This is a genomic window from Dyella sp. LX-66, assembly GCF_018599165.1.
Taxonomy (GTDB): Bacteria; Pseudomonadota; Gammaproteobacteria; order Xanthomonadales; family Rhodanobacteraceae; genus Dyella_D; species Dyella_D marensis.
Genome location: NZ_JAHFVJ010000009.1, coordinates 1 through 57,671 on the forward strand (window position 1 = coordinate 1; position 57,671 = coordinate 57,671).

General features: G+C 67.0%; 37 protein-coding genes and 1 riboswitch (1 of these 38 running past the window's edge). Of the genes, 12 read left to right on the forward strand and 25 right to left on the reverse strand.

Translation table 11 applies throughout. From position 1 onward, the window contains the following. Positions 1-530: 530 nt before the first annotated feature. A complete protein-coding gene (locus tag KK141_RS16665; RefSeq protein ID WP_214571114.1) occupies positions 531-2,774 on the reverse strand; it encodes a TonB-dependent receptor in 2,244 nt (747 codons plus the stop codon). 187 nt (positions 2,775-2,961) lie between these two features. Here KK141_RS16665 and KK141_RS16670 point away from each other — a divergent pair, with 187 nt between their 5' ends. After that, positions 2,962-7,353, forward strand: coding sequence for a DEAD/DEAH box helicase (locus KK141_RS16670; RefSeq protein WP_214571115.1), 4,392 nt, complete (start codon positions 2,962-2,964; stop codon positions 7,351-7,353). An 868-nt stretch (positions 7,354-8,221) separates the two neighbouring features. Here the strand turns inward: KK141_RS16670 and KK141_RS16675 are convergent. The 4 genes from KK141_RS16675 to ftrA all read right to left on the reverse strand — a co-directional run bounded on the left by KK141_RS16675 (position 8,222) and on the right by ftrA (position 12,257). Continuing rightward, positions 8,222-8,596 carry a nuclear transport factor 2 family protein gene (locus tag KK141_RS16675; RefSeq protein WP_168648768.1) on the reverse strand — a complete coding sequence of 125 codons (375 nt, stop codon included), beginning with the start codon at positions 8,594-8,596 and terminating at the stop codon, positions 8,222-8,224. An 81-nt stretch (positions 8,597-8,677) separates the two neighbouring features. Next, positions 8,678-10,264 carry a peptidase S10 gene (locus KK141_RS16680; protein WP_214571116.1) on the reverse strand — a complete coding sequence of 529 codons (1,587 nt, stop codon included), beginning with the start codon at positions 10,262-10,264 and terminating at the stop codon, positions 8,678-8,680. Positions 10,265-10,349: 85 nt separating this feature from the next. Then, positions 10,350-11,204, reverse strand: a complete 855-nt coding sequence (locus tag KK141_RS16685; protein WP_214571117.1) for an EamA/RhaT family transporter — start codon at positions 11,202-11,204, stop codon at positions 10,350-10,352. A gap of 54 nt (positions 11,205-11,258) precedes the next feature. Beyond that, positions 11,259-12,257: a transcriptional regulator FtrA gene (gene ftrA / locus KK141_RS16690; protein WP_214571118.1), complete on the reverse strand. Its 999-nt coding sequence runs from the start codon at positions 12,255-12,257 to the stop codon at positions 11,259-11,261. 80 nt (positions 12,258-12,337) lie between these two features. Between ftrA and KK141_RS16695 the strand changes: the two genes are divergently transcribed. Then, positions 12,338-12,736: a rhodanese-like domain-containing protein gene (locus KK141_RS16695; RefSeq protein WP_214571119.1), complete on the forward strand. Its 399-nt coding sequence runs from the start codon at positions 12,338-12,340 to the stop codon at positions 12,734-12,736. Positions 12,737-13,148: 412 nt separating this feature from the next. Further along, on the forward strand, positions 13,149-14,753 hold the full coding sequence (locus KK141_RS16700; RefSeq protein ID WP_214571257.1) for a M4 family metallopeptidase: 1,605 nt from the start codon (positions 13,149-13,151) through the stop codon (positions 14,751-14,753). Between the two features lie 542 nt (positions 14,754-15,295). On the opposite strand, the gene eda is transcribed toward KK141_RS16700, so the two are convergent. From eda to zwf, 4 genes are all read right to left on the reverse strand, one after another. Continuing rightward, entirely contained in the window at positions 15,296-15,949 is a 654-nt protein-coding gene (eda, locus tag KK141_RS16705) for a bifunctional 4-hydroxy-2-oxoglutarate aldolase/2-dehydro-3-deoxy-phosphogluconate aldolase (RefSeq protein ID WP_214571120.1), read from the reverse strand. 21 nt (positions 15,950-15,970) lie between these two features. Further along, complete coding sequence (gene edd, locus KK141_RS16710; RefSeq protein ID WP_214571121.1) at positions 15,971-17,791, reverse strand: phosphogluconate dehydratase; 1,821 nt, start codon at positions 17,789-17,791, stop codon at positions 15,971-15,973. A gap of 85 nt (positions 17,792-17,876) precedes the next feature. Next, a complete protein-coding gene (gene pgl / locus KK141_RS16715; RefSeq protein WP_214571122.1) occupies positions 17,877-18,590 on the reverse strand; it encodes a 6-phosphogluconolactonase in 714 nt (237 codons plus the stop codon). Positions 18,591-18,702: 112 nt separating this feature from the next. Then, positions 18,703-20,172, reverse strand: coding sequence for a glucose-6-phosphate dehydrogenase (gene zwf, locus KK141_RS16720; RefSeq protein ID WP_214571123.1), 1,470 nt, complete (start codon positions 20,170-20,172; stop codon positions 18,703-18,705). Positions 20,173-20,393: 221 nt separating this feature from the next. On the opposite strand from zwf, the gene KK141_RS16725 reads away from it, so the two are divergent. After that, positions 20,394-21,146, forward strand: a complete 753-nt coding sequence (locus KK141_RS16725; RefSeq protein WP_167253761.1) for a GntR family transcriptional regulator — start codon at positions 20,394-20,396, stop codon at positions 21,144-21,146. Positions 21,147-21,209: 63 nt separating this feature from the next. Here the strand turns inward: KK141_RS16725 and KK141_RS16730 are convergent, their stop codons facing one another. Next, entirely contained in the window at positions 21,210-21,614 is a 405-nt protein-coding gene (locus tag KK141_RS16730) for a DUF6289 family protein (protein ID WP_214571124.1), read from the reverse strand. A gap of 43 nt (positions 21,615-21,657) precedes the next feature. Continuing rightward, complete coding sequence (locus KK141_RS16735) at positions 21,658-24,687, reverse strand: TonB-dependent receptor (RefSeq protein WP_214571125.1); 3,030 nt, start codon at positions 24,685-24,687, stop codon at positions 21,658-21,660. Here KK141_RS16735 and KK141_RS16740 point away from each other — a divergent pair. Beyond that, positions 24,687-25,037 carry a hypothetical protein gene (locus KK141_RS16740; RefSeq protein ID WP_214571126.1) on the forward strand — a complete coding sequence of 117 codons (351 nt, stop codon included), beginning with the start codon at positions 24,687-24,689 and terminating at the stop codon, positions 25,035-25,037. The two genes, KK141_RS16735 and KK141_RS16740, sit on opposite strands and share 1 nt — an antisense overlap. 57 nt (positions 25,038-25,094) lie before the next feature. Here KK141_RS16740 and KK141_RS16745 read toward each other — a convergent pair whose 3' ends face one another. Beyond that, entirely contained in the window at positions 25,095-28,127 is a 3,033-nt protein-coding gene (locus KK141_RS16745; RefSeq protein WP_214571127.1) for a TonB-dependent receptor, read from the reverse strand. A gap of 442 nt (positions 28,128-28,569) precedes the next feature. Further along, a riboswitch (cobalamin riboswitch) is annotated at positions 28,570-28,796 on the forward strand. 131 nt (positions 28,797-28,927) lie between these two features. Between KK141_RS16745 and KK141_RS16750 the strand changes: the two genes are divergently transcribed. The 3 genes from KK141_RS16750 (at position 28,928) to KK141_RS16760 (ending at position 37,961) form a co-directional block, all read left to right on the forward strand. Further along, entirely contained in the window at positions 28,928-30,811 is a 1,884-nt protein-coding gene (locus tag KK141_RS16750) for a TonB-dependent receptor (RefSeq protein WP_214571128.1), read from the forward strand. A 142-nt stretch (positions 30,812-30,953) separates the two neighbouring features. Next, positions 30,954-34,109 carry an efflux RND transporter permease subunit gene (locus KK141_RS16755; protein WP_214571129.1) on the forward strand — a complete coding sequence of 1,052 codons (3,156 nt, stop codon included), beginning with the start codon at positions 30,954-30,956 and terminating at the stop codon, positions 34,107-34,109. 693 nt (positions 34,110-34,802) lie between these two features. Further along, positions 34,803-37,961, forward strand: a complete 3,159-nt coding sequence (locus KK141_RS16760) for an efflux RND transporter permease subunit (RefSeq protein ID WP_214571130.1) — start codon at positions 34,803-34,805, stop codon at positions 37,959-37,961. Between the two features lie 55 nt (positions 37,962-38,016). On the opposite strand, the gene KK141_RS16765 is transcribed toward KK141_RS16760, so the two are convergent. From KK141_RS16765 to KK141_RS16785, 5 genes are all read right to left on the reverse strand, one after another. Continuing rightward, complete coding sequence (locus tag KK141_RS16765) at positions 38,017-38,451, reverse strand: DUF3617 family protein (protein WP_214571131.1); 435 nt, start codon at positions 38,449-38,451, stop codon at positions 38,017-38,019. Positions 38,452-38,556: 105 nt separating this feature from the next. Beyond that, complete coding sequence (locus KK141_RS16770; RefSeq protein WP_214571132.1) at positions 38,557-40,605, reverse strand: alkaline phosphatase family protein; 2,049 nt, start codon at positions 40,603-40,605, stop codon at positions 38,557-38,559. A 199-nt stretch (positions 40,606-40,804) separates the two neighbouring features. Next, positions 40,805-42,445, reverse strand: coding sequence for a multicopper oxidase domain-containing protein (locus KK141_RS16775; protein WP_214571133.1), 1,641 nt, complete (start codon positions 42,443-42,445; stop codon positions 40,805-40,807). Between the two features lie 95 nt (positions 42,446-42,540). Beyond that, entirely contained in the window at positions 42,541-43,977 is a 1,437-nt protein-coding gene (locus KK141_RS16780; RefSeq protein WP_214571134.1) for an MATE family efflux transporter, read from the reverse strand. A 49-nt stretch (positions 43,978-44,026) separates the two neighbouring features. Beyond that, entirely contained in the window at positions 44,027-44,617 is a 591-nt protein-coding gene (locus tag KK141_RS16785) for a DUF2239 family protein (RefSeq protein WP_214571135.1), read from the reverse strand. A 203-nt stretch (positions 44,618-44,820) separates the two neighbouring features. On the opposite strand from KK141_RS16785, the gene KK141_RS16790 reads away from it, so the two are divergent. Next, a complete protein-coding gene (locus KK141_RS16790; protein WP_214571136.1) occupies positions 44,821-45,348 on the forward strand; it encodes a lipid A 3-O-deacylase in 528 nt (175 codons plus the stop codon). A gap of 65 nt (positions 45,349-45,413) precedes the next feature. On the opposite strand, the gene KK141_RS16795 is transcribed toward KK141_RS16790, so the two are convergent. The 5 genes from KK141_RS16795 to KK141_RS16815 form a co-directional block, all read right to left on the reverse strand. After that, on the reverse strand, positions 45,414-46,943 hold the full coding sequence (locus tag KK141_RS16795; protein ID WP_214571137.1) for a DHA2 family efflux MFS transporter permease subunit: 1,530 nt from the start codon (positions 46,941-46,943) through the stop codon (positions 45,414-45,416). 79 nt (positions 46,944-47,022) lie between these two features. Beyond that, positions 47,023-48,210 (reverse strand): HlyD family efflux transporter periplasmic adaptor subunit, encoded by a 1,188-nt coding sequence (locus KK141_RS16800; RefSeq protein ID WP_214571138.1) that lies wholly within the window; start codon positions 48,208-48,210, stop codon positions 47,023-47,025. Between the two features lie 12 nt (positions 48,211-48,222). Beyond that, complete coding sequence (locus tag KK141_RS16805) at positions 48,223-49,707, reverse strand: efflux transporter outer membrane subunit (protein WP_214571139.1); 1,485 nt, start codon at positions 49,705-49,707, stop codon at positions 48,223-48,225. A 29-nt stretch (positions 49,708-49,736) separates the two neighbouring features. Beyond that, entirely contained in the window at positions 49,737-50,165 is a 429-nt protein-coding gene (locus tag KK141_RS16810) for a MarR family transcriptional regulator (protein WP_250901828.1), read from the reverse strand. 96 nt (positions 50,166-50,261) lie between these two features. Beyond that, on the reverse strand, positions 50,262-50,540 hold the full coding sequence (locus KK141_RS16815) for a hypothetical protein (RefSeq protein WP_214571140.1): 279 nt from the start codon (positions 50,538-50,540) through the stop codon (positions 50,262-50,264). A gap of 180 nt (positions 50,541-50,720) precedes the next feature. Between KK141_RS16815 and KK141_RS16820 the strand changes: the two genes are divergently transcribed. Next, complete coding sequence (locus tag KK141_RS16820; RefSeq protein WP_214571141.1) at positions 50,721-51,542, forward strand: helix-turn-helix transcriptional regulator; 822 nt, start codon at positions 50,721-50,723, stop codon at positions 51,540-51,542. 7 nt (positions 51,543-51,549) lie between these two features. On the opposite strand, the gene KK141_RS16825 is transcribed toward KK141_RS16820, so the two are convergent. Beyond that, positions 51,550-51,822 carry a 2-hydroxyacyl-CoA dehydratase gene (locus KK141_RS16825; RefSeq protein ID WP_214571142.1) on the reverse strand — a complete coding sequence of 91 codons (273 nt, stop codon included), beginning with the start codon at positions 51,820-51,822 and terminating at the stop codon, positions 51,550-51,552. Between the two features lie 397 nt (positions 51,823-52,219). Between KK141_RS16825 and KK141_RS16830 the strand changes: the two genes are divergently transcribed. Beyond that, positions 52,220-53,806 carry an MASE1 domain-containing protein gene (locus KK141_RS16830; RefSeq protein WP_214571143.1) on the forward strand — a complete coding sequence of 529 codons (1,587 nt, stop codon included), beginning with the start codon at positions 52,220-52,222 and terminating at the stop codon, positions 53,804-53,806. 87 nt (positions 53,807-53,893) lie between these two features. On the opposite strand, the gene KK141_RS16835 is transcribed toward KK141_RS16830, so the two are convergent. Both KK141_RS16835 and KK141_RS16840 read right to left on the reverse strand, forming a co-directional pair. Beyond that, a complete protein-coding gene (locus tag KK141_RS16835) occupies positions 53,894-54,352 on the reverse strand; it encodes a hypothetical protein (RefSeq protein ID WP_168648786.1) in 459 nt (152 codons plus the stop codon). A gap of 122 nt (positions 54,353-54,474) precedes the next feature. Continuing rightward, positions 54,475-56,934, reverse strand: a complete 2,460-nt coding sequence (locus KK141_RS16840) for a prolyl oligopeptidase family serine peptidase (protein ID WP_214571144.1) — start codon at positions 56,932-56,934, stop codon at positions 54,475-54,477. A gap of 298 nt (positions 56,935-57,232) precedes the next feature. Between KK141_RS16840 and KK141_RS16845 the strand changes: the two genes are divergently transcribed. After that, positions 57,233-57,671, forward strand: the 5' portion of a protein-coding gene (locus tag KK141_RS16845) for an alpha/beta fold hydrolase (RefSeq protein WP_214571145.1). 227 nt of this gene lie beyond the right edge of the window; the window shows 439 of its 666 coding nt (coding positions 1-439); it begins with the start codon at positions 57,233-57,235; its stop codon lies beyond the right edge, outside the window.

A 57,671-nucleotide genomic window follows, 5' to 3' on the forward strand; every position in this document is an offset into this window, starting at 1 on the left:
CCGGGCGGAGCGCGCCGCCGGGGTTCACCTCAACCTAATCTGCAAGGCTTCGCCGATCTTTAGGCCTTTGCGTGTGAGGCACGGCGGACGTTTCGCTCCGCCCGCCCCCTCACCCTGCCCTCTCCCCGGAGGGGAGAGGGGTGAAGTCGTGAGGTAGGCAGGAGCTAAGAGCGAAAGCTGGCCTCGGTCCTTGAACATCCTCTTCGCCACGGCACGTTGAAGCACCCGCTACGTAAACGCACCGTCGTTTCGTGTAGACCCAGGTTAATCAGGCTACCGCAGCCGCCCACTGCTCCTTCTAGTCGCGTCGCGAGCCTTTGCTCTAAGGCTATTTCTCTTTGGTTACTTTCTCTTTGAGCCAGCAAAGAGAAAGTGACCCGGGCGCCGGCAGGCGTCCGGAATGCCCGCTGCATAAGCGGCCAAATCGCGGCACCGCGAAAACCAGGCGATACCGCAAAAGGATCCCGGCCCACGCCGGGATGACGAGCAAAGGGGCGCCGCCACCAAAGGCCGCGGCGCCCAGCCGCCAATTACAGTTCGGCGCGGAACTCGACGCCGACCACACGAGGATCGTTCACGAACGCCGTGCGGTTGTTGAAATCGATCGCGCCAGTGATGACCTTCTTGTTCGTCACATTGCGCGCATACAGCGCCACCTCGCGCTTACCGAAATCCCAGTTATAGCCAGCGCGCAAACCGCCCTCCAGGAACGGCTTGCTCTGGAACTCCTTCGACTCGTAGAGGAAGAAATTCACGTCGCTGCGGTAATTCCAGTCGGTGTAGACGAAGAACTCGCCGCTGTCGCCGTAGGGGATGCCGTAGCGCGCGGTCAGCGTGCCGATCCAGCGCGGCGCGTTCGGCAGGTCGTTGCCGTTGACCAGCGCGTTGCCGGAGGCATTGAGCGGATCGAGCACCGTGCAGCCGGAGCCGCAAGGCGCGACCGCCAGCGTCGGATCCTTCAGCTCCGTGTGGTTGTAGCTGCCGCCGGCGGTGACGATGAAGTTCGGCGTGAGGTAGGCCTCCAGGTCGAACTCGGCGCCATAGCCCTGCGTCTTCTTCGCGTTCAACAGGCGCGTGACATTGATGTCGCCGCCCACCGCGGTGAGCTGCTGGTTGTGCATGTTGTAGGTGTACACGTCCGCGTTGAAGCGCACACGGTTGTCCATGCCCGTGCTCTTCAGGCCCAGTTCGTAGGAGGTGATGGTCTCCGGCTTCGCCTGCGAGATGAAGTCGGCGAACAGCACGCGGCCCTGCACGCTCGGCGCGCGGAAGCCGTTGGCCACGCGGGCGTACACGTTGAGGTTGGGGTTGAGCGTCCAGGTGGCGGTGACGTCGCCGCTCCAACGCGAATCGTGCGGCTCGGCGCCCAGGGTCAGCGGGCCGCCGCCGATCGGCGAGAGCAGGCGGTCGACGCGGAAGGTGCGCGAGTCGTGCGAATAGCGCGCGCCGGCGCGCACGTCGACGTCGTCGGTGATGTGGTAGTCGGCCGAGCCGAACACCGCCCACGCATTGGTGCGCTGCTGCTGCTTGGCGTAGCCGTCCAGCGCGTGGTTGTTGAGCGTCGCGTAGTCGTAGTTGTTGATCGCGATGTCTTCGTGGAAGTAGTACGTGCCGACCTGCCAGTTCAGGCGGTCCTGCGGATTGCTGGCCAGGCGGAATTCCTGGGTGAGCTGGCGGTCGTGCGGCAGCGCGTCGGCGGTCTCGGACGGGAACGGCGTCACCGCCTTCTGCTGGCTCGGGTCGTGCGGGATGGCGATGCCGCCGTCCACGTCGCCCAGGCTGTAGGTGGTGGCCTTCTCGAAGCCGGTGATCGAGGTGAAGGTGTAGTCGCCGAGCTTCCAGTTCAGGTGCAGGTTGCTGCCCCAGCTGAACAGGTGCTGCTTGTTGCGGCCGTCCTGGTACACCGTGTCGCGGCTGAAGCCCGGGGCGAAGCTGTTCTCGCCCATCGGGATGGCGTTGGCGCGGTTGACCATGGCGCTGCCGTCGAGCCAGCGCGCGTGGGTGTTGATCAGCGCGCTGAAGTCGCCGTTCTCGTACAGCGCCTGCAGGCGCACGGCGCGGTCGTTGTAGCCGCCGAGCGCGTCCTTCTTGCCGGTGTAGTCGTTGTCGATCCAGCCGTCGCGGTGCTGCGCCAGCGCCGACACGCGGCCGGACCAGTGCGAGCTCAGCGCGCCGCCCAGCGCCGCTTCGGCGTTGGCGGTACCCAAGGTGCCGTAGGAGACGCGGGCGTAGCCGGTGGTTTCCTGGCTGGGCTTGCGCGATTCGAACTTGATCACGCCAGCCGGCGAGTTGCGGCCGAACAGCGTGCCCTGCGGGCCGCGCAGCACTTCCACCTGCTCCAGGTCGAACAGCGGGAAACCCTTGAGGATCGGGTTCTCCTGCACGATGTCGTCGTACACCATCGACACCGGCTGCGAAGCGTTGAGGTCGAAGTCGCTGTTGCCCAGGCCGCGGATGTAGAAGCGCGGGAATTCGCGGCCGTACGAGGTTTCGGCGTACACGCTCGGCGCACGCGAGGCCAGCTGCAGCACGCCGTCGCCGGCCTGGCCGAAGGCTTCGAGCTTCTCGGAGGTGAGCACGGTCATGGAGATCGGCACCTTCTGCAGGTTCTCCACGCGCTTTTCGGCGGTCACGGTCACCGCCTGCAGCTCGACCGGCTTCTTCTTGCCGGCAGGCTGGTTGTCGGCGTCCTGCGCCTGGGCGGCGGCGGCCGACAGGGCGAGGGCAATGGATACGGCAAGCACGGCGAACCGCGACGGGTGGGCGACGGACATTGGTTTTCCCCGGGATGGATAAGCAACCGTAGGCAGTGCGCGCAGTGCGCGGGCGCATTGCTGTGACGCAATATTGTCATTCATGCGTGCTAACGGCGGAAGTGACCCGGCCCGCGCCTTGCCGGCGCTCTGACGCGCCCCCATCTAGAATGTTCTCTCCGCCCCGGCTCGAGGCGAGCCTAAGCCCATGTCCCTGCAAGATTTTCATCCCGCGGTCCGGCAGTGGTTCGAGCGCACGTTCCCGGCGCCCACCGCGGCGCAGCTGGCCGCCTGGCCTTCCATTCGCGATGGCCGTCACACCCTGGTGGCCGCCCCGACCGGCTCCGGCAAGACCCTGACCGCGTTCCTGGCCGCCATCGACGGCCTGGTGCGCGAAGGCCTGGCGCACGGCGGTGCGCTGCCGGATGCGACCACGGTGGTGTACGTGTCGCCGCTGAAGGCGCTGTCCAACGACATCCACATCAACCTGGAAGCGCCGCTGGAAGGCATCCGCGCGGAGCTTGCGGCGCTGGGCCTGCCGGATGTCGCCATCCGCACCGCCGTGCGCACCGGCGATACGCCGCAGGCCGAGCGCAACCTGATGCGCCGGCAGCCGCCGCACATCCTGGTGACCACGCCGGAATCGCTGTACATCCTGCTGGGCTCGGCCTCCGGGCGCGAGATGCTGGGCGGTACGCGCACGGTGATCGTGGATGAAATCCACGCGATGGCCTCGACCAAGCGCGGCTCGCACCTGGCCTTGTCGCTGGAGCGGCTGGAAGCGCTATGCCAGCGGCCGTTGCTGCGCATTGGCCTGTCGGCCACGCAGAAACCGATCGAGGACGTGGCGAAGTTCCTGGTCGGCGAAGGCAACGACGCCACGCTCGCCGCCACGCTCGCCGCCACGTTCGACTCCGCCGCCGCTACCGAACAGCCCTGCCATATCGTCGACGTTGGGCACACCCGCAAGCGCGACCTCGCCATCGAAGTCACGCCCGTGCCACTCGAAGCGGTGATGTCGAACGACGCCTGGGAGCTGGTCTACAACCGCCTCGCGGAACTGGCGCAGGCGCATCGCACCACGCTGACCTTCGTCAATACGCGCCGCATGGCCGAACGCGTCGCGCGCCATCTGTCCGAGCGCATGGGCAAGGAAGCCGTGGCCGCGCACCACGGCAGCCTGGCGCGCGAGCAGCGCCTGGATGCCGAACAGCGCCTCAAGCGCGGCGAACTGAAAGTGCTGGTGGCCACCGCCTCGCTGGAGCTGGGCATCGATATCGGCGACGTCGACCTGGTCTGCCAGCTCAGCTCGCCGCGCTCCATCGCCGCCTTCCTGCAGCGCGCAGGACGTTCCGGCCACGCGGTGAACGGCACGCCGAAGGCGCGCCTGTTTCCCACCTCGCGCGACGACCTGGCCGAATGCGCCGCCCTGCTCGACTGCGTGCGCCGCGGCGAACTGGACACGCTGGCGATCCCGCCGCGCCCGCTCGACGTGCTGGCTCAGCAGATCGTGGCCGAAGTGGCCTGCCAGGAATGGGACGAGGACGCGCTGTTCGCCCTGGTGCGCCGCGCGTATCCGTATCGCGACGTGCCGCGCGAGCAGTTCGACGCCATCGTGCGCATGCTGGCCGACGGCTTCACCACGCGCCGCGGTGCGCGTGCCGCTTACATCCATCGCGATGCCGTGCACAAGCAGCTGCGTGCACGGCGCGGGGCGCGGCTCACGGCGGTCACTTCCGGCGGGGCGATTCCCGATACTGCCGACTATCTCGTGGTGCTCGAACCGCAGGCCACGGTGATCGGCAGCGTGCACGAGGACTTCGCGGTGGAAAGCCTCGCCGGCGATATCTTCCAGCTTGGCAATACCAGCTACCGCATCCTGCGCGTGGAGCGCGACCGCCTGCGCGTGGAAGATGCGCACGGCGTGCCGCCGAGCATTCCGTTCTGGCTGGGCGAAGCGCCGGGGCGCAGCAACGAGCTGTCGCATGGCGTGTCGCGCTTGCGCGAAGCCGTCTCCGCGCAGCTCGACGAAGGCGGCGTACCCGAGGTGCTGGCTTGGCTGAAGGACACGCTGGGCCTGAGCGATGCCGCCGCGCAGCAGCTGGCCGATTACCTGGCGAAGGCCAAGGCCGCGCTGGGCGCGCTGCCCACCCAGCACCAGTTGGTGTTCGAGCGCTTCTTCGACGAATCCGGCGGCACCCAGCTGGTGATCCATACGCCCTGGGGCAGCCGCATCAATCGCGCCTGGGGCCTGGCGCTGCGCAAGCGCTTCTGCCGCCAGTTCAATTTCGAGCTGCAGGCGGCGGCGACCGAGGACGCCATCGTGCTGTCGCTGTCGACCAGCCACAGCTTCCCGCTGATCGAAGTGGCGCGCTATCTGCACTCCAACACGGCCGAGCACGTGCTGGTGCAGGCACTGCTGGATGCGCCGCTGTTCCCCGTGCGCTGGCGCTGGAATGCCACCACCTCGCTGGCCCTGCCGCGCTTCCAGGGCGGGCGCAAAGTGGCGCCGCAGATCCAGCGCATGCGCAGCGAAGACCTGCTCGCCACCGTGTTCCCCGACCAGGTGGCCTGCCTGGAGAACATCGTCGGCGAACGGCAGATTCCCGATCACCCGCTGGTCGAGCAGACGCTGTACGACTGCCTGCGCGACGCCATGGACGTGGACGGCCTGCTGCACATACTGCGCGGGCTGGAGAGCGGCGAGATCAACGTGATCGCGCGCGACCTCACCACGGCCAGCCCGCTGGCGGCCGAAGTGCTTACCGCCGCGCCGTATGCCTACCTCGACGACGCGCCGCTGGAAGAACGCCGCACACAAGCGGTGCAGACGCGCCGCTGGAACGACGGCGACAGCGCGGAAGACCTGGGCAAGCTCGATCCGGAGGCGATCGAAGCGGTACGCGGCGAAGCCTGGCCGCAGGTGCGCGGCACCGACGAGATGCATGAAGCCTTGAGCGTGCTCGGCTTCGTCACCGCGGAGGAAGCGGCGCGTAACGGTTGGGAACACTTGCTGCAGGCCTTGGCGAACGCCCGCCGCGCCACTCTGCTGAGTTCACCGACCCACGCCGGCTGGCAGGTGTGGGTGGCGGCGGAGAAGCTGCCGCTGTGGACGGCCATTCATGCCGATATCGCCATGCAGCCGGCGATCGAAGCGCCGGCCGAATTCCTCGCGCAAGCGTGGACGCGCGAAGACGCGCTGCTGGAAATGGTGCGTGGACGCCTGGTCGGCCTTGGTCCGGTGACGGTTGCGACGCTCGCCGCCTCGCTCGCTGCCGATCACAGCGACGTCGAAACGGCCCTGCTGCGCCTGCAATCCGAAGGCTACGTGATGCAGGGCCAGTTCACGCCCGCGGCCACCGACACCGAATGGTGCGAACGCCACCTGCTGGCGCGCATTCACCGCTACACCATCGGCCGCCTGCGCCGCGAGATCGAGCCGGTCAGCCGGCGCGACTTCATGCGCTTCCAGTTCGACTGGCAGCACGTCGCACCCGGCGCGCGGTTGAGCGGACCGGAGGCGCTGCCCGCCGCCATCGCCCAGCTCGAAGGCTACGAAGCCGCGGCCGGCGCCTGGGAAGCCGAGCTGCTGCCGGCGCGCATCGACGACTACTCGATCACCTGGCTGGACGACCTGTGCCGCGCCGGCCGCGTCGGCTGGAACCGCCTGCGCGGCGCCACCGGCGGCAGCAGCCCCGTGCGCGCCACGCCGATCGTGCTGCTGCCGCGCAAGGAGATGGCGCTGTGGAGCGGCATCGCCGGCGCGGCCCAGCCGCAGGAGCTGCAGCTTTCCTCGCGCGCCCAGGCCGTGGCCGAGGTGCTGCGCGAGCATGGCGCGCTGTTCTTCGACGAACTGATGAGCGCCGCGCATCTGCTGCGCACCGAACTGGAAGACGCGCTGGGCGAACTGGTCGCCGCCGGCCGCGTCACCGCCGACAGCTTCGCCGGCCTGCGCGCGTTGCTGCTGCCCGCCGCCAAGCGCGATGCACACCGCCACCGCCGCGTGCGCCGCCATATGCTGAGCGGCATCGAAGACGCCGGACGCTGGTCGCTGGTGCGTGCGCCGCTGGTGCCGGAGGGCAAGGACGGCAAGCGTGCCGAATACGTCGAGCACGTCGCGCGCACTCTGCTGCGCCGCTATGGCGTGGTGTTCTGGAAGCTGCTGGAACGCGAGGCTTCGTGGCTGCCGACCTGGCGCGAGTTGCTGCGCGTGTATCACCGGCTGGAGGCACGCGGCGAGATCCGCGGCGGGCGCTTCGTCGAGGGCCTGGTCGGCGAGCAGTTCGCGCTGCCGGAGGCGATCGGTAAGCTGCGAACTATCCGGCAGCTGCCGAACGACGGCCAGTACGTTTGCCTGAGCGGTTGCGATCCGCTCAATTTGGTCGGCACGGTGCTGAGTGGTAATCGCCTGCCGGCGGTGGTTGGCACTCGCGTGCTGTATGAGGATGGTGTGGCGGTGGCGGCGCTGGTGGCGGGCAAGCCGCAGTGGCTGGTGGATGCCGATTCCGCGCGGCAGCAGCGCTGGAAGAATGCGCTGTTGCGTCGCGCTGAACAGGGGGCCGCTTTGCTCGTCATTCCGGCGCAGGCCGGAATCCAGTAGCGGTATCGTTCGATTTTCGCCTGGCCGCGATTGGGCCGCTTATGCAGCGGGCATTCCTGGCGCCTCCGCTTTGCTCGTCATCCCAGCGAAGGCTGGGATCCAGTGACTGTGTCGCCTGGTTTTCGCGATATCGCGAATGGGCCGCTTATGCAGCGGGCATTCCGGACGCCTGCCGGCGCCCGGGTCACTTTCTCTTTGCTGGCTCAAAGAGAAAGTAACCAAAGAGAAATAGCCTCAGAGCAAAGGCTCGCGACGCGACTAGAAGGAGCAGTTACGGCTGCGGTAGCCTGATTAACCTGGGTCTACCCGAAGCGGGAGTGCGGTTGCGTAGCGCGTACTTCAACGTGCCGTCACCGAGAGGACGTTCAGCGACTGAGGTGGCTTTTGCGGTTTGCTCCTGTATGAAGCGCCACATCACTTCTCCCTCTCCCCACTGTTACGCTCCGCCCGACCCCTCACCCTGCCCTCTCCCCGGAGGGGAGAGGGGTGAAGGAGTGGGGCATGCAGGAACGAAGAGCAAAAGCCGGCGCCAGTCATTGAACATCCTCTTCGCCACGGCACGTTGAAGCACCCGCTACGTAAACGCACCGTCGTTTCGTATAGACCCAGGTCAATCAAGTTACCGCAGCCGCCCACCGCTCCTTCTAGTCGCGTCGCGAGCCTTTGCTCTAAGGCCATTTCTTTTGGGTTACTTTTTCTTTGGGCCAGCAAAGAAAAAGTGACTCGGGCGCCGGCAGGCGTCCGAAATGCCCGCTGCATAAGCGGCCCAATCGCGGCTACGCGAAAACCAGGCGATATCGCAAAAGAATCCCGGCCTACGCCGGGATGACGAGCAAGAGCGGCCTACGCCGCGCCGACAAGCAAAGCGTCACTCGCTGAAATCAGCGATATAAACCAGCTTCCCCTCGCTGACGCGATACTCACTGCGCCCAGTGAGCGCAATAGTCTGCCCCGCGCGCACCCCATTCGGCAGATCGATGGCAAAAGTGCCATCGAACAAAATGTCCGCCGTAGCAGCATCGCCACCATGCTCACGGAACGCCGTGATGATCTGGCGCCGCGCAGAGAACAAATGCAGCGAACTCTCCGCCAGATGGCGTAACTCAGCCACCCCCTGAGTGCGCACACTCAGCACACCCTTGGTGTAATTCTCGAACACGACGCCCGCATGCATCGTATCGAGCATGGCGGGCACGTCCATACGGTTATAGGCGGCGAGGTAGCGATCGATCAGGTCGCGCATAGGGGAATCCGGAGTCGGTATGGAAAGGGCGGGCGCGGAGCCCGCCAAGCATAGCAACTCGCGGACGCCTGCCGGCGGGGCTTACTTGACGTTGTCGGTCTCGCCGATAAATCGCGCCACGTTGTCGTGCAGCTTCTTCAGCGAGTCCTCGTGCGCGTAGACCATATGGCCCGACGGATACCATTCGTAGGAGATGTTCTTCTGCAGCGAGGCGGGAATCGGCAGGTGGCGCATCTCGTAGTCGGCCGCGAAGTACGGCGTGGCCAGGTCGTAATAGCCGCCATGCAGGGACACGCGCAGGTTGGGGTTGGTCTTCATCGCCTTGGCGAGATCCGGCATCACGTTGATCGGGCGCTCGCCGTCGCCGCCGGGGCGGCGGAAGTCCCAGTTGTCGATCGAGGCGAACAGCCGGTACTGCTGGCCGTCGCCGTACTTCAGCTGCTTGCGCACGTAGTCGTTGAACGCGGCGACGTAGGCGGCGCTGATCGCCGAGGACTGCGGGTCGTACTCGGAGTCCTTGCTCAGCGGATCGAGCGACGGGCCGGAGAAGCGGCCGTCCAGGCGGCCGGTGGTGACGCCGCCGTCGGACTGCAGCTGCTGCTCGAACATGCCGCCGGTGACGCGCAGGTCGGCCTTCAGCAGATAGGCCACCGATAGGCCGGTGTACTGGTGCAGCTTCTCCGCCACGGCCTGCTTGCGCGCGTCGTCGAGGCGGCTGCCGGCCATCAGCGCCTGGGCATAGTCGTTCAGCGCGAACTGTTCCACTTCGTGCAGGAACGGCTCCAGCGCGGCCGGCTGCTGCGGCAGGCGGTGGTGGTAGAACGCCGTCGCGGCGAAGGTGGGCAAGGCCACGACATAGGGCACGTCGATGCCCGGGTTGGTCTCCGGACCGTCAATGCTGGTATCGAAGTTGAGGATCTGCGAGAGCAGGATCACGCCGTTGAGATCGACGCTGGACTGGTTCTCCAGGATATTGGCCAGCACCGCCGAGCGCGTGGTGCCGTAGCTTTCGCCGAACAGGTACTTGGGCGAATTCCAGCGGCCGTAGGTGGACAGGAACTGCGTGATGAACTGCGCGAAGGCATGGCCGTCGCCGTCCACGCCGTAGACTTCCTTGCGGCGCTCCTTCATCTGCTCGTCGCGCTTGCTCTTGTCCTCGTCCGCGGCGATCAGGCGGCTGAAACCCGCACCGGGCGCGTCAATGAAGACCAGGTCCGACGCATCGAGCAGGCTGTAGTCGTTGTTGACCAGGCCATAGGGCGCGGCCGGCGTGTGGCTGTCGTCGGAGGTGACCACGCGCTTGGGCCCGAACGCGCCCATGTGCAGCCACACCGTGGCCGAGCCCGGGCCGCCGTTGTAGATGAAGGTGACCGGCCGCTTGCCGGCGTCGGCGCCTTTCTTGAAGTACGCCGTGTAGAACATGCTGATCTGCGGCTCGTGCTCCTTGTCGCCCTTGCCGTGGATGATCAGGGTGCCGGCCACCGCCTTGTAGTCGATGCTCTTGCCTTCCACGCGCACGGAGCCGGTGCTCTCCGACGACTGCGGCTGCAGCAGCGCGGCGTCGGGTTTGCTGTCCTGGGGCTTGTCCTTGTCCTGCTTGTCGGCGGCCAGCGCCGAACCGGCGAGCAGCAGGGAGGCCAGGGCGGCGGCCAGGGGGAGCGTGCGCATCGGGATTCCTTCGGGGAGGGCTTGAAGTCCCCGAGCTTAGGCGCTGCAAGTGCCGGCTTTCACACGCCAGAAGTCATGCCTGCGCTCAGCCGCGCGTGGCAAGCACGATCGCCACGGCGGCCAGCGCCACGCCGGCCAGATTGAGCCGGCTGAGCTTTTCGCGGAAGGCGAGCGTGCCGACCAGGGCGCCCAGCGCCACCACGCCGAGGTTCATCGCCGCAAAAACCAGCGACGGACGGTCGGCCAGGGCCTGGTGGGCGCGCACGTAGAACACGATGTTGCCGAAGTTGGCCAGGCCCAGCAGCAGGCCGGCCAGCGCGTCGCGCACGGTGAAGCGCATGCGTCCCGTCACGCGGCGGCCGAGCTGGATCGCGAACGCCACCACCAGGGCCAGCGCGAACATCGCCTGCAGCGAGGCGGCGAACGGCGTGCCGGCCTGGGCCACGTGCTTGAACAGGATGTCGATCGCGGCGAAGCCCACGAACACGATCAGGGGCCACCACCATGCGGCACCGGTTTCGCCCGGCGCCGCGCCGCCGCGCCACACCATGCAGGCCATGGCCACCAGGCCAAGGCCGATACCCGCCAGCTTGAAGGCGCTGGTGGCTTCGCCGAACAGCAGGAAGGCCGCCAGCAGCGACACGATCAGCGACAGCCGCTGCGCCGCATCGCTGCGCACGATGCCCGCATGGCGCACCGAAGCGGCCAGCGCCAGGAAAATCACCGGCAGCAGCAGGCCCAGGCCCACGAAGCCGATCCACGGCGCATCCGGGCGCGCCAGCGCATCGAGCGAGGGATGGAACACCCAGGCGGTGAGCGCGCTGGTGGCCACGTAGTTCCAGGCGACCGCCTGCCCCACGTCGATGCCGTGGCGCCGCGCCAGTTTCAGCAGGACGGACACCAGCACGCTGCAGCAGATGGCGAGGAGGATGTAGAGCATGGATCGGCGCCGGTAGGGAACGGGCCGCAGCTTAGCGGCGGCGGCGCCGCTTCTCTATGCCCGCTGCCCCGCCAGCGCGAATCGCTCGCGATACCGCGCCGGGCTGAGCTTGATCGCGCGGCGGAAATGATGCCGCAGCGTATCGGCGCTGCCGAAGCCGCAGCGGTCGGCGATCTGCTCTACCGCCAGGTCGCTGCCTTCCAGCAGCTCGCGCGCCCGCGCCAGGCGTTCGTGCACCAGCCATTGCTTGGGCGAATGCCCGGTGGCTTCCTCGAAGCGGCGCAGCAAGGTGCGTTCGCTCATGCGCGCCCGTTCGGCCAGCACGCTGATCGGCAGCGGCTGGTCGAGGCGGCGGCGCATCCATTCCAGCAGCGTGCCGAGTGCAGCGCCTTGTTCCGGCAGCGGCGCGGGGATGAACTGCGCCTGCCCGCCGTCGCGATGGGTCGGCACCACCGCGCGGCGCGCCACCTGGTTGGCGATGCGCGGGCCGTAGTCGCGGCGGATCAGATGCAGCGACAGGTCGATCGCCGCGGCGCTGCCGGCGGAGGTCATCACCTTGCCTTCGTCGACATAGAGCACGTCGGGCGTGAGCCGGATGCGCGGATAGCGCGCTGCGAGCGTTTCCGCGTAGCGCCAATGCGTGGTCGCCGCGCGGTCGTCGAGCAAGCCAGCAGCGGCGAGCACGAACACGCCGGAGCAGAACGACAGCAGGCGCGCGCCGCGCTTGTGCGCCGCGCGCAGGGCATCGAGCAAGGCGGGCGGCGGTGCGGCATCGGCGCCGCGCCAGCCGGGGACGATGATGGTGCCGGCGCGGGACAAGCCTTCGAGCCCGGCATCCGCGCGCACGCTGAGGCCGCCGGCTGCGCGCATCGCGCCGCGATCCACGGCGCAGGAGGTGAAGCGGTACCAGGTCTCCAGTTCCGGCCTGGCGATGCCGAACATCTCTACCGCAATGCCGTACTCGAAGGTGCACAGGCCGTCGTAGACCAGCACCGCCACATGGCGGTTGGCGGGGCCACCCAGGGTGTTCGCGCGCTTTGGCGGTTTCTTCATGATGCCTGGCATTCTTGCCAATGTCGGCGGCGGCCGCCAGTGCCCACACTGGCACCGTCCTCAGCACGGAGTACCGCCCCATGAGCAGCGTCGTCCACCGCGTTCCCGCCGCCGCCAGCCCGCAGGCCCTGGCCCATTTCCAGGCGCGCCTGGGTTTCGAAACCGACTGCGCGGACGTGCACTACGCCACGCAGCACGAGGACAAGGATTTCGTCCTGCTCGACGTGCGCACGCCAACGATGTATGCCGCCGGCCACGTGCCCGGCGCGTTGAACCTGCCGACGCGCACCATCAGCGAGCAGCGCTTGGGCGAGTTTCCGGCCGACACCTTGTTCGTGGTGTATTGCGCCGGCCCGCATTGCAACGGCGCCAATAAGGCGGCGGTGAAGCTGGCGCAGCTGGGCAGGCCGGTGAAGGAAATGAACGGCGGGCTGACCGGATGGATCGACGAAGGCTTCGGTCTCGAACGCGGCGCGTGAAGGAAAAAGCTTTCACGGTTGCATCAGTCTTCATGCGTGAATCCTTCTCCCTCCGGGAGAAGGTGCCGGCAGGCGGATGAGGGTTCGGCCGAAGCGGTGCACATCACCTTTGCGCTCCGCCCGTACCCTCACCCCAACCCCTCTCCCGGTGGGAGAGGGGCTTTTCGTTGCGTCACCTCATCGCCATTCCACGCGCAGCACATTCGCAACTTGCGCGAGCCTTGCGTGATTGACCCGTGAAGAACTTACGAAACATTCCTATGTTCTTGCGATGGATGCACCCGGAGGATAGCCGCGCTCAGGGGAGGGATCTCTAGGGAGCTTTCTTATCGGTGCCTGTTCGGCGGCATGCGCAACGCATGCGGCCGCGCTGCCCTCTTGCCCACTTTTATCCAGGAGTGTCGTGATGTCTTTGAAGCCTTACGTCCTGAGCCTCTCCATCGCCGCCGCGCTGACCGTCGCCGGCGGTGCGCAGGCCGCGCGTTTCGACCAGCTGGCCATCGCCGGCGCCGCCAAGGGCCTGGCCAAGCAGCAGTCCGCAGCGCTGCAGGCCGACGCCGACGATGCATTCGAAGCGACCGACGTGATCGTCGATCCCGATGGCACGGAGCACGTGCGCATGCAGCGCAGCTACCGCGGCCTGCCGGTGATCGGCGGCGACGTGGTCGTGCACAGCAACAACGGCCGCTTCCGCGAAGCCAGCCTCACCCTGCGCGGCCGCGGCCGCCCCAGCCTGTCGCCGCGCACCACGGCCGACGAGGCGCAGCTCGCCGCCGGCAAGGATTTCAACGGCGAGATCGAGAGCATCGAGAGCCGCGGCCTGGTGATCTATGCACGCGGCGCCAAGCCGGTGCTGGCCTATGAGGTGAACGTGCAGGGCGCGTCCGACACCTTCGGCACCGCCAACATGCGTTACTTCGTCGATGCTTCCAACGGCAAGGTGCTGGACCGCTGGAACCTGTTCCAGACCATCGCCGCCAACGGCACCGGCAAGTCGCTGCTGGTGGGCAATGTCGGCATCGTCACCAACTCGGTGAGCGGCGGCTACCAGCTGATCGATCCCTCGCGCGGCAATGGCTCGGTCTACGACGCGCAGGGCAAGAACGACACCTCGGCCAACCTGCGCAATGCCACGCTGTTCACCGACACCGACAACACCTGGGGCAACAACGCCGAGAGCGACCGCGCCACCGTGGCCGGCGACATCGCCTACGGCGTGTCCAAGACCTGGGACTATTACAAGAACGTGCACGGCCGCAACGGCATCTTCAACGACGGCAAGGGCGTGAAGAGCTATGCCCACGTGAAGATCAATGTCGGCGGCGGCACCTACACCTCCAACAACGCCGCCTGGAACGGCAGCGCGATGGAATACGGCGACGGCGGCACCACCTGGTTCCCGCTTGTTGCGGTGGACGTGGCCGGCCACGAGATGAGCCACGGCGTGACGCAAGCCACCGCCGGCCTGGCCTATTCCGGCGAGTCCGGCGGCTTGAACGAAGCCAACTCCGACATCTTCGGCACCATGGTCGAGTACTACGCCAACAACAGCACCGACGTACCGGACTACCTGATCGGCGAGAAGATCTACCGCAGCAACCCCAACGGCACCACCGCGCTGCGCTACATGTTCAAGCCCAGCCTGGACGGCGCCTCGGCCGATTGCTGGAGCAGCTCGGTGGGTTCGCTCAACGTGCATTACAGCTCAGGTGTAGGCAACCACTTCTTCTATCTGCTGGCCGAAGGCGCGGTGGTACCGGCTGGCTTTGGCGCGGGCAGCTCGGCCAACCTGACGGCCGCGAAGCTGGTGTGCAATGGCAATACGGCGGCCGGTGGCATCGGGCGCGATGCGGCGCAGAAGATCTGGTATCGGGCGTTGACGGTGTATATGACGTCCAACACGAACTACGCGGCGGCGCGTACGGCGACGTTGAAGGCTGCAGCCGATCTCTACGGCACGACGTCGACGCAGTACGCGGGTGTGGCTTCGGCTTGGAGTGCGGTCAGCGTCAACTGAGGTTAGCGAGTGATGGAGTGATATGGCCGGCCTGGGTAACTGGGCCGGCTTTTTTCTGTCGCTCGATTCGAGGTTATGGCTAGCACCGGCCCCTCACCCCAACCCTCTCCCCGGAGGGGAGAGGGGGATGCGGGGCGGGGCGAAAATCGAGCGAAGAGCTCGCGGCTCAGCCGCGGCGTTCCGCTTGCGCGCTTTTGCCTTTGCTCTTGATCTACCGGGTCCCCTTGGCGCCGGCGGTGAGGGCTGGACGAAAAGGCCCCCGCAGGGGGGCGGGGACACGATGTCCCCGCCTTTTTGATCAGGGCATGGATGCCCTGTCAAAAAGCCCGGCCAGCCCTCACGGACCCTCAGCAGCTCCGCTGCTGAGGGCGCCAAGCAGGGTGCCCTCTCTTTTTGGTTACTTTTTCTCTGGGCACGCAGAGAAAAAGTAACTCGGGCCGCGGCAGCGGCACGAAACACTCGCCGACAGGCGAGACAACCTAGCATCAGCGCAACAACCGAGCGATACCGTTACTGGATCCCGGCCTACGCCGGGATGACGATCAAGAGCGCGCTTTGAGTGCGGCGGCCTCGCGCGCCAGCGCCTCGATCCCCACCCAGTCGCCAGACTTCAACTTATCCACCGGCGTAAGCCAAGACCCCCCCACGCAAACCACATTCGGCAACGCCAAAAACTCCGGCGCACTCGCCAAACTGATCCCACCCGTAGGGCAAAAACGAATCTGCGGCAGCGGACTAGCCCACGCCCCCAGCAGCTTGTGACCACCCGCCGGCACCGCGGGAAAAAACTTCAGATGGCGATAGCCGCGCTCGAGCAGGCTCATCGCCTCAGACGCAGTCGCCACACCCGGCAGCAAAGGCAGGTCGCTGTCGTCCGCCGCCGCCAGCAACTTCGGCGACACGCCAGGCGACACTGCGAACTTCGCGCCAGCCTGCCGCGCATTCTCCAGATCCTGCGGGGTCAGCACCGTCCCCACGCCGACCACGGCACCCTCCACCTCGGCAGCGATCGCACGAATCGCCTCCAACGCCGCCGGCGTACGCAACGTCACCTCGATCGCCGGAATACCGCCGGCCACCAGCGCACGCGCCATCGGCACGGCCGCCTTGGCATCGTCGATGATCACCACCGGCACCACCGGCGCGAGGCGCAGGGTGGCTTCGACTTGCTGCTGCTTGGTTTCGATGAGGCTCATGGAGAATCCTGGGAAGAAAGGTCAGAGCACGCCGGCGCCGAGATCGGCCTCGGCCGCGGCCTGGCGGAACAGGCCGAACAGTTCGCGGCCCATGCCGCTATGGTGCGGCGAGAGATCCGCGGTAGCCGGCGCGCGGCTGGCAAATTCAGACGCATCCACCAGCACGTCGAGCGTGCCGCGGGTGGCGTCGAGGCGGATCAGGTCGCCGTCGCGGATCTTCGCGATCGGCCCCTGCGCCTGCGCTTCCGGCGTGACGTGGATGGCCGCCGGCACGCGGCCGGAAGCACCCGACATGCGGCCGTCGGTAAGCAGGGCGATGCGGTAGCCGCGGTCCTGCAGCACGGCCAGCGTGGGAGTGAGCTTGTGCAGCTCGGGCATGCCGATCGCACGCGGGCCCTGGAAGCGCACCACCGCGATGAAGTCGCGATTGAGTTCGCCACGCTCGAAAGCCTTGCGCACGTCGTCCTGGTCGTGGAACACGATGGCCGGCGCCTCGATCACCTGGCGGTCGTCCGGCACCGACGACACCTTGATCACCGCGCGGCCGAGATTGCCGGCGAGCATGCGCAGGCCGCCGTCGGCGCGGAACGGCTCGGCGATGCCGCGCAGCACGCCGCGGTTGCCGCTTTCCTTCGCCACCGGAGTCCACTGCACGGCACCGGCGCCATCGAGCGACGGCACCTGCGTATAACCGTCCAGGCCGGTGCCGAACACCGTGCGCACATCCGCATGCAGCAGGCCCGCGCTCAGCAGCTGGTCGATCAGGAAGCCCATGCCGCCGGCTTCGTGGAACTGGTTCACGTCGGCATAGCCGTTCGGATACACGCGCGCCAGCAGCGGCACTACCGAGGACAGCGCGTCGAAATCGTCCCAGCGCAGTTGGATGCCCGCCGCGCGCGCCATCGCCACCAGGTGCAGCAGATGGTTGGTGGAACCGCCGGTCGCATGCAGGCCGACCACGCCGTTGATGATGGCGCGCTCGTCCACGACATGGCCGATCGGCAGGTGCTGCTCGCCCTTCGCGCTCAGCGCGGCGACGCGGCGCACCGCTTCGGCGGTGAGCGCGTCGCGCAGCGGCGTGTCCGGCGCGACGAAGCTGGAGCCCGGCAGGTGCAGGCCCATGATCTCCATCAGCATCTGGTTGGAGTTGGCGGTGCCGTAGAAGGTGCAGGTGCCCGGCGCGTGGTATGCGGCGGCTTCCGCTTCCAGCAGCTCGGCGCGGTTGGCCTTGCCCTCGGCATAGGCCTGGCGCACCTTGGATTTCTGCTCGTTAGTGATGCCGCTGGGCATCGGGCCGCCTGGCACGAAGATGCCGGGCAGGTGGCCGAAGCTCAGCGCGCCGATCAGCAGGCCGGGCACGATCTTGTCGCAGATCCCCAGGTACAGCGTGCCGTCGAACATGTCGTGCGACAGCGACACCGCCGTGGCCATCGCGATCAGGTCACGCGAGAACAGCGACAGCTCCATGCCGGCGCGGCCTTGCGTGACGCCGTCGCACATCGCCGGCACGCCGCCGGCCACCTGCGCGGTGATGCCGGCTTCGCGCGCCACCTGACGGATGAATTCCGGGTAGCGCTCGTACGGCTGATGCGCCGACAGCATGTCGTTGTACGAAGTGACGATGCCGAGGTTCGGCGCATGGCCTTCGCGCAGCGCGGCCTTGTCGTCCGTACCGCAGGCGGCGAAGCCGTGCGCGAGGTTGCCGCACGAGAGCCGCTCGCGGTGCGTGCCGCCGGTGCCGGCCGCGTCGATGCGCGCGAGGTAGGCGGCGCGCGTGTCGCGGCTGCGTTCGCGCAGGCGTTCGGTGACTTCGGCAAGGACGGGATGCAGTGGCGTGCTCATGCGATGGCTTTCGATCGGAGAAGAGGGGGAGAAGCGGGAAACGGGCGTTGAGGGTCGCCCGTTTCCCACTCCTGGCGTCCGGTGCTCAAGGGCACCAGTACACGGCAACCGGCACGCGCGTCTGGGTCAGCACGCTGCGTACCGGGTAATCCTTGCCGGCGCCCAGGCCGAGGCGGGCATCGGCGAGCAGCTGGCGCTTGGTGTCGCCTTCGATGTGCAGATACAGCGCCTGCGTGTCGAGCAGCGCGGGCAAGGTGAAGGTGATGCGCGGCTCGCCGGCGCCGCTGGCGCGCATCGGCAGCACCTGCGCGGTGCCGGCCAGATCCAGCGCTTCGGCAAGGCGGTCGCCGCCGGGGAAGAACGAAGCGGTATGGCCGTCCGTGCCCATGCCGAGGATCACCGCGTCGAACGGAAACGGCAGCGCGGCGATGCGCGCGCGCACCGCGGCGACGCCGGCTTCGGGCGTGGGCATGTCGGTATACAGCGGCACGAAGTGCGCGGCCGAGGCGGCGTGCTGCAGCAGGTCGGCCTTCACCATGCGCGCGTTGGAGCGCTCGTGGCTTTCCGGCACCCAGCGTTCGTCGACCAGGGTGACCTGTACTTTCGACCAGTCCAGTTCCGCGCGTGCCAGCTGGCGGAAGAAGTGCACCGGCGTGCTGCCGCCGGACACCGCGAGCAGCGCCTGGCCGCGCGCGGCGATGCCGGCGCGCAGGCGTTCGGCGATGCGTTCGGCCAGCGCGCGGGCCAGCGCGTGGCAGTCGGTGAAGCTGTGCGTGGTGACGTCGGTGTGCTCGGGCATGGCGGCGGGAGGAAGCGGTGGGCGCGCGGGCGCCGGCGGGGGTTATCGAGTGTAGGTGGGGGCGTGCAACGCGACGGTGAAGCCAGGCCGCACCGTCGCGCGTGGTGCTGCCTTACTCGCTGTCTTCGTTCCAGGTGCGGCCGTCGCGCTCGATCAGCGCCACCGCCGCGCTCGGACCCCAGGTGCCGGCGGTGTACGGACGCGGCGACTCGCCGCTCGCACCCCAGGCATCCAGGATGGGGCCGGCCCAGTGCCATGCGGCCTCGACCTCGTCGCGGCGCATGAACAAGGTGGGGTTGCCGCGCACCACGTCCAGCAGCAGCCGTTCGTAAGCATCCGGCTGCGATACGCCGAAGGCTTCGGCGAAGCTCATGTCCAGCGGCACGTGGCGCAGGCGCAGGCCGCCGGGGCCGGGGTGCTTGATGGTGAGCCACAGCTTCACGCCTTCGTCCGGCTGCAGGCGCAGCACCAGGCGGTTCTGCGTGAGCGGGCCGGCCGAGGCGTCGAAGATCGAATGCGGCACCGACTTGAACACCACCACGATCTCGGACACGCGCTCCGGCAGGCGCTTGCCCGTGCGCAGGTAGAACGGCACGCCGGCCCAGCGCCAGTTTTCGATCTCGGTCTTCAAGGCCACGAAGGTTTCGGTATGCGACTTCGACCCGGCGCCGAGTTCTTCCAGATAGCCCGGCACGCTCTGCCCTTCGGCGGCGCCGGCGCGGTACTGGCCGCGCACGGTGTACTGGGCGGCGTTGGATTCGTCGATGGGCCGGAGCGAGCGCAGCACCTTGAGCTTCTCGTCGCGCACGGCGTCGGGCGACAGCGAGGACGGCGGCTCCATCGCCACCATGCACAGCAGCTGCAGGATGTGGTTCTGCACCATGTCGCGCAGCGCGCCGGCGCGGTCGTAGTACGCGCCGCGGGTGCCGACGCCGAGCGTTTCGGCCACGGTGATCTGCACGTGGTCGATATGGCCGGCATTCCACAGCGGCTCGAACAGGGCGTTGCCGAAGCGCAGCGCCAGCAGGTTCTGCACCGTTTCCTTGCCGAGGTAATGGTCGATGCGGTAGGTCTGCGACTCGTCGAAGATGCGGCCGACCGCGTCGTTGATCTGGTTGGCGCTGGCCAGATCGCGGCCGATCGGCTTCTCCAGCACCACGCGCGACTTGCCGCGGTTGAGGCCGTATTCGCCCAGGCGGTTGCAGATGTCGACGAAAAGCTCGGGCGAGGTCGAGAGATAGAACACCCGCACGTGCTCGGGCTGTTCGCCGATCAGGGCGGCGAACGCGTCCCAGCCTTCGTCCTTGCGCGCGTCGAGCGAGCGGTAGGCGACCTGCTTGAGGAAGGCGTCGACCTGGTCCTTGGCACCGCCGGCTTCGAGCAGCACCTTGCGCAGGTTGGCGCGGTAGCCGTCGTCGTCAAGCCCTTCGCGGGCGATGCCGATCACGCGGCTGCCGGCGGGGATCTGGCCGTCGAGGAAGCGATGGAACAGGGCGGGCAGCAGCTTGCGCAAGGCAAGGTCGCCGGTGCCGCCGAAGATCACCAGGTCGAAAGCGTCGACCAGGGGGGGAGAAGCCGTCACTGCAGTCACCTCAGGGATAGGGCGTGGACGGAGGCCGGCGTTTTCATCCGGCCCGTTCGGTGCATCCTAACGTACCAGTCAAATACCAGACAACACCACTTCGTGCGGACCGCTAGGCAGCGGCCTTCCGGACCTGGCTGGAGGCCAAGTGGTAACCCCTGCAAGGCCCGGTTTCAAGGCGCGCTTGTGGAATTGGTATGGTCATTGGTATGTTGGCCGCCATGGAAACCGCCCTGGTCAACGAATACTTCCGCCTGAGCCGCGACGCGGCCACCCACCAGCCACTGGCTTATCTGCGGCTGCGCCGGGCCATTCGCAATGTGGTGGAGCACCGCGACATCGAGCCCGGGCAGGCCCTGCCCAGCGAGCGCGATCTGTCGCGTGCGCTCAGCCTGTCGCGCGTGACCGTGCGCAAGGCCATCGCCGGCCTGGTCGAGGAAGGCATTCTTACCCAGCGCCATGGCGCGGGCACCTTCGTGGCCGAGCGCATCATCAAGCCGATGTCGCGCCTGACCAGCTTTACCGAAGACCTGCGCGCACGCGGCCTGAATCCGCGTTCGGAGTTCTTCGAGCGCGGCATCGGCGAAGTGACGCCCGAGGAATCGATGGCGATGAACCTCTCGCCCGGCGTGCAGGTCGCCCGCCTGCACCGCGTGCGCTATGCGCGCGAGGAGCCGCTGGCGATCGAGCGCACCGTAGTGCCGGCCAGCGTGCTGCCGGATCCGCTGATCGTGCACGACTCCTTATACGAAGTGCTGGAAAGCCTGGGCTGCCGCCCGCGCCGCGCCCTGCAGCGCCTGCGCGCGGTATCGCTGGGTGCGCAGCAGGCACGCCTGCTGCACGTGCCGACCGGCAGCGCGGGACTGAATATCGAGCGGCGCAGCTTTCTCGACGACGGGCGCGTGGTGGAGTTCACCGTGTCCTGGTACCGCGGCGACATCTACGATTTCGTCGCCGAGTTGCATACGGACTGACCGGCGAAAAAAATGGCGCCAGGATCCTGGCGCCACGGAAAGGTCAATCATGGACAAGTTGGATTACGGATACGGAATGCCGTAATCCCATCCGATCCAGCGCGTAGCCTCGATGCTCGGACAGTCCGCCTGCCAATACTTCAGACAGGCCTCGGAGATCGTCATATTGGTTGCCGCCGAGGTTGTTACAGTAATCGACGTATCGCCAGGGAGAACCTGGCATCCGTTTGCGTCGCAGTAGTAGATCGGTGTACCGCAACCCTCGTAAGCCGTCACCGTATATGCCGAACTTTGAACTCCGGCCTTGGCACGGGTGTTGTCGCAATTGAGGATGCTCTCTCCAATCACTTTTCCTTGCGCGTCGAGGTAAAGCACGTTGCTGGCCTTGGTTGTCGCAGCCTCGATCGAGGCTGCGTAGGAAAAACCAACCAGAACTGCCATCAGAACTGCGACTTTGCGCTTGACCATAACCAATCTTCTCCTTGAGGTTGGGCCTGCTTTCTTCGCTTGCTTACAGCGAGAAGTCGTAGCGCACGCCGAACTGGAAGTAGCGCGGCTGCTGGAACGCCACCGGACGCAGATAGTCGATGCTGCGCACCGGCTTGCCGGTGGTGCTGCTGATCGAGCTCTCGCCCACTTCGATCACCGCCAGCTCTTCGTTCTTCGAGAACACGTTGAACACGTTGGCGGTGAAGGCCAGTGGCTGGTTCTCGCCCGCCCAGGTCGGACGGTACTCGGCGTTGAGGTCCAGCGACCACGTCCACGGCAGGCGGCCCTTCGAACCGCGCGCGCTGGGTTCGAAATTGCACTCGAAGTACGAGGCGCCGTAGTGGATCGCGTCGACCGGGTCGAAGCCGATGCAGTTCTTCGGACGGCCCGAGGCCACCGCGAGGTTGGCGCCGAACAGCCATTCCTTGGTGGCCTGGAAATAGCCGTACGCCTTCAGCTGGTGCTTGCGGTCGTTCGGCAGCGGGCCATTGGTGAACTGCATGATTTCCGGCGCGTCCCAGTCCTGCGTCACCGACGGGTCGAGCTGGCCGATGTCGGACTTGAGCTGGCCTTCCGAATTGCCGTAGCTGCGCGAGAAGGTGTAGTCGACGCGGCCATACCACTGGTCGCTGAACTGGTGTTCCAGGTACAGGTCCAGCGAGTAGTACTTGCGCTTCAGGTCCGGGAACGACACGCCGGCCGGCGTGGTGAAGTCTTCCTTGGTCAGCTTGAACGGCACGAAGTTGCCCTGGCCGGTGGTGTCCACCAGGAAGGTGTTGGACTCGCCCGGGTTGAACAGGTAGCAGCCGGCGATGCGCGCGTTGCTGATGTCGATGTTGTTGCGCGCGGCGTACTTCTCGAACGGACGCGAATCGCAGAAGTCGTCGATCGAGCTCTTCAGCTTGCGCAGGGTGGCCTTGGCGCCGAAGGTCCAGTTCGCGCCGAGCGTCTTGTCGAAGCCCAGGATGTACTCGTCCTGGTAGTAGGCCTTGAGCTTCTGCGCGGCGACGCTGCGGGTGTCGGGCGTGGTGCCGTCCTCGCCGTTCAAGTAGCTGCGCGAGCCGAGCTGGGTCAGGCCGGTGGGTTCGCCGTTCGGGCCGACCCCGCTGTAGGTGTAGTACTCGCTGTAGTAGTTGGACGCCGAGGCGCCGCGGATGGCCACGTTCGACGGGATCGCCAGGTGGTAGCGGCCCGCGTTGGCGTACACCTTGAAGCTGGAGTCGCCGAACACGTCCCAGGTCAGGCCCAGGCGCGGCGCCAGCTGGTGGCGCTGCTTGACGTAGACCTGGCCGGAGCCGTTGAGGTTCTTGAACTGCTCGTTGCGCAGGCCGACATAGGCCAGCCAGCGGTCGTTGACCTGCCAGCGGTCTTCGATGAACTGCGCTTCCTGCTCCACCTTCACGCTGGCGCCGGTCTGGAACAGGCGCTTCTCGGCCACATACTGGGTGCCGGGCGGCGGCACGATGTCGGGACGGCCGGTGACCGGGCCGGCATTGCGGTAGACCCAGCGGTAGCCGCCTTCATAGACGTTGCCGGCGGTGGATTCGAGCGTCTGGTTGTCCACGCCCGCGCGCAGGTCGTGGTCGCCCAGGCGGTATTCCACGTCCAGGCGCCAGCCGTGCGTCTTGTCCTGCGCGCCCTTGCCCAGCACGGTGCCGTTGACCAGGCCGCAGCCGGTGATCGGCGCGCCGACGCCGGAGCCCTGGCGCGAATCGAGGATCCACGGGCAGTTCGGGTTGGAGGCATAGCCGAGGTCGCGCACGTGCTCGGTCTTGCTGCGGCCGTACAGCGCGTTCACCGTCAGGCTGTCGGTGATGTAGCCGGTGTACTTGCCGATGTAGACGTCGCCGCCCGGCTGCGAGCCCGGGCCGGAATCGAAGTTCTTGGTCTTGTCCGAACCCAGATAGTCGGTGGCGCGGAAGGTCTTGTAGTCGTAGCGGTAGACCTGGCGATCGATATTGGTCTTGTCCGACAGGCCGGTCAGTTCGAGCAGGTGGTTGTCGGTGATGTTCCAGTCGACCTTGGCCAGCCACTTGGTGGCCTTGCTGACGTCGTTGGTCTGCTGCGGCGTGGTGATCGGCAGCACGGTGCGGCCGGTGGTACGGGTGAAGTCGCCGGCGGCGTACAGGAACAGCTTGTCCTTGATCAGCGGACCGCTGATGTAGCCGGTGTACTGCTCGGACGAAGTCTTGTTGTCGGCGCGGTACTGGTACAGCTGGCCGTTCTCGCGATAGATGCTGCGCGGCGAATCGCGGAAGTACTGCGGGATGACATACATGCCGACGCCACCCTTCCAGGTGTTGCCGCCGCGCTTGGTCACCACGTTGATCACGCCGCCGGTGGAGCGGCCGTACTCGGCGCCGTAGCCGCCGGTGTAGATCTGCTGCTGGTCGATCGCGTCGTACGGCAGGCTGGTGAAGCCCAGGCCGGTCAGCGCGTTGGTCACGGCGTAGCCGTTGATGTAGTACTGGTTCTCCGACGCGGACGAACCGCCGAACGAAGCCACGTTGCCGTAGCGCGAGTCGCCCGACACCACGCCCGGCGCCAGCAGCGCGGCCGCGGTGACGTTGCGCGCCAGCGGCAGCTTCTGCAGCTGCTCGGAGGTAAGCACGGTGCGCGAGTCCACCGCCGATACGTCGATCGCCGGCAGCGCATTGCCGATCACCTGGATGCCTTCCAGCGTCTGCGCATTGCCGGACGCGGCGGTGGCGGCGCCGGTGAACGAGACGTCCACGCCGCCGCCGAGCGCGACCTGCACGTTGTCGCGGCTCTCCAGCGTCTTGCCGTCCTTCTGCACGCTGACCTTGTAGCGGCCGACCGGCAGCGAGGCGGCGCGGTAGCGGCCGTCGGCGTCCACCCCGATGTCGCGGGCGAAGCCGGTGTCCAGGTTTTCGATATGGATGGTGCTGCCGGCTTCGGCCGAGCGGCCGAAGATGACGCCGGAGGCGTTGGACTGGGCCATCGCCGTGCCGGCGAGGCTCATGCCCAGCGCGAGGGCGAGGGCGGTACGGCGGCACACCGCCGCGTAACGCGGTTGGCGGAACGTCTGCATTGGTTGATCTCCCCGAGAAATCCAGTAAGGACGGGCGAAAAGTTCGCCCCAAAGCGTCGCGGGAAATCGCGGCAGGTCCCTTCGAAAGCGGATCGGCGGAAAGCGGCAGGCGACCCCTCGCCTGGCGCGCTTCGCAACTTCTCGCGGGTCGCTCGCCGACCTTAGAGGGGGGTCGGAAAGGGAGTCAACAAAAAACTAAGGTTTTTTCCTACGCCCGCCGGGGGGTTCACCGAATTTTCAACTTATTGAATGCGTTGAAGTTCGAAAAATCGCCCGGCAAGAAAAAACGTGAACATCTGCTTAACGTCCAGGTCTTTGCTGCATCGCATAAAAAAATGCCGCCGGGTTAAATCCGGCGGCAACAAGGGGAGATCGCGCCGGGGTCGTCCCCGGCGCTCGTTGCTTGTTTACAGCGAGAAGTCGTAGCGAGCGCCGAAGCGGACCGTGCGCGGCGCGGTGTAGCTCAGGATGCGCCCGTAGGTGCCGCTGCGCGCACCGCTGCCCAGCTGGTAGGTCTCGATCCGGTTCTGCGCCTTCTGCTGGTTGAAGACGTTGAAGACGTCCATCGAGAAGGCCAGCTTGTGGTCGGCCCAGGCCGGACGCCATTCGCCGCTGAGGTTCAGCGTGTACGTCCACGGCATGTTGCCCTGGCTGCCGCGCGGCGCGACGTGACCATTGCAATAAAAGTACGACGAGCCGTACTGGTAGGGATCGGTCGGCGGGATGCCCTGGCAGTTCTTCGGGCGGCCCGAGGCGATCAGCAGGGTGCTGCCGATCAGCCACTCCGGCGTCATCTGGTAGAAGCCGTAGGCCTTCACCTGGTGGCGGCGATCGTTCGGCAGGTTGCCGCTGGAGCCGATCATCAGTTCGGGGAAATCCCACGCCTGGGTCACCGACGGATCCTGCTGGCCGATGTCCGAGAGCAGCAGGCCTTCGGAATTGCCGAAGTTGTGCGACCACACGTACTCGATCTTGCCGTACCACTTCTGGTCGAACTGATGCTCCAGGTAGAGGTTCAGCGCGAGGTACTTGCGCTTCAGGTCCGGATAGCCGAGTTCTTCCTTCGACAGCGTGATGTTCTTGAGCGTGCCGGCGCCATCGTGGTCGATGGTGAAGGTGGCGCCGCGGCCGGGATTGAACAGCAGGCAGGGCGCGCCGTTGGTTTCCCACCCGGTGAAGGCCGGATTGGTGATCGGCGTGCCGGCGGCGGCTTCGTGCGCGAGGAACGGACGGGCATCGCAGAAGTCGTCGATGATGCTCTTCAGGTTGCGGTAGATCGCCTTGGCGCCGACGGTGTAGTTCGGCGCGATCTCCTTGTCGAAGCCCAGGATGTACTCGTCCTGGTAGTAGGCGCTGATGCCCTTCTTGGCCAGCGTCACCGGGTTCGGCGCCTGGCCGTTGGCGCCGTTGGCGAAGAACACCGAGCTGATCGGCGTCGGGTTGATCGGCGCATTCGTCACCGGGTCGACGCCGGTATAGACGAAGTACTGGTTCTCGAAGCGCTGCGGGCCAGCGCCGCGGATGGCGACGTTCGAAGGCACCGCCAGATGGTAGCGGCCGGCGTTCGCGTAGATCTTGAAGGTGGAATCGCCGTTGACGTCCCAGGTCACGCCCAGGCGCGGCGCGAGCTGGTGGCGCTGCTTCAGGAACACCACGCCGTCGGTGTTGAAGTTCTTGAACTGCTCGTTGCGCAGGCCCATGTAGGCGAGCCAGCGGTCGCTGATCTGCCAGTGGTCTTCGATGTACTGCGCCTGCTGTTCGACCTTCACCTTACCGGCGGCGCTGAAGATGGTGCGCTGGGCCACTTCGGTCGCGCCGGGCGGGATATTCATGCCCGGTACGGTGGAGAAGTCATCGGTGGCGTTGAAGTAGGTCCACAGCGCGCCGCCCTGCGTGGCGAGGCCGGAGAAGGATTCCAGGGTCTGGTTGTCCAGACCGCCGCGCAGCGTATGCGAGCCAAGGTGGTATTCGATATCGAAGCGCCAGGCGTGGGTCTTGTCGTTCGCACCCGGCACGCGCAGGTTGCCGCCCACCGGCGCGCAGCTGATGCGGCTGGGAGTGCTGCGGTTGTCGGTGATGTTCGGGCACACCACGCCGGCGGCACCGGTCACGCTGTCGACGTGATCGGCCGTGCTGCGGCCGTACAGCGCGTTGATGGTCAGGCTGTCGGTGATGTAGCCGGTGTACTTGCCGACGTAGACCTGGCCGCCGGGCGTCGAATTGGCGGTGCCCTGGTTCTTCTGGTGCTCGGTGCCCTTGAGGGTGCCCTGCACGCCGGTGTTGTAGTTGTAGTTGTAGATCACCGTATCCTGGATGGCGTCTTCGCCGAGGCCGGTGAACTCCAGGATGTGGCTGTCGGTGATGTTCCAGTCCACCTTCGCGATCCAGCGCGTGATGTGGTTGCTGTCGTCGGTGGTGCGCGTGCTATTGCCGTTGGTGCCGTTGTTGGTGCCGTACTGCACGCGGCCGGTGTTCTTGGTGAATTCGCCGCTGCCGTAGAAGAACAGCTTGTCCTTGATCAGCGGGCCGCCGACGTAGGCGCCGACCTGCGTCTGGGTCAGCTTCTCGTTGGGACGGAACAGCACCTTGCCGTCGGTGACGCGGCCGCTGCCCACCGGGTAGTAGATGTAGCGCTGGGAGGCGGCCAGCTTGGCCGGGCTCCACAGCAGTTCGGCGCCGGCCTTCCAGGTATTGGTGCCGCGCTTGGTGATGATGTTCACCACGCCGCCGGTGGAACGGCCATATTCAGCGCCGTAGCCGCCGGTGAACACCTGCTCCTGGTCGATCGCGTCGAACGGCAGGCTGGTGAAGCCCAGGCCGGTGAGCGCATTGGTGACCGGGAAACCGTTGATGTAGTACTGGTTCTCGGCGGCGGATGCGCCGCCCATCGAGATGGCGTTGCCGTAGCGGCTGTCGCTGTTGGTGCTGCCCGGCGCGAGCAGCGCCGCCGCATTGACGTTATTGAGGATCGGCAGCTTCTGCAGTTGCTCGGAGGTCAGCACAGTGCGCGAGTCGACCGACGAAACGTCGATCGCCGGCAGCGCATTGGCGACCACCTGGATGCCTTCGAGGTTCTTGGCACCCGTCGCTGCGGCAGCGGCGGCGGTGAACGAAATCTCGGTACCGGTGCTGACCACCACTTGCACGTTGTCGCGCGTGTTGAGGGTCTGACCGTCCTTCTGCAGGCTCACGCGATAGCGGCCGACCGGCAGCGATGCGGCGCGGTAGCGGCCGCTCGAATCCAGGCCGATGTCGCGCGTCAGGCCGGTATCGACGTTTTCGATATGGACGGTGGCGCCGGCGTCGTCGGCGCGGCCGAAGATGGTGCCCGATGCGTTGGACTGCGCCATCGCCACACCGGCAAGGCTCATGCTCAAGGCAACGGCGAGGGTGGTCTTGCGCCACAGCGGCGCACGACCAGCGTGCTGGAACTTGATCATCTACGTTCTCCCCATGATGGCCTTTGCGGCCGACAGGCGCAGTGCGCCGAATTGCCAATCGCAGGAAAACGTGCCGGCAGATGTCGCAAGACCGGACCCGCACCGAGAGAACTTCCCCAAGCCCTCGAGTGCTACACGCAAGTTCCAGCGATTCGCCGGCGGAACATAAGCGTGCGAATTAGCGCCCGTCAACAAAATATTTACGCTCGCCTGAGTTTGTAATACATCATTTGCAACAGCTACTTAGGCAGCAAAACGCAATATTTCTCGAAACTTGCAGAGAGCTTACGCAAAGCTTGCTGGATGACTATTCAGCCGTCCAAATGCAAGAGTGATTTCGTTCGAAGCGCGTGCTGGGGAAACGATGCGACGAACGCAAAAACCTGAGGCCCATCGCACCCAGCGCCCGGGCGCTGCGTTGCCAGGCCCTGGCCCCTCCCGTTAAAGTTGCGTTCGTTCGGGTGTCCCAAAGCCACGCTGCCAAGGGATGAAACGGGAAGCCGGTGCGCCTTCGCGGCAAGGCCGGCGCTGCCCCCGCAACGGTAAGCGAGCAGTTCTGCTTCCAGCGATACGCCACTGCGCTCCCACGAGTGCGGGAAGGCCGCCGGAGGATCGCGCGGCGACGCGCACTCGCAAGCCCGGAGACCGGCCCGAATATCTTTCCTGGTGGCTCGCGGAGGGCGCAGCCGGACCACGTGCCGGTGCCGTTTGCCTGCCGTCGTTTGCGCTACTTCCTCCGTCATGCCGCCAGCTCGTCATCGATGGGCCGTGCGCGAGGCGCGGCCGAGGAAAACGTTGCAATGAAGAAGACCCTGCTGGCCACCGTCCTGCTGTCCTGCGTCGCCGCGGCCCATGCCGCCGACCAGAACGACGCCGGGCAGCTCCCCACCGTGGTAGTGACCGCCACCCGCACCGCCACCCCGATCGACGAGACGCTGGCGCCGGTCACCGTGCTGACCCGCGCCGACATCGAGCGCCTGCAGCCGCAGTCCGTGCAGGATCTGCTGTCCGGCCTGCCGGGCGTGGCCTTCGGCAATGCCGGCGGCCTGGGCCAGCAGACTTCGCTGTTCATGCGCGGCACCAATTCCTCGCACACGCTGGTGCTGGTCGACGGCGTGCGCATCGGCACGGTGGGCGCGGGTATTCCGGCTTTCGAGCAGCTGCCGGTGGAACAGATCGAGCGCATCGAGATCGTGCGCGGCCCGCGTTCCAGCCTGTATGGCTCGGACGCGATCGGCGGCGTGATCCAGATCTTCACCCGCCACGGCCAGCCCGACGAAGCGCTGACGCCGTCGGTCACGGTGGGCGTGGGCAGCCACCGCCTCGCCGACGGCCAGTTCGGCCTGTCCGGCGGTTCGCGCAATGCCTGGTTCAACGCCAGCGTCGGCGGCCAGTACACCCGCGGCATCAATGCCTGCCGCGCGGCGGCGGCTGGCGTGGGCGGCTGCTTCACCAATGAGCCGGACAACGATGGCTACCGCACCTACAACGGCGCGCTCAGCGGCGGCTACCGCTGGGACGGCGGCACTGAACTGACCGCCAGCGTGCTCAAGAGCAAGGGCGACATCGAATACGACGGCGACTTCCAGAACTACACCCGCCGCTCGCAGCAGGTGGCCGGCGCCAACCTGCGCTTCGCCGTGCTCGACGCGTGGAAGATGAGCCTGAGCGCCGGCCAGAACATCGACCGCGCCGACAACTATCTCAACCGCGCGGACCTCGGCGCCGACATGGCGCCCGCCGGCCATCTGTACTCGCGCCGCAACCAGGCCAGCTGGCAGAACGACGTGACACTCGCGCCGGGCCAGCTGCTCAGCGCCGGCGTGGACTTCCAGCAGGAGCACGCGGACAGCGACACCGCCTACCTGCGCACCAAGCGCAACAACACCGGCGTGTTCGCGCTGTACCAGGGCCAGTTCGGGCCGCACGAGATCCAACTGTCGGCGCGCCACGACCACAACGAGCAGTTCGGCAACCACAACACCGGTTCGGCCGCCTACGGTTACGGCTTCGAGAACGGCCTGAAGTTCACCGCCTCCTACGGCACGGCTTTCCACGCGCCGACCTTCAACGACCTGTACTTCCCGCCGTCGTTCGGTTTCGCCACCGCCAATCCCAACTTGAAACCGGAGAAGTCGCGCACGGCGGAGATCGGCCTGTCGGCGCGTCCGGGCGTGTGGAACTGGGCGGTGAATGCCTACCAGACCAAGGTGGACGACCTGATCGGCTACGACGCTTTCTTCGTGCCGATCAACGTCAGCCAGGCGCGCATCCGCGGCATCGAAGGCCAGGCCGGCGCCGACGTCGACGGCTGGCACCTGCGCGGCTACCTCACCTTCCAGAAGGCGGAGAACCGCGGCGAGGACGATCCCAACCGCGGCAACCTGCTGGCGCGCCGTCCGGAACGCATCGCCCGCCTCGACCTGGACCGCGACCTCGGTGGCACCTTCAGCATCGGCGGCACGGTGAATGCCGAGGGCTACCGCTACGACGACGCGGCCAACCTGCAGCGCCTGGGCGGCTACACCACGGTGGACCTGCGCGCGAGCTGGCATTTCCAGCCGGGCTGGACCCTGCAGGGCCGCGTGGCCAACGTGTTCGACCACCGCTACGAGACCGTGCGCTTCTACAACCAGCTGGGCCGCACCGCCTACCTGACGCTGCGCTACAGCCCGGCGCACTGACCGCGGCAAGCACGGGTTGGGGTGGCCTCACCCCAACCTGTGGCCTATGCGCGCTACACACTTCAGGCACATCCCAAGCATGTGCCCCCCGGCATAAAGTCCCGCCTGCGGAGCGCCGCAGGAGGCGCCGCCCGGGGAATACGTGAATATCTTCGCTCCAATGATCCGCCGCCCGGTGGGCACTTCGCTGCTTGCACTGGGCCTGGCGCTGGCCGGCATCTGGACCTACATCCTGATCGGCGTGGCCGCGCTGCCGGCGCTGGAATTCCCCGGCATGTCGGTCTATGCGGAAGTGCCCGGCGCCAGCGCGCAGACCATGGCGTCCACCGTGGCCGCGCCGCTGGAACGGCACCTGGGGCGTATTCCCGGCATCAAGGAGATGAGCTCGGAGAGCAATGACGGCTCCAGCTCGGTGATCCTGCTGTTCGAGCCGGGCAAGTCCACCGACAAGCTGGCGCGCGACGTGCAGGCGGCGATCAATGCCGCGCAGGTGGACCTGCCCTCGAGCATGACCATCCCGCCGCGCTACTTCAAATTCAACAATTCGCAGATGCCGGTGCTGCTGCTGTCGATGACCTCGACCACGCAGAGCCCCGACAAGCTGTTCGACATGGCCGACACGCTGATCAAGCCGGTGCTGTCGCAGGTGCCCGGCGTGGCGCAGGTGCGCATCATGGGCGGGCGGCCCAAGGCGGTGCGCGTCGAGCTCAACAACGCGCAGCTGGCGGCGATGGGCTTGTCCGGCAACGACGTGCGCAATGCGCTGCGCGCGGCCAACGTCACCTCGCCGCAGGGCATCCTGAGCGACGGCACCACGCAGATGACGGTGACCGCCACCGACGCCCTGCACGATCCCGAAGAATTCGGCCAGCTGCTGATCTCGGTGAAGAACGGCACGCCGGTGCGCCTGTCGGACGTGGCCAAGGTCTACAGCGGCCAGCAGGATGAATACCAGGCGGCCTGGTTCAACGGGCAGCGCTCGGTGACCATCCGCGTAAGCAAGCGCCCGGAAGCCAACGCCGTGGCCACCGCCGACGCGGTGCGCGCCAAGCTGCCGGAAATGCGCTCGTGGTTGCCGGCGGATCTCAAGATCACGCCGATCTTCGACCTCACCCAGACCACCCGCTCGGCCCTGCACGAGGTGGAGATCGCCCTGCTGCTGAGCATCCTGCTGGTGGCGCTGGTGATGCTGGTGTTCCTGCGCCGGCTGCGCCCGACCCTGATCGCCACCTTGAGCGTGCCGCTGTCGCTGGCCGGCGCGTTTATCGTGATGTGGTCGCTGGGCTATACGCTCAACACCTTGTCGCTGGTGGCGCTGGTGCTGTGCATCGGCTTCGTGGTGGACGACGCCATCGTGGTGATCGAGAACATCGTGCGCCACATGGAACACGGCGAGCAGGCGCTGCCGGCGGCGCTGCTGGGCGTGCGCGAGATCGGCTTCACGGTGATCTCGATCACCTTGTCGCTGGTGGCGGTGTTCGTGCCGCTGCTGTTCGGCAACAGCCAGTTCACCGTGATCATGCGCGAGTTCTCGGTGACGCTGACCGCCGCAGTGGTGATCTCGGCGGTGATCTCGCTCACCGTCACGCCGGCACTGTGCGGCTGGATGCTCAAGCAGGAAAGCGAGCAGCGCGAGCCGGGCCGGATCGAGCGCGCCGTGGAGCGCTTCGACCGCGGCATGCAGCGCGCCTACGAGCGCGCGCTGGACTGGGCCATGCATCACCGCCGCCTGATGCGCTGGCAGCCGCTGATCCTGCTGGCGCTGACCGTGGGCCTGGCCATGGCGGTGGTGAAGACCGCCGGCTTCAACTTCATGCCCAAGGAAGACATCGGCCTGATCCGCGCGATGGTGCGCGCGGACACCAATATCTCGCCCAGCCTGATGGCGCTGCGCGCGCAGAAGGCCGCGGAGATCATGCTGAAGGACCCGGCGGTGCTGGACGTCACCACCTTCCTCGGCGCCGACAATGCCGGCGGCGCGGTGGGCAACCAGTCAGTGATGTACGTCGACCTCAAGCCCAAGGGCAACGGCCCCGGCGAGCGCCCGGAACATATCGACAAGGTGGTCGAGCGCCTGCGCAAGCAGTACGAGCTGCTGCCTGACGTGCAGGTGTCGCTGAGTTCGCTGAGCTTCTTCAACGGCGGCGGCGGTGGCGGCGGCCAGGGTGCGGAGAGCTTCCAGCTGATCAGCGCCAGCACCATCGACCTGCAGCCCTGGGTCTACAAAGTGACCAAGCTGATGAAGGACCGCCCGCCGTTCCGCGACGTCAGCAGCGACTACGACAATATCGACAAGCAGCAGATGCTGAAGGTGGACCGCCAGGCCGCCGGCCGGCTCAACATCAGCATGGGCATGGTCGACACGGCGCTGTACAACGCCTTCGGCCAGAACCAGGTGTCGATCATCTATTCGGACATCAACCAGTACTGGGTGGTGCTCACCTCCAGCGCCGAGCACACGCTCACCCCGGGCACCCTGCTCAACACCTATGTGCGCAATGGCACCGGCGGCATGGTGCCGCTGTCGGCGGTGGCCAGGATCGAGCCGAACGTGACGCCTTCCATCGTCAACCACTACAACCAGATGGAAGCGGTGCAGATCTACTACAACCTGCCGCCGGACTTCCCGCGCGACAAGGGCATGCAGCTGATCGACCAGCTGGTGGCCGAGGCGCGCCTGCCGGCCGGCGTGAAGATCGGCTACACCGGCGAGAACGAGAACCTGCAGGAGAGCAAGGACAACTCCATGCTCCTGCTGCTGGGTTCGATCTTCGCCATGTATATCGTGCTGGGCATTCTGTACGAGAGCCTGGGCCAGCCGCTGACCATTCTTTCCACCTTGCCGGCGGCCGGCGCGGGCGCGTTCCTGGCCATGCTGGTGACGCAGACGCCGATGTCGCTGATCGGCGTGATCGCGATCCTGATGCTGATCGGCATCGTGAAGAAGAACGCGATCCTGATGGTGGATTTCGCCCTGGTGCGCGAGCGCGAATACGGCCTGCCGGCGCCGGAGGCGATCCGCGAGGCGGCGCTGGTGCGCTTCCGGCCGATCACGATGACGACCCTGGTGGCGATCGGTGCGGCGTTGCCGCTGGCGATCGGGTTCGGTATTGGCGCGGAGACGCGGCAGCCGCTGGGTGTGGCGATTGTGGGTGGGTTGTTGGTGTCGCAGTTGCTTACGTTGTTGAGTACGCCTGCCATTTATCTGTGGAATCACGATCGCAAGGAGCGCAAGGCGGCGCGGCGGGCGCGGCGCGAGGCGAAGCGCGCGCTCAAGGCGGCGGGGCAGGCGGCCTGACCTTTGCTCGTCATCCCGGCGTAGGCCGGGATCCAGTAACGGTATCGCTCGGTTGTTGCGCTGATGCTAGGTTGTCTCGCCTGTCGGCGAGTGTTTCGTGCCGCTGCCGCGGCCCGAGTTACTTTTTCTCTGCGTGCCCAGAGAAAAAGTAACCAAAAAGAGAGGGCACCCTGCTTGGCGCCCTCAGCAGCAAAGCTGCCGAGGGTCCGTGAGGGCTGGCCGGGCTTTTTGACAGGGCATCCATGCCCTGATCAAAAAGGCGAGGACTCCTGTCCTCGCCCCCTTCGGGGCCTTTTCGTCCAGCCCTCACCGCCGGCGCCAAGGGGACCCGGTGAATCAAGAGCAAGATCAAAAGCAAAAGCGCGCAAGCGGAACGCCGCGGCTGCGCCGCGAGCTCTTCGCTGGATTTTCGCGCCGCCCTGCATCCCCCTCTCCCTTCCGGGGAGAGGGTTGGGGTGAGGGGCCGCTCTAGCGACAACGTTTCTACGAAGCGCAGAAAAAAGCTCTTGAGCTCAAGAAGCCCCCTGCCTTTCGACACGGCCGGACTAAAGGCACATCCGCGCGTCACGGGTGGCGCGGTCTTATAGCCGATATGATTGCCCATGCCCCCGATGCCCGTCGCATCGGTACTCCCCGGTGCGCGCCGATTCGCCATGCAGGCTACGCGCAGCGCACCTCCGGTACGGAAGCCTTGTGAACATTTTTGCGCCGCTGATTCGTCGCCCCATCGGCACTTCGCTGCTCGCCATCGGGCTGGTGCTGGCCGGTTTCTGGGCCTATCTGCTGCTGGGCGTCGCGGCGCTGCCGACCATTGAGTTTCCCGGCGTGGTGGTGTTCGCGCAGATGCCGGGGGCCAATGCGCAGACCATGGCCAGTTCGGTGGTGGCGCCACTGGAGCGGCATCTGGGCCGGATCCCGGAGATCCGGCAGATGGTGTCGACCACCAACGACGGCGCCACGCAGATCCAGATCCTGTTCAATTTCGGCCGCAGCGCCGACAAGGCCGCGCGCGACGTGCAGGCGGCCATCAATGCCGCCCAGCCCGATCTGCCGTCGGGCATGCCCAGTCCGCCGCAGTACTTCAAGTTCGACACCTCGCAGATTCCGGTGCTGCTGGTCTCGCTCACCTCGACCAGCCTGCCGCCGGACAAGCTCTACGACCTCACCGACACCATGCTCAAGCCCGCCGTGGCCCAGGTGCCGGGCGTGGCCCAGGTGCAAGTGTTCGGCGGTACGCCGCATGCGGTGCGCGTGGCGCTGAACCCGGATGCGCTTGCCGCCAAGCAGCTCACCAGCGACGACGTCAGCAATGCGCTGATCGCGGCCAACGTCACCGCGCCGCAGGGCGTGCTGAGCAATGGCTGGACGCAGATGACGGTGCTGGCGAACGATTCGCTGCATACCGCCGACGAATTCGGCGCGCTGCTGATCGCCTCGCGCAAGGGCACGCCGGTGCGGCTGTCGGATGTCGCCACCATCACCAGCGGCCAGCAGGACGAGTTCCAGGCCGCCTGGTTCAACGGCGACCGCACGGTGGCCATGCAGATCAGCAAGCGCGCCGACGCCAATGCCGTGGCGACGGCCGATGCGATCCGCGCCAAGCTGCCGGAGTTCCAGCACCTGATGCCGGCGGACGTGAAGATCACCCCGATCTTCGACCTCACCCAGACCACCAAATCCGCACTGCACGAAGTGGAAGTGGCGCTGCTGCTCAGTATCGCCATGGTGGCGGTGGTGATGCTGATCTTCCTGCGCCGCATCGGCCCCACCCTGATCGCCATGCTCAGCGTGCCGCTGTCGCTGGCCGGCGCCTTCGTGCTGATGTGGGTGCTCGGCTACACCTTGAACACGCTGTCGCTGGTGGCGCTGGTGCTGTGCATCGGCTTCGTGGTCGACGATGCCATCGTGGTGATCGAGAACATCGTGCGCCATATGGAAGCCGGCGAGCGGCCGCTGCAGGCGGCGCTGATCGGCGTGCGCGAGATCGGCTTCACGGTGGTCTCGATCACCTTGTCGCTGGTGGCGGTGTTCGCGCCGATGCTGTTCGGCAATAACTTTTTCACCACCTTGATGAAAGAGTTCTCGGTGACGCTCACCGCGACGGTGGTGATCTCGGCCATCGTCTCGCTGACCCTGACGCCAGCGCTGTGCGGGCGCTATCTCTCACTCGAACATCCTGACGGCAAGCCCGCCTCCGCGCTGTCGCGCCTGGCCGAACGCTTCGACGGCTGGCTGCTGCACGTGTACGAGCGCTCGCTGGACTGGGCCATGCGCCATCGCGGCCTGATGCGCTGGCAGCCGCCGCTGCTGCTGTTGCTGACCGGCGTGCTGGCTTTCGCGGTGGCCAAGACCGCGGGCGGCGGCATCATGCCGGAAGAAGACATCGGCATGCTGCAGGCCAATTTCAATCTGGACGCCAATATCTCGCCGACCCTGCTGGCCGAGCGCGCGCAGAAGATGGGCGCGATCATGCTGAAGGATCCGGCGGTGCTGGACGTCACCACCATCCTTGGCGGCAACAACAACAACGGCGCGGTCGGCAACAGCATCACGCTGTTCGTGGATCTCAAGCCCCTGGGCAAGCAGCCCGGCCAGCGGCACGACCCGGTCAAGGACGTGATCAAGCGCCTGGATGCGCAGTACAAGGCCATCCCGGACATCACCGCCTCGCTGACCCCGCTGCAGTTTCTCGGCGGTGGCGGCGGGGGTGGTGGCGGCGGCGGGCAGTATCAGTTCCAGCTCAGCAGCGCCGACGGCACCGATCTGCAGGGCCCGACCCTCAAGCTGGCGCGCGTCATGCGCGGCCTGAAGGAATTCCGCGACGTCACCACCAACTTCGATGCCATCGGCAAGCAGCAGAAGCTGAAGGTGGACCGCGATGCGGCCGGCCGCCTGCTGCTGAGCGCGGCGTCGGTGGACACGGCCTTGTACAACGCGTTCGGACAGCGTCCGGTGTCGGTGATCTATTCGGACATCAACCAGTACTGGGTGGTGCTTACCTCGGCGGCGCAGTCGATCAGCCCGGACACGCTGCTCAACACCTATGTGCGCAATACGCAGGGCAAGATGATCCCGCTATCGGCGGTGGCCAAGATCGAGCCGAACATCGCGCCGCTGGAGATCCGCCACTACAACCAGCTGGAATCGTCGTCGATCAGCTACAACCTCGCCGATGGCGTATCGCAGGTGGAAGGGCTGCGCCGTGTCGACGACGCCATGGCCGCGGCCGGCCTGCCGTCTGGCGTGCAGAAAAAGTACAGCGGCAACAACCAGCAGCTGATGGAAGCGCTGACCAATGGCCTGTTCATCTTCTTCGCGGTGATCATGGCCATGTATATCGTGCTGGGCATCCTCTACGAGAGCCTGGTGCATCCGCTGACCATTCTTTCCACCTTGCCGGCGGCGGGCATGGGTGCGTTCCTGGCCATGCTGGTCACGCATACCCAGCTGACCATGATGTCGGTGATCGCGATCCTGATGCTGATCGGCATCGTGAAGAAGAACGCGATCCTGATGGTGGACTTCGCCCTGGTCGCCGAACGCGAACACGGCCGCTCGCCGCCGGAGGCGATCCGCGAAGCGGCCCTGGTGCGCTTCCGTCCGATCACCATGACCACCCTGGTGGCGATGGGCGCGGCGCTGCCGCTGGCGATCGGCTTCGGCGCGGGTTCGGAGATGCGCCAGCCGCTGGGCGTGGCGATCCTGGGCGGTCTGTTCGTGTCGCAGCTGCTGACCTTGCTCAGCACGCCGGCGATCTACCTGCGCGTCTACGACCGCAAGGCGCGCAAGGACGCGCGGCGCGCGCGGCGGCAGGCGAAGCGTGCGTTGAAGGCGGCCAGCCAAGGCGCCTGAAAGAACGCGTAGGTTGGGGTGAGCGCAGCGAACCCCAACATTCGCGACCTGTCGATCAATCCTTGGGGCTGGTGCAGGCGGCGTAGCGCCGGCCTTCTACGCGCTGCAGCGGTTCGGCGCCTTCGGCACTCAGCGTGGCGGTGTAATGCTCGGGCGAATCGAACACGACCCGGCCATGCAGCGCGGGCGGCGCATGGCACTGCACCTGCCAGTCCAGCGAAGTGCGGCTGCGGTGTTCGTCGCTGCGCTGGCAGCTCGCCTCCGGCGGCGGCAGCGCGAACGATGCCCACGGATCGGCATCCTCATCGACGCAATGCCAGGCCACGGTTTCATGCGGTGTGCCCTTGGCATGCGTGACGATCTTCCACAAGCCCGGCATCGCCTGGAAATCGCCGGCGTCGGCGTGCGCGTGCGGCGCCAGCACGGACGACAGCAGTACTACGGTAAGCGCGGCGCGGACGAAGCGCGCCAGCTGATAAGCCACTTGCATCGGTAAGCCCTGCCCGGTGATCCATGCTGGCCGGCGCCACCTCCCTGTGGCACCGGCGCGGAGGCGCCATGGCCCCATGGCCACGGCGCGGTGACTGAGCGACCGTCAGTCCTGCAGGTCGTCGTTGTCGTCGCCGTCGGCGTCATGCCGCGCGTAGCGGCCGAAGTCGAACATGTCCATCAGATTGCCCAGCGCCGGCGCATTCACCGGCACGTACGGATTGCCCGGACGCGCGCGCGGGTTCGGCAGGTTGTCGCGGCCGCGCGGCGAGATGGTCTCGTGCAGGCCCCAGTTGGCTTCGACGAATTTGTCGAAGGAGACATGGTCGTAATAGGTGTGGACCACGCGGCCGCCGGTGGAGTAGCGCGAGATCACCAGCATCGGGATGCGCGTGCCGTCGCCGAAGAAGTCGATCGGCTGGATATAACCGGAATCCCAATAGCCGCCGCCTTCGTCGAAGGTGACCACGATGGCGGTGTCCTTCCACACCTCGGGATTGGCCTTGGCCATGTCCACGATCTTCTTCACATAGCCTTCGAACAGGCCGAGCTTGGACGACGCCGGATGGCCGTCGAGGATGCCGTCGGGCTTGGCGATTGCCACCGCGGGCAAGGTGTTGTTCTGGATGTCGCGATACAGGTCGTTGATGTCCTGGTTGTTCGCGCGCAGCTTGGGATCGGTCATCACCTGCGTGGAGTACAGGAACGGATCGCAGATATTGCAGAAGGTGCCGGCCTCGCCGTTCTCCTTGCCGTCGCCCCAGCCTTCGCCGTAGTACTTCCAGCTCACGTGATGGCGGCTGAGCAGCAGGGCCAGATTCTCCTGCCGCGTCGGCGGGATGGTGAACTGGTCGGCGCCCAGCGGCGCGGGCGTGCCGTCGCCCATGTAGCCGGGGTTGTAGTTGTTGACCAGGTAATAAGCGTCGCGCTTGCAGTCGCCGCCGCGGAAGCTGCGGTACGGCAGGCTGCGCAGGTAGTCCTTTACCGAGGCCACGCCCGGCTGGCTTTCGTCCGCGCAGTTCACGTAGGAACCACCGCCGTAGCCGTCCTGCGTGTACCAGTTGTCGGTGCCCGGCATCGGATCGGGGTTCTCGATCTGATTGCCCGGCGGCGTGGCCGGACGGCCCTGCGCATCGGCGTAATAGATCAGGCTGGCGTAGCCGAGCATGATGTGGTTCGCGCCGGTACCGCCCATCACCGACTGATGGAAGTTGTCGCTGAGCGCATAGTCGCGCGCCAGCTCGTTGAAGTACGGCGCGTCGCCCTTGGCCATGTTAAGGAACTGCATGGCGGTGGAGCCTTCGCCGGTGGTCTGCTCGTCGAAGTTGGCCGGACGCGGCGCGCCGTTGCTGCCGGCGCCGAAGCTGGTTTCCACCCACGGGAACAGGTCGTTGCGGCAGCCGCTCGGGTTGCTGCGCGTGGCGGCGCCGGCCGAGCAGTCGAGCTGCTGCCACATCTGGAAGAAGCGGTGCACGGGGCTGTTGGCGTAGTCGTCGTAGCTGAGCGAGGCGCTCATGTCGACGGGCGCGTTCGGCAACTGCGTGGGAAAGCGCGTATCGACCACGTGCCCCGGCAGGCCGGTGCCGCCGCTGGCGAGCTGGCCGTACTCGCCCGCGGGCAGGCCGGGCTCCACCGCTTCGGCCTGCGCGGCGGAAGCGAAGTAGGGCTGGGTCGGCGCGCCGCCGGTGTTCATCGCCGGCAGCATGGCGTAGGGCGTGGTGTGCGTGGGCGCGACAGCGAACTTGCCGGTGTCGGTGGCCTGCCACTGCTTGGCCAGGGCCACGTTCGGGCCCGGCGTGCCGTCGGCGTTGACGATGCCTTCGGACAGCAGGTTGTGCACGCTCTGGCCCTTGGGCGGCGTGTAGGTGGCGTAGACGTGGTCGAAGGTGCGGTTCTCGCCGATCAGCAGGATCACGTGCTTGACCGGCGTGCGCGTGCGGTCGCTGCGGTCGCCCGGCTCGCCCGGACGGTGCAGCGTGACGATGCCGCCCGGTACGCCCGGACGCGGGCTGGTGCCGGCGCCGGGAATGCCATGGCGGAACGCGGCATCCTGCTCGGCGTTAGTGGTTTGCGCACCCGCCGCGCCGGCCAGGACGGTGGCGAGCGCAGCGGTGAGGAACGGCAGGTAACGCGGACAGCCGTGAAGCTTGGGCATGACTTTGGACTCCTGCAACGCGAAGGCTGCAACGTGGTCCCCCTGATGCGGCCGCGTGCCGTGGAATGACGCGGCCGGCGCGGAGCATGGTCTTCGCCCATGACGTTGCGTTGGCAGCGAAGCGACAGCGATGGCGGCGCAGATGACAGCGCCGCGACAGGCGCAAAGGCTTGCGATAGCGCAAAAACCAGCGTTTTTTTCAGGCTTTCGGCAACAGCTTGAAAGGACGCATCATTTCGTTGTCTTCGTGCTCGAGCAGGTGGCAATGCCACACGTATTTGCCGGGCTCGCCCTCGAATCGCACGATGATGCGGGTGACCATGTCGGCGTCCGCGCGCACCGTGTCCTTCCAGCCGGCCTCATGCGGCGGCGGCGGCTGGCCGGGGCCGGTGTACTTCAGTTCCTTGCGCTCGTTCCAGGCAAACAGGTCGTAGGGACGGCGCTCGAGAATCTGGAAGCGCACCAGGTGCAGATGGATCGGATGCGCGTCGCCGGTGAGGTTGACCAGGCTCCAGATCTCCACGCTGTTCTGCACGGGATCTTCGGTGATGGGGTCGGACCAGTGATGGCCGCCCAGGGTCATCATCATCGCATTGCCGTTGGCGTCGTCCATCTCGCCGACGGTGAGGATGCGTTCGCGCACGGCCGTGGCGGCATCCATCCGCGGCACGGCGCGCAAGGCGGCGGGTACGGCGACCGAAGCCACGCTCTTGCTGTCGCGGCTGCGCACGCGGAACTGCAGCAGCGGTTCGGAAGGCTGGCGCAGTTCCACCGTCTTGCCGTCGAGGCCGGAGAAATCGACCACCACGTCGGCACGCTCGGCCGGATACAGCTCCAGGCGCATGCGTTCCAGCGGCGCGCTGAGCAGGCCCTGGTCGCTGCCGACCTGCACGAAGGGGCGGCGGCTGGAAAGGCTCAGTTCGTAGTGGCGCGCATTCGCTGCATTGATCAGGCGCAGGCGATAGCGGCGCGGCTCCACTTCCAGGTACGGATACAGCTTGCCGTTGCACAGCGTGGCGTTGCCGTAGGCCTCGGACACCCACGGCGCGGCCGGATCGTCGGACACCGGATAGTAGAGCTGGCCGTCGCGCGCGATCAGGCGGTCGCACAGCATCAGCGGCAGTTCGTATTCGCCCGAAGGCAGGGCCAGCGCCTGTTCTTCCGGATCGCGCAGCAGGTAGGCGCCGTACAGGCCGGCATAGATGTTGAGGCGCGTGATGCCCATTGCGTGGTCGTGGTACCAGAGCGTCGCGGCGTCCTGCGCGTTCGGGTAGCGGTAGAGCAGCGAGTGGCCGGACGCGAAGGCGTCTTCCGGCCAGCCGTCGTCGTTCGGGCCGACGCGTGCGCCGTGCACGTGCGCGACGGTGCGCACGTCGGGGCGGTCTTTTTCGGCGCCGTGGATGGTGTGGTCGATCGGCAGCAGATGATGCGTGGGCAGCGCGTTCGCCCATTCCACGAGGAGGGGTTCGCCGCGCCGCGCTTCCAGCGTGGGGCCGGGGCTGCTGCCCTGGTAGCCCCACAGCGTGGTGGGCGGCAGGTCGCGGTGCAGGCGCGCCTGGAACGCGCGCATTTCCATGCGATAGAGCGGCAGGCGCCGGCCGGGATGCGCGGGGTGCTCGCGCTGCCCGATCGGGTGCGCGACCGGCGGCAGCGGCAAGGCGTCGACGAAGCGCGCCAGCGTGGTGGGATTGACCAGCGGCTTGTTCGGCTCGGCCAGCTGCGGCGCCATGCGCTTGTCCGCCATCGGCATGGCCGGCGCCGCGCGCAGCAGTCCGGGGAACAGCGGCGCGGCGAGCACACCGCCGGCGCCGAGCAGGAAACGGCGGCGCGAGAAGCTCATGCGCGCCGCCGGCAGCGAAGGAGGGGACGGGTCATCCGCCCGACCTTAGGCACGCGGCATGACAGTCGCGTGGCAACGGGCGGGGGCTGTTTAGTTTAGTCGGCGGCTTCGGCGGCCGCGGCTTCGGGCAGGCCTGGCGCTGGCGCGGGAGCCGGCGGCGCCAGCATGTGCGCCTTCTGCCATCCGCCCCAGCGGTAATACGCCATGGCCATCAGCATCGAGGCCAGCGAGCCGAGCGGGAAGCTCCACCAGATGGCGTCGGCACCGAGCTTCGGCATCAGCGCGAACGCGAACGGCGGGCGGATCAGCCACATCGAAATGGTGAGCACGATCAGCGGCGGCCACACCGCGCCGGTGGAGCGCACCACGCCGAACAGTACGAAGGTGATGCCGAAGAACAGGAAGGACCACACCGCGATCATGTTCAGGTGCTGGGCCAGCGCGATCGCCTCGCCGTCGCCGGGCAGGAACAGGTGCAGCGCAGCGCGGTTGAAAAGATAGATCAGCGCGATCAGGGTGCCGCCGAACAGAAAGTTGTAGGCCACGCCGGCGCGGGCGATGCGGTGCACGCGGTCCCACAGCCGCGCGCCGATGTTCTGCGCCGCCATCGAGGACACCGCCGCGCCGATCGCCATCGCCGGCATCTGCACGTACGTCCACAGCTGGGTGGCGGCGCCGTAGGCGGCGGTGGTCTGCGAGCCGTAGCCGTTGACCAGGCGCATCATCAGCATGGCCGAGGAGGAGATCACGACCATCTGCATGCCCATCGGCAGGCCCTTGAAGATGAGCGCGCGCAGGATCGCCGGATCCGGCTTCAGATACGCCAGCTCGTCGCCGGTCAGACGCAGGAAGTGCTTGCGCCGGTACAGCGTCGTCAGCAGCGCGACCAGGGCCACGCTCTGCGAGATCAGCGTGGCGAAGCCCGAGCCGGCGGTGCCCATCGCCGGCACCGGACCCCAGCCGAACATGAAGAGCGGATTGAGCGCGATGTCCAGCAGCACCGACATGCCCATGAACATGAAGGGCGTGCGCGCGTCGCCGGCGCCGCGCAGGGTCATCATCAGGAAGTTGTAGAAGTACATCGACGGCATGGCCACGAACACCATGCGCAGGTAGGGCACGGCGTACGGCATGGCATCCGGCGGCACGCCCAGCTGGTGGAGCATCCAGGCGGTGTTGAAGTAGCCGCACACCGAGACCAGCGTCGACAGCGCCACGAAGAAGGTGACGCCGGTGCCGACCACGCGCTTGGCTTCCACCATGTTGCGCGCGCCCAGGCTCTGGCCGACCAGGATGGTGCTGGCCATGCTCACCCCGAACACGGCGGTGAGCAGGAGGAACACGATCAGGCTGGCATTGCTTACCGCGCTCAGCGCCGACTCGCCCAGGAAGTGGCCGATCCACATCGCATTGACGGAGGCGTTGAGCGACTGCAGCACCGTGCTGCCCATGATGGGCAGCGCGAACAGCAGCAGGGTGCGGGCGATCGGCCCTTCGGTGAGTGAGGGCTGGCGGGTGGCTGGCGAGGACATGGGCTAGCTGGTGGTTCCGGGCTGGAGCGAACGGCGGGACGTCAGGGCTTCAGGCGATGGCGTCCGCGTCGTTCCAGGCAGCCGCCGCCAGGCGACGCGCATGATCGCGCACGTCGGAAGGCCACGTCTCGATCAATTGCCCGAAGCGGTCGCGCTCGCCGCGCCAGTAGGCACGCGAGGCTTCCTCGTAGTGCGGCAGGTCGCCGGCCATGGCCTGCATGAAGCGGTCCAGCGCTTCGCCGGCGCGCAGGGCGCGGTCCTGCTCGCCGCGGCGGGCGTCTTCCACCAGCCGGCGCAGGGTGGCGGAGGCGCCACCGGCCTGCGCGGCCAGCCATTCCCAATGGCGCGGCAGCAAGGTGACCTCGCGCGCCACCACGCCGAGGCGGGGGCGCCCCGGGCCGCGCGGGGCGGTGTCGGTGGCCGCGCTGGCGAGGCCGAGGCGGGACAGCACATCGTCCACGCCGCCGCGGAAGTCGATTTCCACGGGCAGGCTGGTCTGGTCGTCGAACACGAGCACCGGTCCCTTGGCGCCGGCGTCGATCGCCTGCTTGGTGGCGGCAGCCACCTCGCGCAGCGGACCCGAGGCGATCAGGCGGTGGCCATCGAAAGCGGTGCAGCTTTGGCTCTGGCTAGGGTGCATGACATTTCATCCGGGGAGAATGTGGGGTGATGCTTTTTATCCGGGTTATTGCAAATCCGCAATAACCATCCGGGCTAAACCAATTGGTGCGTCTGGGGGAACGCTGCGTCGAACGAAGGTGGGATTTACGAGTTCACCGTCGATCGACGACACTTATTGAACCATATAGTTCATAAAAGAACTGTCCCCCAAAAGGCACCCCCATGCGTTTGAACAAGGTTTTTCTTAGCGCTCTTGCGTTGGCTCTGGCCGGCGCTACGTCGGCCGCTGCGGCCGCGACCCACCTGGAACTCCAGGGCGGCCGCAGCTACATGGATTCCCACGGCACCCATGCGGCGTTCGTGGAAGCTACTTTTGACGCCCACCCGATCGGCAGCACCCGTTTCACGTGGGCGCCGGACGTCTCGGTGGGCTGGATCGGCGGCCGCAACCTGTCCCGCTACCAGGGCAACCGCTACGAGACCGGCGACGACGTCTGGCTCGTGGCCGGCGGCGCCCGCCTGCGCTACGGCAGCGACAGCGACTGGTACCACGGCTTCTTCTACAGCCTGCAGGGCGCCGTGCAGACGGGCCGCACGATGGCGCTCAGCAGCGTGGGCGAATTCGTGAATACGGTGGGTTGGCAAGGCAAATACCTCAGCTTCCAGATCCGCCACATCTCCAACGGCGGCACGCACGGTCCTAACCGTGGCGAGACCATGGCGCTGGTAGGCGTGGGCTTCGATCTGTAAGACGCTTTCACCCCCGAAAATTGCAACGGCCCCGAACGGGGCCGTTGTTTTTTTCTCCGGACCGGTCAGTGCCCCCCGCCCGCGGCGGGTCCGGCCTTGGCCGTGAACGGCGGTTTGGTCATCCAGACCACCACCACCAGGCTGACGAAGATCCAGCCCAGCACGTGGAACACCTCGTTGAAGGAGATCTGGTAAGCCTGCTGGGTGATCATCTGGTTGACTATGGCCGCCGCCGTCTGCGGGTCGCCCCCGCCCAGCTGGCCCAGCGCCTGCGTCGCGGTGGGGTCGTAGGGCGTGATGTGCTCGCTCAGGTGGGCGTGGTGCACCACCGCGCGACGGTCCCACATGAACGTGGTCAGCGAGGCCGAGAAGCTCGCCCCCAGGGTGCGCAGGAAGGTGGCCAGGCCGCCGCCCGCGGCGATCTCGTGCGGTTGCAGGTCGGACAGCAGGATAGTGGTCACCGGCATGAAGAACAGCGCCACGCCCAGGCCCTGCAGCAACTGCACGCCGGCGATGTGCATGAAGTCGATGTCCAGGAAGAAATCCGAGCGCAGGAAGCTGGTGGTGCCCATCACCAGGAACGAGATCGAGGCCACCAGGCGCAGGTCGAAGCGCGTGGAGTACTTGCCCACCACGAAGGTCAGCAGCACCGGCAGGATGCCCAGCGGTGCGCTGGCGAAGCCCGCCCACGTCGACGTGTAGCCCAGGTTGCGCTGCATCCACTGCGGCACCAGCAGGCCGATCGCGAAGAACGCCGCATAGGCCAGCACCAGCGAGAGCGTGCCCATGCGGAAGTTGCGGTGGCGGAACAGGCGCAGGTCGACGATCGGTTCCTTGTCGGTGAGCTCCCAGATCAGGAACACCGCCACGCCCAGCGCCGCGATGATGCTGGTGACCACGATGAAGGTGGAATTGAACCAGTCCTCGTCGTTGCCCTTGTCCAGCACGATCTGCAGCGCGCCCACGCCAATGATCAGCGTGATCAGGCCGACGTAGTCCATCTTCGGCCGCGTGGTCACATCCTTGCGCTCCTTCATCTGCGCGCCGATGACGAAGCTGGCGAAGATGCCGATCGGCACGTTGATGAAGAAAATCCATGGCCAGGAATAGTTGTCGGTGATCCAGCCGCCCAGGATCGGGCCGGCAATCGGCGCCACCACCGTCACCATCGCCAGCAAGGCCAGCGCCATGCCGCGCTTGGCCGGTGGATAGATCGAGATCAGCAGGGCCTGCGTCACCGGATACATCGGCCCGGCCACCGCGCCCTGGATGGCGCGGAACAGGATCAGCATGCCCATGCTCTGCGCGATGCCGCACAGGAACGAGGCCAGCGAGAACAGCAGGGTGGACCAGATGAACATCTTCACCTCGCCGAAGCGGCGGGTGAGGAAGCCGGTGAGCGGCAGCGAAATCGCCATGCTCACCGCGAACGAGGTGATCACCCAGGTGCTCTGGTTCACGCTCACGCCAAGGTTGCCGGCGATGGTCGGCAGCGACACGTTGGCGATGGTGGTGTCCAGCACCTGCATGAAGGTCGCCAACGACAGGCCGACCGTGGTCAGCGCCATGTTGGGGGGACGGAATTGTGTGCTCATGGAATAGGCGTGCCGGAGGGCGTGGGGGAGAGAAGGCCGGCAGCGGCGGGTTCCCGCGAGGAAACCCGCCGCGGGCGGCTTACTTCTGGCCGGCCATGTTGGCGTGGATGATCTGGCCGATCGCGCTGTCGGCTTCGGCCATCTGTTTGGCGTAGACGTCGGTGTTGAAGGCCGGCTGGGTCGGCGCCTGCCTGGCCAGCATCGGGCCGGTCTGGTCGTGCAGGTTCACTTCCACGTCGGTGGACAGGCCGATGCGCAGCGGGTGTTCGTCGAGCTGCTTCGGATCGTCGAAGAACACGCGCACCGGCACGCGCTGCACGATCTTGATCCAGTTGCCGGTGGCGTTCTGCGCCGGCAGCAGCGAGAACGCGCTGCCCGTGCCCACGCCGAGGCTCTGCACATGCGCCTTGTAGGTGACCTTGCCGCCGTACACGTCGGCGCGGATCTCCACCGGCTGGCCGATGCGCATGTGGGTGAGCTGGGTTTCCTTGAAGTTGGCGTCGATCCACACCTGGTGCAGCGGCACCACCGCCATCAGCGGCGCACCGGTGGCGACGCGCTGGCCCAGCTGCACCGAACGCTTGGCGACGTAGCCGTCGACCGGCGCCACGATGGTGGTGCGCAGGTTGTCCAGGTAAGCCGCGCGCAGCTTGGCGGCGGCGGCCTGCACGTCCGGATGCGAGGCGACCACGGTGTCGTCGACCAGCACCTTGCTGGTTTCCAGCTGCTGCTGCGCGGTGATCAGGCCGCTCTCGGCAGTGGTGAGGGTGTCCTGTACGTGCGACAGCTCCTCGGCCGAGATGGCGCCGGACTTGGCCAGGTCGCGGCGGCGGTTGAAGTCGGCGCGCGCCTTGTCCACCGCCACCTTGCGCGCGGCCACGTCGGCCTGCGCGCCGGAGACATTGCTGTACAGGCCGCGCACGTGGCGCACGGTGCTGGCCAGGCTGGCCTTGGCTTCGGCCAGGGCGACTTCGGTATTGCTCGGATCGAGCTTCACCAGCACGTCGCCGGCGTGCACCAGGTCGCCGTCGTCGGCGCCGATGGTGACCACGGTGCCGGGCACCTGCGGGGTGATCTGCACCACGTTGCCGTTGACGTAGGCGTCGTCGGTGCCTTCGTACCAGCGGCCGTCGAGGAAGTACCACGCGGTCCAGCCGGCGGCGGCAAGGATCACGGCCACGCCGAGCAGGCGCAGCAGCAGGCCGCGGCGGTTCTTCGGGGGCTGGGGAGCGGCGTTGTCGGCCGCGAGCGGAGTTTGGCTAGACATGGCGAAAAGCCTTCAGAGAGAGCGTGCGGAAACGGAGGAAGAAGAAGCGGCGGAAGCCGGCGCGGAGGCGACGTCATGCGCCTCGCCCTGCGGACGGAAGCCGCCGCCGAGCGCCTGGATCAGCTGCACCGAAAGATCGACCTGCTGCGACTGCAGCGCGGCCATGCGCTGCTGCGCCTGCAACAGCTGCTGGCGCACGATCAGTGCCTCCAGGTAGTTGCCGATGCCGGCCTTGTAGCGCTGGTCGGAGAGCTGCCAGGCCTGGGTGGCGGCGTCGAGCGCGCGCTGCTGCGCGTCGATCTGGCGCTGCGCGGACTGCAGCGCGTTGTAGTCGTCGGACACTTCATTGGTGGCGGCGACCAGGGTCTGGTTGTACTGCGCCACCGCCAGGTCGTACTGCGCGTCCTTGCCGGCGAGATTGGCGCGCAGGCGGCCGCCGTCGAAGATCGGCAGGCTGATCGACGGCGCCAGCTCGTAGAAGCGGTTGCGCAGGCTGAAGAGATTGCCGCCGCCCAGGTTCAGCAGGCCGGCCATGGCGCCGATGCTGACGTTGGGCATGAACTCGCTCTTGGCGACCTTGATGTCCTTGCCGGCTGCCTCGACGCGCCAGCGCGCGGCGACCAGGTCGGCGCGGTGGCCGATCAGGTCCACCGGCAGGTTGCCAGGCACCAGCAGGGCGGCGGGCTTCAGGGCCTGCGGGCGCTGGATGTCCAGGCCGCGGTCCGGACCCTTGCCCAGCAGCACCGACAGGGCCGAGCGCGCCGAATCGATGGAACGGTCGGCCGCGGCCTGCTGCTGTTCGGCGGAAGCGACTTCGGTATCGGCCTGCTTGAGCTGCAGCTGGTTGTCGATGCCGGCGCTGACGCGCTGGCGGGTGAGGTCGCGGGCGCGGTTGGCGCGCTCGAGCTCTGCCTTCGCCACGTCCTGCTGCGCGTAGGCGTAGCCGAGCTGGGTGTAGGCGCGGGCCACATTGGTGGACAGCTGGATGCGCGCGGCCTGGCGGTCGATCTCGGCGGCGCGGGCCTCGCCCAGCGCGGCTTCCCAGGCGGCGCGCTTGCCGCCCCACAGGTCCAGGCCCCAGTTGAAGCTGGCATAGCCGTACTTGGCCCAGGCGAAATGGCCTTCCGGCGCGATCAGCCCGTCCGGCAGGCGGGCGCCGGCGATGCTGGCGCCCGCGTTCACCGTGGGGCCGCGTGAGGCATCGGCCGCGCCGACCGAGGCCTGGGCCTGCTGGGCGCGCGCATCGGCGGCGGCCAGGCTGGGGTTATCGCGCAGCGCTTCGCCGATCAGCGCATCGAGCTGGCTGTCGCCCAGGGCGCTCCACCAGTCCTGCTGCGGCCAGGCCGCCGGCGAGACCTCGATGCCCTGGAGGCTGCGCTCGCTCTTGAGCGAGGAGGCTTGGGCGAGCGTGCCGGACGGATGCAGGCCGCCGCTGCTGACGCAGCCGGCTAAAGCCAGGCTCAGTCCGATCGCCGCCGCCGTAATGTGCAGACGCATGGTCGTAAGTCCAAAAGTGAAGTGGTGGATCAGTGCCTGTCGCGCAGTGCGTGCAGCACGCGCGTGAGGTAGTCGCGCAACTGCTGCCGCTCGGTCTCGTCCAGCGACACCTGGGCGGCTTTCACGACGCGGTCGTTGCAGTTGATGAGTTCCTGCGTCATCGCCTGGCCTTCGTCGGTCAGCTCGATGCGCAGGGCCCGCCGGTCTTGCTCATGCGGGCGGCGGCGCAGGTAGCCCTTGCCTTCGAGCTGGTCGAGCTGGCGGGTCATGGCGCCGCCGTCCAGTTCGATCGAGCGGGCCAGTTCCCCCGCCGTCATCGGTCCCAGCGCGGACAGCCGCTTGAGGATCAGGAACTGGGTGAAGCGCAGCTCGATGCCCCGGGCGGCCAGTTCGGCCTCCATGGCGCGGACGATTTCCGTACGCACAGCGGCCAGCAGCATGCCGATGCTTTCCTGCATGGGGGGGTTTGACGGATTCATAGCCGCGCATTCTATTGCCGCTCAAATATTTGTCAAGGCAAATATGTGACAAGCATATTCTGCCTCCGCAAATATTCAGGCCGCCGCCAGCGGCCGCGGCCGCGACGGGACCTGCGCACGGCGCGCCGCCAGCTCGTCGGCGACCATGGCGGCCAGAGCCGGGTCGCGGATGGCGAACAGGTCGAACACCCCCAGCGCCTGCAGAGTCGGCAAGGCGTCCAGCAGTTTCGGCTCCACCTGGCGGCGCAGGCTTTCGGGGGTAAGCGGGTCGAGCATCAATTGGGCGCTGACCACGAAACGGGTCAGAACCTCGGCAGCGTCCATCGGAATGGACGGCGAGTCTTGGGCTGACATGCCAGTCTCCTTCAGGAAGTTTTTAGTAGGACGTCCGCGGAGGCTTGGGCGTGACCGCGCGTGGCAAGGGGACGTCGCGCCCGGGGTAGGCGCAGTACATAAGCCTAGGCGGAGGCCTTAATGGCCTGATATCGTCAGAGGGACAATTTGTATCTAGAACCGGTCATTCGATATATCGCCATGTCCGACACCCCGCACGGCTCCATCGAACATTTCCATTGGCTGGAAAGCGCCGAAGGCCCCGACCTGATCGCCTACGTGCTCAACGGCGAGGGCAAGAACAAGGCCTTCCACACCGTGGAATCGGACTGGCACAGCCACGTGCGCGGCCAGTTCTTCTACCTGGAAAAAGGCCTGATCAGCGTACGCACCGCCTACGGCGCCTGGACCCTGCCGCCGCACCGCGTGGGCTGGCTGCCGCCGGGCGAGCTGCACACCGTGCGGGTGGCCGAGGCCACCCAGGGCTGGGGCGTCTACGTCGCCCCCAACGCCTCGGCCGGGCTGCCCGGGCGCACCTGCGTGCTCAACGGCAACGAGCTGATGCGCGCCCTGGTGCTGCGCGCGGCCACCTGGTCGCCGATGCAGCCGCTGGTGGAGGAACAGGAGCGCCTGCTGGCCGTGCTGATGGACGAAATGCGCCGCGCCCCGGAAGAACCGCTGCACCTGGTGCTGCCCAGCGACCGCCGCCTGCTGCGCATCGCCCACGCGGTGCTCGAACACCCGGACGACGTGCGCACGCTGGAGGAATGGGCCGACTGGGCGGGGCTTTCTCCACGCACGGTGACGCGCCTGTTCCGCTACGAAACCGGCAGCAGCTTCGCGCAGTGGCGCCAGCAGGCGCGGCTGGCCCGCGCGCTGGAGCGCTTGGCGTCGGGCGAGGCGGTGGCCAGCGTGGCCGATGCGCTGGGCTATGCCAGCGTCAGTGCGTTCGTGGCGATGTTCCGGCGCAGCTTCGGGCTGTCGCCCGGGCGCTATTTCGATCCGCAGGCGGTGATCGCCTGAACGGCCTTCAGGACGCGCTTTTCGGCTTGCGGCCGCGTTTGGGCTTGGCGTCCCTGGCCGCGATCAGCCCCTGGATGTAGCCGATGCCGTCCGGTTCGGGAAAGAACGCCACCACGTCGGCCACCGAGAGATCGTAGCGCTTGCGCAGCTCGAGGAATTCCTCGCGCGCGCGGGCCATGCGCGTGGCGCCGCTGGGCTTGCCTGCATCCGCTTCCTGCTGCTGATCGAGCGCGGCGAGCTCTTCCTGGAAGCGCCGGTATGCGTCTTTGGGGATGGTCATCGAAGGCGGGGAGGTCGACCGGAGCGGGCATTGTGGCACGAGGCCCCGGCCCGCCGTAGCGGCATAAAGGCTGAAAGTTTCACGTAAGTGAACGGGAACGTCCTATCCTTGGCGCCGCTTCGACTGTCCATTTGCGACGAGATCGGCGATAAGTCGCGGCCGCCCGCAGTACAAACGGGCGTCGTTCCGGCGGACGGGAGGGTCGCGTTCCGGAGCTTGAGGGGAAAGCGGAACTTAAGGCCATCCACGCGGCGTCCGTTAACGTTACCGGCCATGTGGAATCCTTCACTATGGTTTCACGGCTACCGCTGTCCCATTCGATAATTTGCTGTATCCGCAGGCGGCCGCCTTCACATTTGTCGAAGCCGATCGCTCTAACAAGCTCAGGGGAGCCGGGATGCAATCGAGAGCTGTGGAGAATCCTCTGCTACGCCATGGAGCGGCGGCGCTGCTTTACGCCTTGGGTTTCGTATTGCTGCGCCAGGTCTCTTTTTCGTATTGGGTACTGTTCGCCGGTTATCGCCTGACCGTCCTGCTGCTGGTGCCGCGGCGCTACTGGCCCGCGCTTGCCGTAGGCGAGCTGGGTCCGCTCGGCTACACCGCGTGGCTGTGCATGGACGATTTCGGCGGCACCTGGTCGGCCATCATGATGGTGCCGCCGATCGCGCTGGCCATGCCGGTGGTGCATCTGTGCCGCGAGCGCTGGCAGCTGTTCCAGGGTCGCCACCATGTGCGCATCAGCATCCTGCTGCTGTGCGCGCTCGCCTGCTCGCTGGTGTGGACGCTGGCCAACCTTGCCGCCGTCTCGGTGTCGATCAAGCCGGCCGGCTACCCGCCCATGGATTACCCGCTGCTGGCCGGCCGCTGGCTGATCGGCAACTACCTCGGCGTACTGACCGTGGCGCCGCTGGCGCTGATGATCCGCGAGGTGTGGCAGCTCACCTCCGCGCATGATCGCTGGACGCGCCTGATGGACAGCCGCCTGTTCCTGGAAAGCGCGCTCGGCCTGCTGCCGGTGCTGATGCTGCTGGCCTGGATCGGTGGCGGCGGCATGGGCGAGCAGGCGCGCCAGGTAGCGCGCATGAGCATGTTCATTCCCGTGGTGTTCCTGGCCCTGCGCCATGGCTGGTACGGCGTCGCCATCGGCGGAACCATGGCCAGCACGGCGGTGGTGTTCACCATGCCGGCGGCGTTCGATCCGGGCACCATGCAGGCGGAAGTGCTGATCGCCTTCACCATCTCCACCATGATGATGTTCGGCGCGCGCATCTCGGTGCTCAACCGGCGCGACCTGCAGGAGCGCCTCGACGCACGCCAGACCCTGGCCCTCGCGCAGCGCACGCTGTTCCTCGGCGAACTGCGCATGCGCCAGACCGCCATGGCGATCGAGCAGGTGCGCGGCAGCATCCAGCAGACCAGCAATCTGATGCTGGAGCGCCTGCGCTACACCGTGCCCACGTCCGAAGAACGCCAGTACCGCCTGCAGACGGCGTTGAACCAGGACCAGCTGTTCCGCCTGGCCGACAACCTCCACCCGGTCAGCTGGCGCCAGCGCGGGCTGCCGGCCGCGCTGCGCGAAGGCGCCGTGGCCCGCACCCTGGAAGCGGCCGGCGTGCGCTACACCTGCGATATCGAAGGCCGTGGCCTGAGCCAGCTCTCGCCCGGTATCCACCTGGTGCTGTACCGGACCATCGGCGAGATCGCCGGCAGCCTGTGCGGCGACCGCGACATCAGCGGCATCCACGTGCGCCTGCGCGGCGGTGCGTTCGACGGCCGCCGCTGGGTGGTGATGCGCATCGACGGCCTGCGCGACGAAGTGGCCGCCCGCGCCGTGCGCTGGGGCGAGCTGATGCAAGGCCTGGCCACCACCAGCACCGGGCTGGAAGCGATCCGCGACCAGGTCGCGCTGTTCGAGGGCCAGGTGCGCGAGCGCCGCGTCGCCCATGGCAGCCGCATCAGCCTGATCCTGCACAACCCGGAATAAGCCACACCAAGCGACATGAAAAAGGGCGCGCCGGAAGGCGCGCCCTTTTTGTTTGTCCGCTGACTTTGTGTCCGCTGATCCCGTCGCTTACTGGACGTGGGTGCTGCACTCCACCGGGTCGCTGCAGGTGGTGCTGTCGGCGGCGAAGGCCGAATGGCCGTTGGCGAGCGGCTGGACGGTCACGCGCACATCGTTGTCGCGGTACACCGTTTCGCCGGTCTGGCCGGTGGCGGCGGTGGTCAGCGCCGAGGCGTTCGGGCCGGCCGAGACGGTTTCGGCATCCGAGCCGATCGGCAGCACCAGGAACTGGCCGTTGGCGGCGGCGAAGGCGCCGCGCACCTTGCCGTTGAGGTCGTTGACCTGGATGTAGCGCACGCCGTCCTTGATGAAGACGTAGACGTGCCAGCGCGGGCTGGAGCTGACGTCGGTGGCGTTGGGCCAGGACTGACCCAGGCCGGTGGCCGGGAACTGGCGGGCCATGGCCGAGGTGGAAACCGCCAGGGCGGCGAACAGGCCTGCCCGAAACAGACTACGTGCACTCAGCATAACGGCCCTTCCTGTAGGTCCTTGGCGCGAACCGCGGCACTCTATCAGTGAAATCCGTGATGAATATGTGAGCAGTCAGGCCAAAAACAGGGTCCGGCCCGACTGCCACATGAACGCCCCGATCAGCGCCCCGCCGCAGTTTCCTGCGTTCGCGCCGGCTTGACGTAGGTGTCGAAAAGTTCGTCGATCCGGCGGTACTCGTCGTACCAGGAATCCGGCTGCACGAAGCCGTGCCGCTCCATCGGATACAGCGACATCCAGAAGTTGCGCTTGTGCAGTTCGATGAAGCGCTGGTACAGCCGGATCGAATCGCTGGCCAGCACGTTGTCGTCCACCAGCCCATGCTGGATCAGCAGCGCATCCTGCAGCTTGTCGGCGTATTCGATCGGCGAGCTGGCCGTGTAGGCCTCCGGATCCAGCTGCGGATCGTTGAGGATATTCGAGGTGTATTCGTGGTTGTAGCTGGACCAGTCGCTCACCGGCCGCAGCGCCGCGCCCGCGGCGAACTCGCCCGGCGCGCGCAGCAGCGCCATCAAGGTCATGAAGCCGCCGTAGCTGCCGCCGTAGATGCCCACGCGGCGCGGATCCACGCCGTGCTCCTTGACCAGCCAGGCCTTGCCGTCGAGCAGGTCTTCCAGCTCCGGATGGCCCATCTGCCGGTAGATCGCATCGCGCCAGTCGCGGCCGTAGCCCTCGGACGCGCGGTAATCCATGTCCAGCACCACGTAGCCCTGCTGCACCAGCAGGTTGTGGAACATCTGCTCGCGGAAATAGTTGGACCAGCTCAGCGTGACGTTCTGCAGATAACCCGCGCCGTGCACGAAGATCACCGCCGGCTTCGACGCCGCCGCGGCCTCATCGGCCGGCCCGTAGTACTTCGCCCAGACGGTGCCTGCGCCATGCGACGAAGCCACGCCCACGATCTTCGGCGCGATCCACGCACGCTGCGCGAAGGCCGGCTTCATGGTCTGGGTCAGTTCGCGCGGCGCGCCGCCGGCGCTGTCCTGCACCGCCAGCTGCGGCAGCACGTAAGGCGCCGAATGCAGCACCGCCAGCTGGCGGCCGTCGGGCGAGAGCACGAAATCGTCCATGCCCTGGTACCGGGTGAGCCGCGCCAGCTGGCCGCCCTGCGCCGGCAGGCGGTACACGTCGTAGCTGTACGGCGCGGCCTCATTGCTGCGCAGATAGAACCACTGGCCGTCCTCGCTCAGTACCGGATGGCTGAGTTCGAACTTGCCGCTCGTCAGCGCATGCGCCTTGCCGCCGAGGCTCTTGGCGTACAGCTGCGAATAGCCGGTTTCCTCGCTCAGATACCACAGCGTGCGGCCGTCCTTGAGCCAGCCGAAATCGTTGAAGTTCCAGTTGATCCAGGCGCGGTCGGTGAGGCGGTGCTGGTTCACCAGCGCGTGCTTGTCGAAATCGACGCTGGCGATCCAGCGGTCCTTGTTGTCGATCGCGCGCAGCTGGATGGCGAGGTTGCCGCCATCGTCGCTCCACGCGATGCCGCCGCCACCGCCGTCGTCCGCGTCGGAAATGATGCGCACGGCGCGCTGCTCCGGCGCCTTCAGCGCCTTGGCCTCGTCGCTGCGGCCGGCCTTGTTCAAGTCGGCGATCGCCTTGGCGCGCAAGTCCTTCAGCGGGTCGTCCTTGATGCCCGGCAGCACGCCGGCATCCAGCGGATAGCTCTTGCGCGCGCGCAGGTCGACCAGCAGCAGCGACTGCGAGACCGGATCGCGGCGGCCCACGTAAGTACGCGTGGACTGCTGCTCGGCGTAGCCGGATTCGGTCACGTAATGGGTGAGTTCCGGCGTCTTACCGCCGGCGTCCTTGGGCTGGGTGACCACCAGCATCCAGCGTCCGTCCGGCGACAGCTCGGCATCGACCAGCTCGCCCACGTCGCCCAGCCAGATCGGGCGGGGCGCGCGGCCGGGATCGGCGGCGGCGAGCGTTTCCTCGTTAGCGCGCGCGGCATCCTTGTCGGCCTTGGCCGCGCGCAGCGCCTTGAACAGGCGCAGTTGGTCGCGGCCCAGCGCGTCGGGCTGCTTGCCGCGCGGATCCTCGCCCACGTTGAGCACGGCCGCGGACGACGCGACGCCGGCGGCGATGTCATAGACGAACCACTGCTTGCCCTGGCGGTACTGCAGGCTGCGGCCATCGCTGGAAAAGCGCGGCGAGGTTTCGGTCTCCGGCGTGCGGGTAACCTGCACGCGCTTGCCGGTGCCGGCCTCCACCAGGAACACGTCGCCGTGCAGCACGAACGCCGCCTGCTTGTGCTGGCGGTCGAACACCGCCGGGCCATCGGCCTGCGCCAGCGCTTCCGGCCCCAGCTTTTCGCTGCGGCCGCTGGCCACGTCGATGCGGTAGCGGTCGCGCAGCTTGCTGCCGTCGCGCTTGAGCGAGTAGTACAGGCTGCGTCCGTCGACGCTCCAGTACGGCGCTTCCACCGCGGCGCCGATCCAGTCCGGGCTGGCCATGATGGTTTCGAGGTCGAGCGTGCCCGCGGGGCTGGCGGCCGGCGTGTCGGCGAACAGGGCGGGGCTGGCCGCCAGGGCGGCGAGGGCCGCGAGAAGCATCCGGCGCATGGGCGCGCTCCACTGCAAAAACGCCGGAGCATAACCAAGACGGCACCGCCCGCAAGCGCCATGGGTCCTGTATCCGGCAGGTGAAGGCGCAACTAGGCTGCTGCAGCCGAGCCCCACCCGCGCCGCCAGGAGGCACCATGCGTCAGCCGCACCGCCCGCATCCCCACCCGCGGCGTGCGGTTTTGCGTGCGCTGGCCATCGCGTCCGCTTCGCGTAAGCGATTGCGTGCATCGTGCGTTTGATGGCTCCCCGGCCATCCGGACCGCCCCGCCCCCTCCCCCCTGCGTAAGCCCCCTGCATGTCCCTGCCTACCGTCGAGCACGAAACCGCCACCCGGCTGACCCATAGCGTGATCTGGCTGCACGGCCTGGGCGCGGACGGCCATGACTTCGAACCGATCGTGCCCGAGCTGGTGGCGCAGGAATGGCCTGGCCTGCGCTTCGTGTTTCCGCATGCGCCGGTGCGCCCGGTGACCTTGAACGGCGGCATGCCGATGCGCGCCTGGTACGACATCGCCGGCGTCGACCTCACCTCGCGCCAGGACGAAACCGGCATGCGCGCCTCGATCGAGGCGGTGCAGAAGCTGATCGCGCGCGAGAACGAACGCGGCGTGCCGGACGAGCGCATCGTGCTGGCCGGCTTCTCGCAGGGCGGCGCCATCGCGCTGGCCGGCGGCCTGCGCCATCCGCGCCGGCTGGCCGGCATCGTGGCGCTGTCCACGTATCTGCCGATGCAGT

Bases quoted from the DNA above. Each gene is read 5' to 3' on its own strand.
- KK141_RS16665 (WP_214571114.1), bottom strand. From the start codon at position 2,774: ATGTCCGTCGCCCACCCGTCGCGGTTCGCCGTGCTTGCCGTATCCATT.
- KK141_RS16670 (WP_214571115.1), top strand. From the start codon at position 2,962: ATGTCCCTGCAAGATTTTCATCCCGCGGTCCGGCAGTGGTTCGAGCGC.
- KK141_RS16675 (WP_168648768.1), bottom strand. From the start codon at position 8,596: ATGCGCGACCTGATCGATCGCTACCTCGCCGCCTATAACCGTATGGAC.
- KK141_RS16680 (WP_214571116.1), bottom strand. From the start codon at position 10,264: ATGCGCACGCTCCCCCTGGCCGCCGCCCTGGCCTCCCTGCTGCTCGCC.
- KK141_RS16685 (WP_214571117.1), bottom strand. From the start codon at position 11,204: ATGCTCTACATCCTCCTCGCCATCTGCTGCAGCGTGCTGGTGTCCGTC.
- ftrA (WP_214571118.1), bottom strand. From the start codon at position 12,257: ATGAAGAAACCGCCAAAGCGCGCGAACACCCTGGGTGGCCCCGCCAAC.
- KK141_RS16695 (WP_214571119.1), top strand. From the start codon at position 12,338: ATGAGCAGCGTCGTCCACCGCGTTCCCGCCGCCGCCAGCCCGCAGGCC.
- eda (WP_214571120.1), bottom strand. From the start codon at position 15,949: ATGAGCCTCATCGAAACCAAGCAGCAGCAAGTCGAAGCCACCCTGCGC.
- edd (WP_214571121.1), bottom strand. From the start codon at position 17,791: ATGAGCACGCCACTGCATCCCGTCCTTGCCGAAGTCACCGAACGCCTG.
- pgl (WP_214571122.1), bottom strand. From the start codon at position 18,590: ATGCCCGAGCACACCGACGTCACCACGCACAGCTTCACCGACTGCCAC.
- KK141_RS16725 (WP_167253761.1), top strand. From the start codon at position 20,394: ATGGAAACCGCCCTGGTCAACGAATACTTCCGCCTGAGCCGCGACGCG.
- KK141_RS16730 (WP_214571124.1), bottom strand. From the start codon at position 21,614: ATGGTCAAGCGCAAAGTCGCAGTTCTGATGGCAGTTCTGGTTGGTTTT.
- KK141_RS16735 (WP_214571125.1), bottom strand. From the start codon at position 24,687: ATGCAGACGTTCCGCCAACCGCGTTACGCGGCGGTGTGCCGCCGTACC.
- KK141_RS16745 (WP_214571127.1), bottom strand. From the start codon at position 28,127: ATGATCAAGTTCCAGCACGCTGGTCGTGCGCCGCTGTGGCGCAAGACC.
- KK141_RS16750 (WP_214571128.1), top strand. From the start codon at position 28,928: ATGAAGAAGACCCTGCTGGCCACCGTCCTGCTGTCCTGCGTCGCCGCG.
- KK141_RS16765 (WP_214571131.1), bottom strand. From the start codon at position 38,451: ATGCAAGTGGCTTATCAGCTGGCGCGCTTCGTCCGCGCCGCGCTTACC.
- KK141_RS16770 (WP_214571132.1), bottom strand. From the start codon at position 40,605: ATGCCCAAGCTTCACGGCTGTCCGCGTTACCTGCCGTTCCTCACCGCT.
- KK141_RS16775 (WP_214571133.1), bottom strand. From the start codon at position 42,445: ATGAGCTTCTCGCGCCGCCGTTTCCTGCTCGGCGCCGGCGGTGTGCTC.
- KK141_RS16780 (WP_214571134.1), bottom strand. From the start codon at position 43,977: ATGTCCTCGCCAGCCACCCGCCAGCCCTCACTCACCGAAGGGCCGATC.
- KK141_RS16785 (WP_214571135.1), bottom strand. From the start codon at position 44,617: ATGCACCCTAGCCAGAGCCAAAGCTGCACCGCTTTCGATGGCCACCGC.
- KK141_RS16790 (WP_214571136.1), top strand. From the start codon at position 44,821: ATGCGTTTGAACAAGGTTTTTCTTAGCGCTCTTGCGTTGGCTCTGGCC.
- KK141_RS16795 (WP_214571137.1), bottom strand. From the start codon at position 46,943: ATGAGCACACAATTCCGTCCCCCCAACATGGCGCTGACCACGGTCGGC.
- KK141_RS16800 (WP_214571138.1), bottom strand. From the start codon at position 48,210: ATGTCTAGCCAAACTCCGCTCGCGGCCGACAACGCCGCTCCCCAGCCC.
- KK141_RS16805 (WP_214571139.1), bottom strand. From the start codon at position 49,707: ATGCGTCTGCACATTACGGCGGCGGCGATCGGACTGAGCCTGGCTTTA.
- KK141_RS16810 (WP_250901828.1), bottom strand. From the start codon at position 50,165: ATGCAGGAAAGCATCGGCATGCTGCTGGCCGCTGTGCGTACGGAAATC.
- KK141_RS16815 (WP_214571140.1), bottom strand. From the start codon at position 50,540: ATGTCAGCCCAAGACTCGCCGTCCATTCCGATGGACGCTGCCGAGGTT.
- KK141_RS16820 (WP_214571141.1), top strand. From the start codon at position 50,721: ATGTCCGACACCCCGCACGGCTCCATCGAACATTTCCATTGGCTGGAA.
- KK141_RS16825 (WP_214571142.1), bottom strand. From the start codon at position 51,822: ATGACCATCCCCAAAGACGCATACCGGCGCTTCCAGGAAGAGCTCGCC.
- KK141_RS16830 (WP_214571143.1), top strand. From the start codon at position 52,220: ATGCAATCGAGAGCTGTGGAGAATCCTCTGCTACGCCATGGAGCGGCG.
- KK141_RS16835 (WP_168648786.1), bottom strand. From the start codon at position 54,352: ATGCTGAGTGCACGTAGTCTGTTTCGGGCAGGCCTGTTCGCCGCCCTG.
- KK141_RS16840 (WP_214571144.1), bottom strand. From the start codon at position 56,934: ATGCGCCGGATGCTTCTCGCGGCCCTCGCCGCCCTGGCGGCCAGCCCC.